The 57,380-nt window shown below is 61.3% G+C and carries 56 protein-coding genes, 2 tRNA genes, 1 other RNA gene and 1 pseudogene (1 of these 60 cut by a window edge); 35 read left to right on the forward strand and 25 right to left on the reverse strand.

The features are described from left to right. A protein-coding gene (locus tag AAFP29_RS20875; protein ID WP_419219329.1) for a sterol desaturase family protein crosses the window boundary here: on the reverse strand, positions 1-175 show its beginning. Its footprint begins 650 nt before the window's first position; the window shows 175 of its 825 coding nt (coding positions 1-175); its start codon is at positions 173-175; its stop codon lies beyond the left edge, outside the window. Positions 176-192: 17 nt separating this feature from the next. Next, positions 193-909 (reverse strand): FadR/GntR family transcriptional regulator, encoded by a 717-nt coding sequence (locus AAFP29_RS20880; RefSeq protein WP_419219330.1) that lies wholly within the window; start codon positions 907-909, stop codon positions 193-195. Between the two features lie 136 nt (positions 910-1,045). Between AAFP29_RS20880 and AAFP29_RS20885 the strand changes: the two genes are divergently transcribed. Genes AAFP29_RS20885 through AAFP29_RS20895 form a run of 3 tightly spaced genes read left to right on the forward strand, consistent with a single transcriptional unit; the run spans position 1,046 to position 2,296 of the window. Beyond that, positions 1,046-1,603: a TetR/AcrR family transcriptional regulator gene (locus tag AAFP29_RS20885; RefSeq protein ID WP_419219331.1), complete on the forward strand. Its 558-nt coding sequence runs from the start codon at positions 1,046-1,048 to the stop codon at positions 1,601-1,603. Beyond that, positions 1,600-1,974 (forward strand): DMT family transporter, encoded by a 375-nt coding sequence (locus tag AAFP29_RS20890; RefSeq protein ID WP_419219332.1) that lies wholly within the window; start codon positions 1,600-1,602, stop codon positions 1,972-1,974. Before AAFP29_RS20885 ends, AAFP29_RS20890 begins: the two co-directional genes overlap by 4 nt. A gap of 1 nt (position 1,975) precedes the next feature. After that, entirely contained in the window at positions 1,976-2,296 is a 321-nt protein-coding gene (locus AAFP29_RS20895) for a DMT family transporter (protein WP_419219333.1), read from the forward strand. A gap of 208 nt (positions 2,297-2,504) precedes the next feature. Here AAFP29_RS20895 and AAFP29_RS20900 read toward each other — a convergent pair whose 3' ends face one another. The 3 genes from AAFP29_RS20900 to AAFP29_RS20910 form a co-directional block, all read right to left on the reverse strand. Then, positions 2,505-3,098 carry a DUF1707 SHOCT-like domain-containing protein gene (locus AAFP29_RS20900; RefSeq protein ID WP_419219334.1) on the reverse strand — a complete coding sequence of 198 codons (594 nt, stop codon included), beginning with the start codon at positions 3,096-3,098 and terminating at the stop codon, positions 2,505-2,507. 51 nt (positions 3,099-3,149) lie between these two features. Continuing rightward, a complete protein-coding gene (locus AAFP29_RS20905) occupies positions 3,150-3,698 on the reverse strand; it encodes a dihydrofolate reductase family protein (RefSeq protein WP_419219335.1) in 549 nt (182 codons plus the stop codon). A gap of 125 nt (positions 3,699-3,823) precedes the next feature. Then, positions 3,824-5,479 (reverse strand): ABC-F family ATP-binding cassette domain-containing protein, encoded by a 1,656-nt coding sequence (locus AAFP29_RS20910; protein ID WP_419219336.1) that lies wholly within the window; start codon positions 5,477-5,479, stop codon positions 3,824-3,826. A 144-nt stretch (positions 5,480-5,623) separates the two neighbouring features. Here AAFP29_RS20910 and AAFP29_RS20915 point away from each other — a divergent pair. The 10 genes and pseudogenes from AAFP29_RS20915 to AAFP29_RS20960 all read left to right on the forward strand — a co-directional run bounded on the left by AAFP29_RS20915 (position 5,624) and on the right by AAFP29_RS20960 (position 16,951). Next, positions 5,624-6,662, forward strand: a pseudogene (locus AAFP29_RS20915) (PHP domain-containing protein). Positions 6,663-6,781: 119 nt separating this feature from the next. After that, on the forward strand, positions 6,782-7,261 hold the full coding sequence (locus AAFP29_RS20920) for a hypothetical protein (protein WP_419219337.1): 480 nt from the start codon (positions 6,782-6,784) through the stop codon (positions 7,259-7,261). A 300-nt stretch (positions 7,262-7,561) separates the two neighbouring features. Next, positions 7,562-8,458, forward strand: a complete 897-nt coding sequence (locus AAFP29_RS20925; protein WP_419219338.1) for an ABC transporter substrate-binding protein — start codon at positions 7,562-7,564, stop codon at positions 8,456-8,458. 140 nt (positions 8,459-8,598) lie between these two features. Beyond that, a complete protein-coding gene (locus AAFP29_RS20930) occupies positions 8,599-9,300 on the forward strand; it encodes an ABC transporter permease (protein ID WP_419219339.1) in 702 nt (233 codons plus the stop codon). Next, positions 9,297-10,025 carry an ABC transporter ATP-binding protein gene (locus tag AAFP29_RS20935; RefSeq protein WP_419219340.1) on the forward strand — a complete coding sequence of 243 codons (729 nt, stop codon included), beginning with the start codon at positions 9,297-9,299 and terminating at the stop codon, positions 10,023-10,025. The genes AAFP29_RS20930 and AAFP29_RS20935 overlap by 4 nt, the downstream gene beginning before the upstream one ends. 9 nt (positions 10,026-10,034) lie before the next feature. Then, positions 10,035-11,159, forward strand: a complete 1,125-nt coding sequence (locus AAFP29_RS20940; RefSeq protein ID WP_419219341.1) for an LLM class flavin-dependent oxidoreductase — start codon at positions 10,035-10,037, stop codon at positions 11,157-11,159. 11 nt (positions 11,160-11,170) lie between these two features. Then, complete coding sequence (locus AAFP29_RS20945; RefSeq protein WP_419219342.1) at positions 11,171-12,040, forward strand: lipase family alpha/beta hydrolase; 870 nt, start codon at positions 11,171-11,173, stop codon at positions 12,038-12,040. A 116-nt stretch (positions 12,041-12,156) separates the two neighbouring features. Then, positions 12,157-15,027, forward strand: a complete 2,871-nt coding sequence (locus tag AAFP29_RS20950) for a LysM peptidoglycan-binding domain-containing protein (protein ID WP_419219343.1) — start codon at positions 12,157-12,159, stop codon at positions 15,025-15,027. A gap of 6 nt (positions 15,028-15,033) precedes the next feature. Continuing rightward, entirely contained in the window at positions 15,034-16,704 is a 1,671-nt protein-coding gene (locus tag AAFP29_RS20955) for a phospholipase D-like domain-containing protein (protein ID WP_419219344.1), read from the forward strand. Between the two features lie 37 nt (positions 16,705-16,741). Beyond that, complete coding sequence (locus tag AAFP29_RS20960) at positions 16,742-16,951, forward strand: KTSC domain-containing protein (RefSeq protein ID WP_419219345.1); 210 nt, start codon at positions 16,742-16,744, stop codon at positions 16,949-16,951. A gap of 179 nt (positions 16,952-17,130) precedes the next feature. On the opposite strand, the gene AAFP29_RS20965 is transcribed toward AAFP29_RS20960, so the two are convergent. The 5 genes from AAFP29_RS20965 to pgm all read right to left on the reverse strand — a co-directional run bounded on the left by AAFP29_RS20965 (position 17,131) and on the right by pgm (position 20,895). Then, a complete protein-coding gene (locus AAFP29_RS20965) occupies positions 17,131-17,574 on the reverse strand; it encodes a hypothetical protein (protein ID WP_419219346.1) in 444 nt (147 codons plus the stop codon). Positions 17,575-17,710: 136 nt separating this feature from the next. After that, positions 17,711-17,783: transfer RNA gene (locus AAFP29_RS20970), tRNA-Ala, on the reverse strand. A gap of 138 nt (positions 17,784-17,921) precedes the next feature. Then, positions 17,922-18,662 (reverse strand): thioredoxin domain-containing protein, encoded by a 741-nt coding sequence (locus tag AAFP29_RS20975; protein ID WP_419219347.1) that lies wholly within the window; start codon positions 18,660-18,662, stop codon positions 17,922-17,924. Then, on the reverse strand, positions 18,659-19,177 hold the full coding sequence (locus AAFP29_RS20980) for a MauE/DoxX family redox-associated membrane protein (RefSeq protein ID WP_419219348.1): 519 nt from the start codon (positions 19,175-19,177) through the stop codon (positions 18,659-18,661). Before AAFP29_RS20980 ends, AAFP29_RS20975 begins: the two co-directional genes overlap by 4 nt. 74 nt (positions 19,178-19,251) lie before the next feature. Next, positions 19,252-20,895 (reverse strand): phosphoglucomutase (alpha-D-glucose-1,6-bisphosphate-dependent), encoded by a 1,644-nt coding sequence (gene pgm, locus AAFP29_RS20985; RefSeq protein ID WP_419219349.1) that lies wholly within the window; start codon positions 20,893-20,895, stop codon positions 19,252-19,254. Positions 20,896-21,005: 110 nt separating this feature from the next. Between pgm and AAFP29_RS20990 the strand changes: the two genes are divergently transcribed. Both AAFP29_RS20990 and AAFP29_RS20995 read left to right on the forward strand, forming a co-directional pair. After that, positions 21,006-21,629, forward strand: a complete 624-nt coding sequence (locus AAFP29_RS20990) for an alpha/beta hydrolase (protein WP_419219350.1) — start codon at positions 21,006-21,008, stop codon at positions 21,627-21,629. Between the two features lie 79 nt (positions 21,630-21,708). Then, positions 21,709-22,431, forward strand: coding sequence for a hypothetical protein (locus AAFP29_RS20995; protein WP_419219351.1), 723 nt, complete (start codon positions 21,709-21,711; stop codon positions 22,429-22,431). Between the two features lie 23 nt (positions 22,432-22,454). Here AAFP29_RS20995 and AAFP29_RS21000 read toward each other — a convergent pair whose 3' ends face one another. Beyond that, positions 22,455-23,003: a TetR/AcrR family transcriptional regulator gene (locus AAFP29_RS21000; RefSeq protein WP_419219352.1), complete on the reverse strand. Its 549-nt coding sequence runs from the start codon at positions 23,001-23,003 to the stop codon at positions 22,455-22,457. Between the two features lie 102 nt (positions 23,004-23,105). Here AAFP29_RS21000 and AAFP29_RS21005 point away from each other — a divergent pair, with 102 nt between their 5' ends. Further along, positions 23,106-24,632: an MFS transporter gene (locus tag AAFP29_RS21005; RefSeq protein ID WP_419219353.1), complete on the forward strand. Its 1,527-nt coding sequence runs from the start codon at positions 23,106-23,108 to the stop codon at positions 24,630-24,632. Between the two features lie 613 nt (positions 24,633-25,245). Here AAFP29_RS21005 and AAFP29_RS21010 read toward each other — a convergent pair. Next, complete coding sequence (locus AAFP29_RS21010) at positions 25,246-25,386, reverse strand: hypothetical protein (protein WP_419219354.1); 141 nt, start codon at positions 25,384-25,386, stop codon at positions 25,246-25,248. A 290-nt stretch (positions 25,387-25,676) separates the two neighbouring features. On the opposite strand from AAFP29_RS21010, the gene AAFP29_RS21015 reads away from it, so the two are divergent. From AAFP29_RS21015 to AAFP29_RS21025, 3 genes are all read left to right on the forward strand, one after another. Continuing rightward, on the forward strand, positions 25,677-26,306 hold the full coding sequence (locus AAFP29_RS21015) for an MspA family porin (protein WP_419219355.1): 630 nt from the start codon (positions 25,677-25,679) through the stop codon (positions 26,304-26,306). Positions 26,307-26,329: 23 nt separating this feature from the next. Further along, positions 26,330-27,430, forward strand: a complete 1,101-nt coding sequence (locus AAFP29_RS21020; protein WP_419219356.1) for a hypothetical protein — start codon at positions 26,330-26,332, stop codon at positions 27,428-27,430. Positions 27,431-28,094: 664 nt separating this feature from the next. Then, positions 28,095-28,916 carry a site-specific integrase gene (locus AAFP29_RS21025; protein ID WP_419219357.1) on the forward strand — a complete coding sequence of 274 codons (822 nt, stop codon included), beginning with the start codon at positions 28,095-28,097 and terminating at the stop codon, positions 28,914-28,916. A gap of 15 nt (positions 28,917-28,931) precedes the next feature. Here AAFP29_RS21025 and ssrA read toward each other — a convergent pair. The 9 genes from ssrA to AAFP29_RS21070 all read right to left on the reverse strand — a co-directional run bounded on the left by ssrA (position 28,932) and on the right by AAFP29_RS21070 (position 35,811). Beyond that, positions 28,932-29,304: a transfer-messenger RNA gene (gene ssrA, locus AAFP29_RS21030) on the reverse strand. 145 nt (positions 29,305-29,449) lie between these two features. Then, the gene (locus AAFP29_RS21035; RefSeq protein ID WP_419219358.1) at positions 29,450-30,673 is read right to left on the reverse strand and encodes a glycoside hydrolase family 27 protein; all 1,224 of its coding nucleotides are present in this window, start codon (positions 30,671-30,673) and stop codon (positions 29,450-29,452) included. 14 nt (positions 30,674-30,687) lie between these two features. Continuing rightward, complete coding sequence (gene smpB, locus AAFP29_RS21040) at positions 30,688-31,161, reverse strand: SsrA-binding protein SmpB (protein WP_419219359.1); 474 nt, start codon at positions 31,159-31,161, stop codon at positions 30,688-30,690. A 57-nt stretch (positions 31,162-31,218) separates the two neighbouring features. Then, positions 31,219-32,112, reverse strand: coding sequence for a permease-like cell division protein FtsX (gene ftsX / locus AAFP29_RS21045; RefSeq protein WP_419219360.1), 894 nt, complete (start codon positions 32,110-32,112; stop codon positions 31,219-31,221). A gap of 44 nt (positions 32,113-32,156) precedes the next feature. Then, entirely contained in the window at positions 32,157-32,843 is a 687-nt protein-coding gene (gene ftsE, locus AAFP29_RS21050; RefSeq protein WP_419219361.1) for a cell division ATP-binding protein FtsE, read from the reverse strand. 61 nt (positions 32,844-32,904) lie between these two features. After that, on the reverse strand, positions 32,905-33,354 hold the full coding sequence (locus tag AAFP29_RS21055) for a hypothetical protein (RefSeq protein ID WP_419219362.1): 450 nt from the start codon (positions 33,352-33,354) through the stop codon (positions 32,905-32,907). Next, positions 33,347-34,312: a mechanosensitive ion channel family protein gene (locus AAFP29_RS21060; protein WP_419219363.1), complete on the reverse strand. Its 966-nt coding sequence runs from the start codon at positions 34,310-34,312 to the stop codon at positions 33,347-33,349. The genes AAFP29_RS21055 and AAFP29_RS21060 overlap by 8 nt, the downstream gene beginning before the upstream one ends. Next, positions 34,299-35,414, reverse strand: a complete 1,116-nt coding sequence (gene prfB / locus AAFP29_RS21065; RefSeq protein WP_419219364.1) for a peptide chain release factor 2 — start codon at positions 35,412-35,414, stop codon at positions 34,299-34,301. Before prfB ends, AAFP29_RS21060 begins: the two co-directional genes overlap by 14 nt. Positions 35,415-35,445: 31 nt before the next feature. Then, positions 35,446-35,811 carry a hypothetical protein gene (locus AAFP29_RS21070; protein ID WP_419219365.1) on the reverse strand — a complete coding sequence of 122 codons (366 nt, stop codon included), beginning with the start codon at positions 35,809-35,811 and terminating at the stop codon, positions 35,446-35,448. A gap of 19 nt (positions 35,812-35,830) precedes the next feature. Between AAFP29_RS21070 and hisN the strand changes: the two genes are divergently transcribed. Both hisN and AAFP29_RS21080 read left to right on the forward strand, forming a co-directional pair. Further along, positions 35,831-36,637, forward strand: coding sequence for a histidinol-phosphatase (gene hisN, locus AAFP29_RS21075; RefSeq protein WP_419219366.1), 807 nt, complete (start codon positions 35,831-35,833; stop codon positions 36,635-36,637). Between the two features lie 145 nt (positions 36,638-36,782). Continuing rightward, entirely contained in the window at positions 36,783-38,006 is a 1,224-nt protein-coding gene (locus AAFP29_RS21080) for an ankyrin repeat domain-containing protein (RefSeq protein ID WP_419219367.1), read from the forward strand. Between the two features lie 96 nt (positions 38,007-38,102). Here the strand turns inward: AAFP29_RS21080 and AAFP29_RS21085 are convergent, their stop codons facing one another. Continuing rightward, complete coding sequence (locus AAFP29_RS21085) at positions 38,103-38,762, reverse strand: MBL fold metallo-hydrolase (RefSeq protein ID WP_419219368.1); 660 nt, start codon at positions 38,760-38,762, stop codon at positions 38,103-38,105. Positions 38,763-38,939: 177 nt separating this feature from the next. On the opposite strand from AAFP29_RS21085, the gene AAFP29_RS21090 reads away from it, so the two are divergent. Beyond that, positions 38,940-39,581, forward strand: a complete 642-nt coding sequence (locus AAFP29_RS21090) for a hypothetical protein (RefSeq protein WP_419219369.1) — start codon at positions 38,940-38,942, stop codon at positions 39,579-39,581. On the opposite strand, the gene AAFP29_RS21095 is transcribed toward AAFP29_RS21090, so the two are convergent. After that, a complete protein-coding gene (locus AAFP29_RS21095) occupies positions 39,574-40,041 on the reverse strand; it encodes a DUF2752 domain-containing protein (protein WP_419219371.1) in 468 nt (155 codons plus the stop codon). The genes AAFP29_RS21090 and AAFP29_RS21095 overlap by 8 nt on opposite strands. A 139-nt stretch (positions 40,042-40,180) precedes the next feature. Between AAFP29_RS21095 and AAFP29_RS21100 the strand changes: the two genes are divergently transcribed. The 11 genes from AAFP29_RS21100 (at position 40,181) to AAFP29_RS21150 (ending at position 53,550) form a co-directional block, all read left to right on the forward strand. Next, the gene (locus tag AAFP29_RS21100; RefSeq protein WP_419219373.1) at positions 40,181-41,551 is read left to right on the forward strand and encodes an acyl-CoA dehydrogenase family protein; all 1,371 of its coding nucleotides are present in this window, start codon (positions 40,181-40,183) and stop codon (positions 41,549-41,551) included. Between the two features lie 34 nt (positions 41,552-41,585). After that, positions 41,586-42,809 carry an acyl-CoA dehydrogenase family protein gene (locus AAFP29_RS21105; RefSeq protein ID WP_007317937.1) on the forward strand — a complete coding sequence of 408 codons (1,224 nt, stop codon included), beginning with the start codon at positions 41,586-41,588 and terminating at the stop codon, positions 42,807-42,809. 127 nt (positions 42,810-42,936) lie between these two features. Then, on the forward strand, positions 42,937-44,343 hold the full coding sequence (locus AAFP29_RS21110) for a lipase family protein (protein ID WP_419219374.1): 1,407 nt from the start codon (positions 42,937-42,939) through the stop codon (positions 44,341-44,343). 21 nt (positions 44,344-44,364) lie between these two features. Then, a complete protein-coding gene (locus tag AAFP29_RS21115) occupies positions 44,365-44,991 on the forward strand; it encodes a TetR/AcrR family transcriptional regulator (protein WP_419219375.1) in 627 nt (208 codons plus the stop codon). 62 nt (positions 44,992-45,053) lie between these two features. After that, positions 45,054-46,475, forward strand: coding sequence for a lipase family protein (locus AAFP29_RS21120; RefSeq protein WP_419219376.1), 1,422 nt, complete (start codon positions 45,054-45,056; stop codon positions 46,473-46,475). A gap of 273 nt (positions 46,476-46,748) precedes the next feature. Further along, positions 46,749-47,069 carry a transglycosylase family protein gene (locus AAFP29_RS21125; protein WP_419219377.1) on the forward strand — a complete coding sequence of 107 codons (321 nt, stop codon included), beginning with the start codon at positions 46,749-46,751 and terminating at the stop codon, positions 47,067-47,069. A 93-nt stretch (positions 47,070-47,162) separates the two neighbouring features. Then, a complete protein-coding gene (locus AAFP29_RS21130) occupies positions 47,163-47,897 on the forward strand; it encodes a hypothetical protein (protein WP_419219378.1) in 735 nt (244 codons plus the stop codon). A gap of 87 nt (positions 47,898-47,984) precedes the next feature. Then, positions 47,985-48,632, forward strand: coding sequence for a trypsin-like serine protease (locus tag AAFP29_RS21135; protein ID WP_419219379.1), 648 nt, complete (start codon positions 47,985-47,987; stop codon positions 48,630-48,632). A 167-nt stretch (positions 48,633-48,799) separates the two neighbouring features. Further along, entirely contained in the window at positions 48,800-49,279 is a 480-nt protein-coding gene (locus AAFP29_RS21140; RefSeq protein ID WP_419219380.1) for a hypothetical protein, read from the forward strand. A gap of 44 nt (positions 49,280-49,323) precedes the next feature. Then, positions 49,324-52,326 carry an RND family transporter gene (locus AAFP29_RS21145; RefSeq protein WP_419219381.1) on the forward strand — a complete coding sequence of 1,001 codons (3,003 nt, stop codon included), beginning with the start codon at positions 49,324-49,326 and terminating at the stop codon, positions 52,324-52,326. Positions 52,327-52,446: 120 nt separating this feature from the next. Further along, a complete protein-coding gene (locus tag AAFP29_RS21150; protein ID WP_419219383.1) occupies positions 52,447-53,550 on the forward strand; it encodes a lipase family protein in 1,104 nt (367 codons plus the stop codon). A gap of 2 nt (positions 53,551-53,552) precedes the next feature. On the opposite strand, the gene AAFP29_RS21155 is transcribed toward AAFP29_RS21150, so the two are convergent. Further along, positions 53,553-54,152: a TetR/AcrR family transcriptional regulator gene (locus AAFP29_RS21155; protein ID WP_419219384.1), complete on the reverse strand. Its 600-nt coding sequence runs from the start codon at positions 54,150-54,152 to the stop codon at positions 53,553-53,555. Between the two features lie 112 nt (positions 54,153-54,264). On the opposite strand from AAFP29_RS21155, the gene AAFP29_RS21160 reads away from it, so the two are divergent. After that, positions 54,265-55,227, forward strand: coding sequence for an SDR family NAD(P)-dependent oxidoreductase (locus tag AAFP29_RS21160; RefSeq protein WP_419219386.1), 963 nt, complete (start codon positions 54,265-54,267; stop codon positions 55,225-55,227). Further along, positions 55,224-56,891: an AMP-binding protein gene (locus tag AAFP29_RS21165; RefSeq protein ID WP_419219387.1), complete on the forward strand. Its 1,668-nt coding sequence runs from the start codon at positions 55,224-55,226 to the stop codon at positions 56,889-56,891. Before AAFP29_RS21160 ends, AAFP29_RS21165 begins: the two co-directional genes overlap by 4 nt. A 207-nt stretch (positions 56,892-57,098) precedes the next feature. Here the strand turns inward: AAFP29_RS21165 and AAFP29_RS21170 are convergent. After that, a tRNA-Met gene (locus tag AAFP29_RS21170) sits at positions 57,099-57,172 on the reverse strand. Positions 57,173-57,380 lie beyond the last annotated feature (208 nt).

Below are 57,380 nucleotides of genomic sequence, written 5' to 3' on the forward strand. Positions count from 1 at the left end.
CCAGCTTCCAGCCGATATTGACGATGACATTGCCCATCCCCATCGTCAAACTCGTTGCTGTGTCACGGAACTCGTAGCCACGCTCGTCGTCGTCGGGCAATAGGTAGAACGACACCGCTTCCAGGATCAGGCAGAGTGCGAAGATCGGGATGGCATGCAGGATGAGATCGAACATAGCGGTTCTTTCGCGAGTCAGTGCTCGGCGGCGCCGGCAAGCAGGGTGACGATTCGACCGAGTAGTTCGTCGGCGAGTCGAGTGGCACCGTCGGCGTCGCGCGCGGCGATACGTTCGGCGAGTTCGAGGTGGGCATCGCGGTCGACAAATTCGGCCATCAGCCCAAGGTCGGCCAGGGCTCCAATGCCAATCGCGTCGAAGCCCGCCAGCAGGGTGTTGAGCCCGAGCCGGTAGGCCAGATTGCGCGAACCCTCGATAACAGCCGTCCAGAACACTTCATCGGCCGCGACGGTTATGGCGATGGTGGCGTCCGCGACCGGATATCCGCGGGCAGCCTCAAGTATCGCCGCGCATTGCGCCTCGGTCGCCCGTTCGGCGCAGAGTCGCGCGGCGTCGGTCGCCACACTGCGCCGCATCTCCACGATGTCGCGCAACAACTCCACGGGCGGCACCGCCCCGGTTGCGGCCAGGGCGGACAAGACGTCAAGCCCCGCATGACGCCGCCAATCGAGGACACGAGTCTTGCCGCCCTGGGCGATTCGGACTAGGCCCGCTTGCCGAATCCCTTTAAGGGCTTCCCGGATCGCGTGGCGGTTAACACCGAAGCGCAGAGCCAGCTCACGCTCGGCGGGCAGTGGATCGCCTGGGGCGAGGCGGCCGGAGAGGATTTCGGCGACCAATTTGCCGAGCACCTCGTCAGAGACCGCTGTGCGCTCGACCGGCTGAATATCCATGGTCGTCGATTCTGACAGCAAATTCACCAGTGGTCAACTGGTTGTACCAGTCACCTGGCCTGTGTTTGCCCTATATGCGGTGAGACTAGATACAGGTAAGACCTAACTTTAACTTCCGGCTGGTAAAGTAATTGGTATGCCCGGGCCCATGAGGGGACGTCCCTCATCAGCGAACGCGATACTCGACGCGGCGCTCGATCTTCTCGACGGCGGCGGAACGATATCGATCGAATCGGTCGCCAACGCCGCAGGACTCACCAAGCCCGGTTTGATGTATCACTTCGGCACCAAAGCCGCATTGATGGACGCCCTTGTCGATCACGTGGTCGATTCGCTCGAGTCCGAACTGCTGCGCCGACTCCCGGTACCTGCCGACCGGACAACTGCGGCGCAGCGACATCGTGCGTATCTCGAATGGGCATTGGACTGCCCACATCGCCGCTGTGAATTGGTGATGTTCAGTGACCCCCGTCTGATGAGTCGACTCACGCAACGGTGGACCGAGCGATTCGACAGTTGGGTCGCGTTACCCGCCGACATGTCCCCCCTCCAGCGCGCGCGGCTGCACTCGGCCCGATTGATCGCCGACGGTTCGTGGCTCGCCGATACCACCGAGACCTTTCCCCTGTCCGGTGCCGATCGGCAGCAGGTGCTCGAACTCGGACTTGCGCTACTCGAGGAGGACGCGTCGTGAAGTGGACTTTGCTCGGCGCAGCGGTACTCAGCGAAGTCGCGGCGTCTCTGTCACTGAAAGGATCGGCGACAATGCCGACGCTCTACGCCGTAGTCGTCGCGGGATATATAGCCGCCTTCGTATTGCTAACTCTGGTCCTCCAACGCGGCATGGCATTGGGCGTGGCCTACGGGGTGTGGGGTGCGTCGGGAGTCGCGTTGACCGCGGTGGCTTCGGCGCTGATCTTCGACGAGGCCTTCACCGGATTAATGGGCGTCGGCCTGATACTGATCATCGGCGGAGTTCTTCTGGTCGAAAATGGTTCACACGTAGCCGATTCCGCCATCTCTGAAGCCGAAGATGTTGCCCCACAGCCAAGTTCGGAGCATTGATATGGCCTACCTGTTCCTAGCGTGTGCGATCGTGGCCGAGGTGATCGCCACACTGTCCCTTCGCACGGCGGCAACTGGCCGATACGGCTTCTATGTCGTTGTCGGCGTTGGGTACGTCTCCGCGTTCGCGGCGTTACTCGCATCACTGCGGCACGGCATGCCGCTCGGTATCGCCTACGGCATCTGGGCGGCGGCCGGCGTAGCGCTGACCGCACTCGCGTCCCGAATCCTGTTCGGAGAGGCCCTGACTCGGCGGATGATCGCCGGAATCGCGATGATCGCGGCCGGGGTACTACTGGTTGAATTGGGGGCGGCCCGATGACAGGCCACCAGATTCGAGACTGATCACGATTTCACTACTGACGTTTCGACTGATAGGGTATTCAGCAAGTTCACGCGAGGCTGTAATTCGCTTGTTGAACCAGAGGCCGGGGCGTTTACAGGCGCCGCCGGCCTTGTCCATCTCCAGCAACTTCACTACTCGGGGAGTCATCTGCCGGAATCCGGCCACCACGCTGCGGCCTCACCCGTCACCCGCGGGTAATCACCACGCTGGTCATCGCCGAGATCGATCCGCGTATGTTGATCACCGGGCCGGCTGGGCGAGCAGGCGAGCCGGACTTGTCTTTGATAGTCGACCAACCGCTTCTCATCAGATCTGAATAGCGAATCTCATGGTCCGCCCCGAGCCTGATCTTCACCGTCGTCGCCGACACCTGTATTTCGACGTCGACGACCGAACTCGGCAATGTTGCTTTGCTCAGATTGAGATCGAACGTCCCCATCGAACCGGTGAGTCTCAGCCGTTGTGGGACATTCCATTTGCCTTTGCGGCGGATCGTCGACCAGTCGGCGTCGAGGATCTCAACAGGCGAATCGAACGCTCCCGCCGGCGTCGTGGCCACATCGCCGACGGCATCACCGAAGAGTTGTCCGGCGGTAGGCAGTTCTGCCACAGCGCGTCGCAAATCCGCACGCGTGCGGGCTCCATAGACCAGGCCGGAGCGCTCCTCGAACTCGACGACGTCGAGGTATCCCTGGGTGAACGCATCGTTAATCAATCCGATGGCTTGCTCACGTTCCGAGTGGCCAACCCGCAGGCCGCCGTCTGAATCCTCCGCCATATGAGTCACCCTAGCGAGAATTCGGACACCTCACTAACCCGGTTCGGGAGTCTACTTGCGGACCTCATAGCGCGTTGCCACCACACCCGATCGAAACTCTTTACGGCTCAATGGTTTCAGGCCGAGCGGGTGAGACAGTCCCTCGAAGAGCCACGGGCCATGCCCGGCGACCGTGGGGTGCACGACCAACTCGCACTCATCGATCAACCCCCATTCCGCCAACGCGAGCGGCAGTTGAACTCCGCCGACAAATATTCCGTAGCCCCGCCGACTCTTGAGGTCGATGACTGCTTGCCGTAGGTCGCCGCGCAGCAATTCCGCGTTCCAGTCAACGTCGGCCAGCGTGCTCGACACGACATACTTCTTCACCGAATTTATCGCCTCGGCGAACGGCTTAGTCCATTCGGGCATTCCTGGATCCAACTCCGGCCCTCGCCACGCGTCACGCATGATCTCGAATGTGGTCCGGCCGAGAAGAATCGCGTCGGCTTCGGCAATCGTCTGCGCGGCATGCAGATGTGTCTGTTCGTCGGGCACCCCCTCGCGGTGATCGCAGCAACCATCAAGGGTGATGTTGATCGAATACCGCAGCGGACGCACAGGATAAGGGTATCGAGGAGCGGCGACCACGCAGTCATAACTGCGCAAATCTGCGTTCACAAGCTGCTGGAGGGAAATTCTTCCTGGGACACACCTGACCTACTGAGTTCAGCAGTAATGACCGCTCAGTTCTCCGTGACCCGTCCGTCCTGGACCCGCCACGTACGATCGATCCGGACATTCTCCAACATCCGACGATCGTGGGTGACCAACAGCAGCGCACCGTCGTACGAATCGAGCGCCGATTCGAGTTGTTCGATCGCGGGTAAGTCGAGGTGGTTGGTCGGCTCGTCGAGCACCAATACGTTAGTCCCCTTGACCTGCAGCAACGCCAGTGCGGCCCGGGTACGCTCCCCTGGCGACAGATCCGCGACCGGCCGTTCGACGTGGTCGGCGCGCAGCCCGAACTTCGCGAGCAGGGTGCGGACGTCGGCGGTCGAGTAGTCGGGAACGAGTTCTTCGAATCGCTCAGCGAGCAGCTTTTCTCCCGCGAATTGTCCACGCGCCTGGTCGATTTCGCCGATCGCGACATTCGCGCCGAGGCTCGCGGCCCCGCCGTCGGACGCGATCTGGCCGAGTAGCACCCCAAGTAGGGTCGACTTGCCTGCGCCATTGGGGCCGACGATACCTATCCGCTCACCTGCGTTCACCTGTACCGACACCGGGCCGAGTGTGAAATCACCTTGTCGCACAACGACATTACTGAGCGTCGCGACTACCGAGCTGGAGCGTGGCGCGGATCCGATAGTGAATTCGAGGACCCACTCCTTGCGAGGTTCAGCCACCTCCTCGAGACGCGCGATACGGCTTTCCATCTGGCGAACCTTCTGCGCCTGCTTCTCACTCGACTCGGTCGCCGCCCGACGTCGATTCTTATCGTTATCCGGGGCCTTGCGCATCGCGTTGCGAACGCCCTGGCTCGACCACTCGCGCTGTGTTCTGGCGCGCGCGACCAGGTCGGCCTTTCGGTCTGCGAACTCCTCGTACTCTTCGCGCCGATGCCGCCGCGCGACCTCGCGTTCTTCCAGATAGCTCTCGTAGCCGCCGCCGTACACAGTGTTGGTGTGTTGCGCCAAGTCTAGTTCGATGACCCGAGTAACACTGCGCGCCAAGAACTCTCGATCGTGACTGACCAATACGACGCCACCGCGCATGCCGGCGATGACTTCCTCCAGCCGCGCCAGCCCGTCAAGATCGAGGTCGTTGGTCGGCTCGTCGAGCAGCACGACGTCGAATCGCGAACATAGCAACGCAGCCAACCCCACCCGCGCGGCCTGTCCACCGGACAGGCCACTCATCAGTGCCGATCCGGGCTCAACCACTCCGGCGTCGAGTCCCAAATCGGCAAGAACGGCAGGAATGCGCTCGTCGAGGTCGGCGGCACCGGTGGCGAGCCAATGATCGAGCGCCGCCGCATAGCGATCGGCGCACTCGCTGGACTCGCCTTCGTCGGCAAGGGCGGCGGCAGCAGTCTCCATCGCCTCGGTGGCGTGAGCGCAGCCGGTCCGTCGCCCGATGTACTTCCCCACTGTCTCGCCGGCGACCCGCTCATGTTCCTGCGGCAGCCATCCGACAAATGCATCGGCCGGCGCACGTGACACTGAGCCGGCCAGCGGCGGCAACTCACCGGCGAGGATCGCGAGCAATGTCGATTTGCCGGCCCCGTTGGCTCCGACGACACCGACCACGTCGCCGGGAGTGACAGTGAGATCGAGATGGTCGAACAGCACGCGGTGCGCATAGCCGCCGGAGATGTCCTTGGCGACGAGAGTTGCGGTCATGGAGTCTATCGTCGCACCCGAACCGCGGCGCCGATCACAACCGGTCGCTCGAGCCAGAGATGGGTATCGACGGATGGAACATGATGACCGCTGGCAATATCCTGACTAGATGGGCGACCAACGTAGAATTCAGAGCCCTCAGCGATGAGGCCGCTGCAACCTCTGACCGCGCCAATCGCCCCGGTCCAGGCACTACAGCGCATCGCCTGGTTACTGGAGCGCCAACGCGAACGCACCTATCGGGTCGAAGCATTCCGCAAGGCAGGCCATGCTGTCACCGCTCTTGACGCCGATGAACTGGCCAAGCGCGTCGCGGCAGATACTCTCACCGAGGTCGCGCACATTGGCAAAACCACTGCCCGAATCGTCGCGGAGTCGCGACGAAGTACCCCAATACCTCGACCGACTGCAGCAGATGCCTGAGCCATTCCCGGTCGACGGCGCCGAAGACCTGGTGGGTGCGTCACGCGGCGACCTGCACGCACACACCGACTGGAGCGACGGCGGAGCTCCGATCGAAGAAATGGCATGCGCGGCAACAGCTCTGGGCTACGAATGGTTGGCCATCACCGACCACTCACCCCGACTGACCGTCGCGAACGGACTCTCCGCCGAACGCCTGACCGATCAGATCGGGCAGATAGATGGCTGGAACCGCGACACATCATCGATTCGACTCCTTAAGGGAATCGAGATCGACATCCTCGACGAAGGCTCGCTGGACCAGACCGATTCGATGCTCGGGCAACTCGACATCGTCACCGCCTCGGTACATTCGAAGCTGAGGATGGACCATGACGCGATGACCGCGCGGTTAGTCAACGCGGTGAGTGATCCACGAGTCAACGTTCTCGGCCACTGCACCGGTCGTCGCGTGCTCAGCGGTCGTGGGCATCGACCGCCATCAACCTTCGACGCCGCGAAGGTTTTCGCCGCGTGTGCCGAGCACAACACAGCAGTGGAAATCAACTCACGCCCGGAACGGGTCGACCCACCAGACGAATTGATCGACATCGCACTGGAATCCGGCTGCCTATTCGCGATCGATTCTGACGCACACGCCCCAGGACAACTCGAGTTCGTGATCCTCGGTGCACAGCGCGCGGCCGCACATGGGGTTGACCCGGATCGCATCGTGACGACCTGGCCCGCCGACCGGCTACTGTCGTGGGCCACACAGTGAGAATCCGTGAGGTTTAGAACTACTCGATTGTGGCAATCATGATGGGACGCGCAGTCACATCGTCGGAGCTGGCGGCGGCGCGACGACACGGTCCGGGCGAAATGTAGGAGACGCCAGCCATGAGTGAAACCACTCGCCAACAAGCATTGGCCATGTACATCAGGATCCATCTCGTCGGCGCGAGCGGTGGGCTACGGCTCGCCGAATTGCTCGCGACGGATCCGTGGATGGGTGGCGAGCTCGATGAGCTACCCGGCGAACTCGGCGACGAAGCTGCATTCGCCACGCAGTTGGCCTCACATCACAGTCGATTGCCCGAGATATGGACGGCGCCAATATTTGGTTTGACCGCCGCGATGAAAGTCGCACTTGGCGCTTTGCGGCCACTTCGCGGATCGTTACGCCGCACTATCTCCCTTGAAGTCATGCGTTCGCTGGTCCTTGCCAAGAAGGCGATGTGGGAATTGGGCCTGTCGCTGCACGGCCCCGGCGATGACTTTCACGAGCGGCTCGCCGAGTATGACCGGCAGGCCGTACGGCAGACCGAGACCCTTCAACGCCTTCACCAGCGCGCGGCGGTCGAAACCTTCAACGACTGAGACGCGACTTTCCTTCTCACTGAATCGAACCCTTCTCCAAAACTTCCGGCCCGCGAATCATCTCCGTTGGCGGTCACGACGACCGTCCACGGTGTATGCCCCCCGCGCGGAATTATGAGACTTCCCACCTGAGCGGTCGGGCCCTCACCGCTATCTTGAGGAGAAGCCTTGACTAGGAAGAGATTAGGCGCGTCGCTGGTAGCTCTGGCCGCTGTGGTGGGGTTGGCAGTCGCCGCGTGCTCGTCTTCGGATTCCGGCTCCGGTACCAGTTCTGGCGAAAACCGAACTGGTACAGCCGACTTGAGCACAGTCACTCTTACCGTCGGCGACCAGGTCAAGGTGAACGAGTCGCTGCTCGATGCCTCGGGCGAACTCAAGGACCTGCCGTACAAGATCGAATGGGCGGCATTCGAGGCTGGACCTCCCCTGCTCGAAGCGGCCGCCGCGGGCAAAGTCGACTTCGGTGGAACCGGCGACGTGCCACCGGTCTTCGCGCAAGCGTCGCGTGCGCCACTCAAGATCGTCGGCACACAGGCGCGAACCAAACCCAACGACTTCCTATTGGTGCCAACGGGATCCGGCGCGAAGTCGATCGCAGACCTGAAGGGTAAGAAGATCGCTTTCACCCAGGGCTCAAGTTCACATGGATTGGTCTTGGCTCTGCTGAAGAAGGCGGGTCTGTCACCGAAGGATATTACGGCGACATACCTCAGTCCGCCGGAAGCACTGTCCGCATTCACCGCGGGCCAGGTCGACGCATGGGCCGTCTGGAACCCATTCGCCACGGTGGGTATCGCGCAGGCTCACGCGAAGGTGATATCCGACGGCGCGGGCCTGACCACCCAGCAGGTGTACTTCCTGGCCTCCGACAAGGCGATCGCCGACGCGGCCAAGAAAGCCGCCATCGCTGATCTGCTGGCTCGAATCGCCCGTGCCAACTTGTGGGCGACTACCCATGCGAGCCAATGGATTCCGATCTACAGCAAGCTCACCACCCTGCCCGAGCCCGTGGCACGCGCTACCTTCGACACTGGGTCCGGGCCGCTCGTGCCGACCACCGACGCAGTCATTGCCAAACAACAGAACCTCATCGACCTCTTCGCCGAGGCGAAAGTCATTCCCGGCAAGGTGACTGCCAAGGAGTTCTTCGATACCGGATTCAATGACGCGATCAGCTCCGCCGGCACCGGGAAATGACCGGTCTCATCGAGCGATCGGCGACGGCATCCGCCGGCACCGTGGCGCCACCCACGGCGAGGCGAAATCGCTCCTCATTTTGGGCACGAGCTGCTAAATCGCCTCTCCTGCGACTTATTTCACCGCTGATACTCCTGCTTTTGTGGCAGATACTGTCGAGCAGCGGGGTGATCCCCGAGAGCAAACTGGCGCCGCCGACACAAGTGTGGGCCGCGGCGAAGGAGTTGTGGTCGGACGGCAGCCTGCAGTCAGCCCTGGAAGTCTCGCTGCAACGGGTCGGTCTAGGCCTGGTTCTCGGCGTCGGCGTCGCGCTGATCCTCGGTCTGCTTGTGGGCTTCTTTCGCGTAGCAGACCTTGCGATCGACCCACCCTTGCAAATGTTGCGGACGGTCCCGTTCCTCGGCCTGATTCCGCTTTTCGTGGTCTGGTTCGGCATCGGTGAACAGCCGAAGATCCTGATGGTCGCTCTCGGCGTGCTCTTTCCGCTCTATCTGAACCTGGTGTCGGGGATCAAAGGCGTCGATCCCAAATTCATCGAGGCTGGCCGGTCCGTGGGCCTGGGCCGAATCGGGTTGGCACGCACGGTGATTCTGCCTGGGGCGATGCCCAGCACCCTCACCGGCTTTCGGTTGTCGCTCGGCGTCGCGTGGCTATCGCTGATCGTCGCCGAACAAATCAACGCCGATGCCGGACTGGGCTACCTGGTGATGAACGCCCGCACGTTCTTCCGCAACGACATCATCGTTCTCGGCCTAGTCATCTACGCGATCTTAGGACTCGTCAGCGATTCGATTGTGCGAGGCCTGGAAGCCTATTTGCTCCGCTGGAGGACCCAACGATGACTGCCACGGCTCCTGCGACGACCGTCGTAGACGCACAACGGATTACCAGAGAATTCGGCAGCGTCGCGGTGCTCGGCGGAATCGACCTCACCCTGCGCCGTGGCGAGATAGTCGCGTTGGTCGGTCGGTCCGGGTCCGGGAAATCGACACTGCTGCGGGTCATCGCTGGCCTCGATGATGGTCACGGCGGACACCTCACGGTGACCGGATCGTCAGCTATCGCGTTTCAGGAGCCGCGCCTACTGCCGTGGCGCACTGTGAGCAAGAACGTCGCGCTCAACCTGAAGCACCAAGACCCGAGAAATTCTGCGGTGCAAGCACTTACCGAAGTCGGGCTCGAACATCGGGTCGATGCCTGGCCGCTCACGCTATCCGGCGGTGAAGCGCAACGCGCATCGTTGGCACGGGCACTGGTTCGCAACCCCGATCTCCTTCTGCTTGACGAGCCCTTCGGCGCGCTCGACGCCCTGACTCGGTTGAGCGCACATGACCTCTTGATTCGGCTCTGGCAACACCACCGCTTCGCCGCCCTCCTGGTCACCCACGACGTCGAGGAAGCGGTGATACTTGCCGATCGAGTCCTGGTGCTCGACGGCGGGGTCATCGCTCACCAGGTGTCAGTTGATGTCGATCGGCCCCGCGAACGTGATGACCTGCGCCTGGTCGAATTGCGCGAGACGGTGCTCGGCTACCTCGGCGTCGGCAAACGTCGACCTCGAGAATAGGAGAATGCGTTGAGCAGCCCACACTTTCACTGGTTTCTACCGACGTCTGGCGACGGCCGGGAGGTGGTCGGCGCACTGCAGTCGTCCGGTTTTCTGGGCACCGCTTCGGTACATCGTCCGCCCGATCTCGACTACCTGACCCTCGTCGCTAAGACTGCCGAACGACTCGATTTCGAGTCAGTACTCACACCAACCGGAACCTGGTGCCTCGATGCCTGGGTGACTACCGCGGCGCTCATTCCAGAAACGAGCCGACTCAAGTTCCTGGTAGCTTTTCGCCCGGGTCTGATCACCCCGACCCTGGCCGCGCAGCAAGCCGCTACTTTCGCGAACCTATCCGGAAATCGATTGGCGCTCAACATAGTCACCGGCGGAGATCGCGAGGAACAAGAGCGGTTCGGCGATCGACTGACCAAACAGGAACGCTACGCACGTACCGCGGAGTTCGTAAAGATCGTCCGGGGCGCCTGGTCAGGTGTTCCGCAGGATTTCTCTGGCGACTACTACGATGTCACCGGTGCGGTGGTGTCACGCCCACCCACGCCGACCCCGCCGGTGTTCTTCGGTGGGGCGAGTGAGGCGGCGCGTGAAGTGGCGGCCGAGACCGTCGACACCTACCTCACCTGGACGGAGCCACCCGCGAAGGTCGGCGCGTTGATCGACGATGTGCGATCGCGAGCAGCAAAATACGGACGTGAACTCACCTATGGTATTCGCGCACATGTCATTTCGCGGGACACTCGTGAAGAGGCGTGGGCCGAGGCACATAAGTTGCTCGACCGAATGGACCCGAATCTCATTGCGCTGGCGCGAGATAGGCTGCTGCAGTCAGAGTCGGAGGGACAGCGTCGACAACTCCAACTCAACGGTGATCTTGACAATCTGGAAGTTCATCCGGGTCTCTGGGCGGGGTATGGGCTAGTACGGCCGGGAGCGGGAACCGCGTTGGTCGGAAGCCACGCCGAAGTAGCGGACCTCATCAACCAGTACCGCGCACTCGGCATCGACCACTTCATCCTGTCCGGTCAGCCCCATGTCGAAGAGGCGTACTGGTTCGCCGAAGGAGTGCGGCCGTTGGTCGAGGCGCAAGTGGCGGCCGAAGCGGAATCGGTCGGATCACTCGGGCCGTCATGAGAATTCGAGCCGTGATCGGCGCACTCACGATTCTCCTCGGTGTCGTGTTGAGTTTCATTGGGTCACCGGCCTACGGCGCCCCCGGCTCCCTGGCGTCGCGGTCAGCGCTACCGTCCTACGCATTCGCGGGTATCCCCTTGCAGGCCAATCATTTCGACCGAGTGCTCCCACGAGCGCACCGACAACCGGTCATCCTCGTCCACGGCACCTGGGCGTCGGCGCACCGACTGGCTCCCCTGGTCAATCGGCTGAATCACGCCGGCTTCGCGGTATTCACCTTCAATTACGGGCAGGACGACCGGTCAGTCACCGGCTCGGTGCCTGGGCTCTACGGGACCGGACCGATAGCGGCGTCCGCGCGGCAATTGGGTAGTTTCGTCCGGCTCGTCCGCGAGCGCACCGGAGCCGCAAAAGTCGACCTGGTGGGGCATTCGCAAGGAGGCCTGGTCGCCCGGCGTTATCTGCTCGACGAGGGTGGCGCGGCGGTGCACACGGTGGTCACTCTCGGTTCTCCTCACCACGGCACCACATTTCATGGACTGAGCACACTCGTCGGCGCACAAGGCACATTGCCCCGACAGACACGGGGACTGCGGGACAATGCTCCACAGATACTCGGGCCCGCAGCACTGGACCAACTGTCCGGATCCGCCTTTCTGACCGAGACCAACCGAACCGGCGACACAGTTGCCGGAATCAGTTACACGGCGATCATCACCCGTTTCGATCAAGTCGTCACTCCGGCCCGGTCGGGTCTGCTCACCGGCCCGTCGGTGCACAACGTCGTAGTACAGGACCGTTTTCCCGATGACCGCGTCGACCACCTAACTCTCCCGCGGGATCCCAACGTGCAGCAGCTGATCATCGAGGCGTTGCGCTGAAGTAGCCCGTCGCTGAGTGCTCACCTCGCTCAGATGGGGTAGAGCACTACTCGTGTGCCACACGCTCGTTCTTCCTATGTTCGAAGTCGGAAGATATCGAGCGCAAGGAGCATCCGATGCCACGTACACATACGGTCGCCCCCGGCGACACACTCAGCGCGATCGCCCAGCGCTTCTACGGCCAAGCTGGCCTGTTCGGATTCATCGCGGCGGCGAATCGCATCGCCAATCCGAATATGATCAACGTCGGCCAGGTACTGACACTGCCCGACCTCGGCCGGGTGCATTCGGTAGTCGCGGGCGACACGCTTTCCGCGATCGCCCAGCGCTTCTACGGCGACCCCGGAAAGTTTGGAATCATCGCCGCTGCCAACGCGATTCGCAACCCCGACCATATCGAGGTCGGGTGGGTGCTTTCGATACCAGATGTGCCAGCGCCGCCGCGTCCGGTGAACCCGGTTGAGAGACCGCCCGATGTCGTAGCGCCGCAATCACTTCCGAACGGAATCATGCCGTATGCGAGCGAGCCTTTCGGGGTGTACCAGCCCCTGATCGGATGGCGAAGCAAGTTGCAAGGTGAACGCGTCCACATGGGAATGGCCAACAGGTTCGCCCAGGCGGTACGTCTCGCAGATCTGGAACAGGCACCCGCGCCCGGACCACATTTGGCCGCGCCGCGTATCACCGACTTCACCGGCACCTCCATCGGCCGCGAACTCGCCGTGCGCGCACGAGCCGCCGACATGGCCGACCCGGACCTGTGGCAAACCTTGCTCGCCGATACCCCCGACTCTCCCATCATGACGATGATGGCCACGTTGAACGCGCCAGCGCTTGCCGCCAATGCCGACGGTGCCGCCCCCGCCCGAGAGATGGCAACCGCTCGACTATTACAGGACTTGCAGAACACCGACGCGACTATCGTCCCGCAACTGTTCGCCCACGAAGTCCAGCCCTGGGAACGTGCGCTAGCGGCGGTAAAGCTACTGGCACAACGACATCCGTCGAAGGAGATGTTCCTGTCACCGATCGGGATCCTGCACCGTTTCCGGGAGTACTTCTTCGAGTTGGGCACCTTCCTCGGCCCGCCCGTCGGCCACGTGTGGATCAGTCCGGGCGGCACAGTCGAATTGGTCGAGGTCAACACTCGGCGCACGCTTATCGAGCGGACGATGGAACAGTCCGTCGAGACCATCGAGAGATCCGAGCAATCATCAAGTGTCCGTGACGAAATCGCCGACGCCGTGAAGACAGAGAACGCCACTGACATGAAACTTGGTGTCACAACATCGGCCAGCGGAGGTTTTGGTGCGATATTCCAGGCCAGCGGCAGTTCCTCGTTCAATCTGGATTCCTCCCGCAAACAGGCGCAGGAGCAGACCCACAAGCGGATGCGCGAACAGACATCGAAACTCTCCAGCGAGGTAAAGCAGAATTTCAAGACCACCTTCCGCACCGTCACCGAGACCACCGATACCTCGAGCAGACGCTATGTCCTGCAGAACACCACCGACCGGCTCGTCAGCTACGAACTGAGCCGCAAGATGCGTAAGGTCGCGGTTCAGGTGCAGGATCAGGGCCAGCAGTTGTGCTGGCAACTGTACGTTGACAACCCTGGAAGCACCTTGGACACAGGGGAATTCGTCCACGAAAAGGCAGAGGCGCTCAGCCCTGACATTAAACGGCCAGATGTCATTCCGCATCCCCCGAATAAGCCGGTGACCTACCCGTTCGCGATCCCGTTCTTGCAGCACAACGGCGGGGATGATGACAACGACCTGACCTACTTCGTGTCCAGTGATAATCGCGACCACGGCATCTACGAAACCGACGCGGGCGCCAACAATATTATCCAGTTCAAATTCGACATCGACCTGCCACCAGCTCCAGAAGGCTTCGAACTCGACACCATCGGGAATATCGACTTCAAGAATGAGCCCGTACAGTTCACGATCACCGAAGAAGACCTCAAGCCCAACCCAGCCAAGGCCGCCAACAAGTTTAGGATCCGACTGCTCAAGGCCAACTTCGGCGGGAAGAACGCCATTCCATTCGAGGCGACAATGGTCTACAAAGCCAGCAAGGCGACCACGGATGCAATCGACGCGAAGAACGCGGCGGCAAGCAAGGACTACACGGATCTCGTTGCCGCGGAAAAGGAACGACTCTTCTATCAAACGCTGCGCAAGCGCATCAAGCTCGCCAGCAAGGTACAGTCTCGGCGACCCGAAGACCTCCGCGAGGAGGAACGCAGCATCATCTACCGCGCGATAGTCTCACGTCTATACGGCAAGACAGCGGGTTGGGAGAACGACGATTATCACGTCGCATCCGAACTCATTCGCTACTTCTTCGACATCGAGGCGATGCTGTATTTCGTTGCGCCAGAATGGTGGAAGCCGCGAGCTCACCAAGGCTTCCCGATGGATTCCGCGGGAAACCTGCAGTCGACCACGCTAGTGCACGGCGACCGATACCTGTTCACCGACGAGTCTGAACCCGCGCCTCTGGGCGCCTCGCTTGGCTGGTTCCTCCAACTCGACGGCGACGCCAATCGCAACGCATTCCTCAATTCCCCGTGGGTCAAAGCGGTACTGCCGATCCGGCCCGGACGGGAAAAGGACGCGATGACATTCCTGAGTCGGCCAGAGGTAGCCGGAACCGAAGGGCTCGACGAGCCCTACCCCTTCAACGCCGCCGAGGATCCGGCCGAATATCAAGACAAGTCACTTCGGGACGTGTTACTCATGATCGCAGCGAAAATCGCTGAGGAACAACAGGAGTCGTTGACACCTGTCCCCGTGCGACCAGGTGATCCCAATTCAGATTTGGCGCTGCCAACCGAGACCGTATTCGCCCACGGCTTCGACCCGCTCGCCGGCGGCATCTCGTTCGGCAAGGAGCCGTTCAAAGTATTCAGCCAGTGGACCGAGATTCTGCCGACCGAGCAGGTTGTCGCCACCGAATACAGTTTGAAAGGACTGTGAGGTGCGATGGCTGACCCGCCGCCCGCGATAGCACCGATCAAAGTGCCGGCAGCGCCAGCCGCACCCGCTACACCCACACTGGCATTCGGCAACTGCAAGAGCGACGACGAAGCGCTGGCGAAGGTTCCGGCGCGCAACGTCGAAGATCCCGCCTACCGCAAACGTGGAGTGGTGCGGTCCAAAGACTGGTTCCCCACCACACGAAAGGTGACCGCGGGCAACGAGATCATCCCGTACGTGAATGGGAAATGCGCTTTCGCCGACATGTCCGAGGCATTGAAGACGGCGTTTCTCCCCGAACACCGGATCTACCTCATCGGTTGGTCGGTCGACAAGGGCGTGCAGTTGGTACCCGGCGCCGGCGGCACACTCGAGGACCATCTGAAGAACTCACGGGCGCAGATTCGTGGCTTGTTCTACGACGGACGGATCGCGGTGTCCCCGTTGGTAAGTATCAATACCGGCGTCGAGAACAAGTGGATCGCCGACATGATCAACAACTTGCCCAATGGTGCGGCGGTGATCGACGGCCGCCTGCCCCCGCTGGGGATACACCACCAGAAAGCCCTTGTGGTACAAGGGATATTCGGACTGGTGGCGTTTCTCGGCGGCATGGATCTCGCGCCGTCACGAGTCACCGTCAACCCCGCGGCGGGCGAGCCGTGGCATGACGTGCAGGTGCGTATCACCGGTCCGGCGGCGTTGGACGTGCGCCAGATATTCGAGGACCGCTGGATGGATCACCCGACGGCGGCGACGCGAGACGAACGGCTTTCTGGAACAACGATTCTCACAACCGACGCCAGGCGAAAGATCGCTTTTCCCGACCCGGCCCGACTCGATCGCGGAAGTCTGCCGTCGACCACCTGGCTTCCGGGTGCGACGAAATCACGGTCGATAGACGCCTACGCCACAATCGGAAGGACCTTCGCGAGCAACAAAGCCGGTGGCACATACACATTCGCATCGGCCGGCGACTATTCGGCATGGGAAATGATCGAACACGGCATTGCGAGGGCTCAGCGTTGGATCTATCTGGAGGATCAGTACCTGGTAAGCCGCATGGCACGAAAAGCGTTGCTGGCCAAGCTCGCGGACCCCTCGTTCGAATACTTGCTGATGGTGATGAACGGCTCGGGTGCGGCTGCCTCGGACTTCAAGTTCCTTGTCACACAACGCAATGAATTCCGGCGTGACCTGTTGAAGATCGATCCTCAGCGGAAGCGCTGGGGTATGTACGTTCTAAAGGATTCTGGTGACCCCGAGCGGCAAAAGGTGTGTGGCACATACCTACACAGCAAGACATGGATATTCGACGACGGATATGTGATCGTCGGCTCGGCCAACTGTGACAACCGGGGCTACACCCTCGACACCGAGTGCGTAGTCGGCTTCTCCGACGCCAACACTCTGGATGTCTTCCTGGGGAAAAGCTACGCAGTTGAACTGCGGACACGATTGTGGCGCAAGCATATCGGCCTCCCGCATTCGCAACTGCGTGACTTCGACAAAGCCATCCGTTTCTGGCGGCAGCCCCCGCCGAGCGCGATGATCGTCGATGCCAGCGGCTTTGAGATTGACAGTAATCTCACTCCACCCGCCCAATTCCCGTCCAGCGCCGAAGCACCGGCCGTCGAGACCGCATGGACGACGTTCATCGATCCTGACGCTCGGTGACAGGCGTGAACTATCACCGCAAGTAGACTGACGGGTGATGCACCGCACTCCGGTATCCAGTTCGAGTCTCACCTCAGTGGGCTACGACGAGAAGGCCAAAACGTTGGAGGTCGAGTTCAACAGCGGCTCGGTCTACCAATACTTCGATGTGCCCGCATCCACGCACCTCGCACTCCTCGGTGCCAACAGCGTCGGCCGATACTTCAGTTTGAACGTCCGGGACGTTTACCGTCATCGGAGGTTGTGAGCGGCCCGCGATCGCGGCGGCGAACCTACTGCTCGCTGGAAGCGGTCGACTTCTTCAGATTCTCGCCAGAATGGACCCATCCGGCAAAATTTCATCCCCGTGCGGCGCATGGAAGGGCAATATGCCCTTTGACCTCCATGAAGGGGACGATATCCGCAAGGGGCGAGATCGGTGGCCGGTCAGGACAGCGCAGGCAGCGGGATCGACGATGGCCACCACGGCGGGACTCCGCCGCTACACTGAAATTCGTCACGAACGTAGTCTTGGTTCTCGGCGAATGCATAGTTGACGAACCCCCAAAGCCAGAGCAGCGCAACCGCCGCGGTGGCCAGATAGAATATCAATCCGCCGGAACTCCACAGCGCTATGGCGCAGAGATAGAAAAGGACACCGGAAATCACAACGATTGACGGGCCGTACACCACAAGTATCAAGATTCCGGCGACATTGTCATTGATATCGCAGGTCTCCCAATAGCTCGCCAAAATCATGACCGCGGCGAGGGCGGTCGCGACAGTCGCGCTGAACGGGATGGCGAGATTTCTCAGCAGTAGTCGTGGTCTTCGGCTATCGCCTGAACTGAACCACCGTCGAGGGGAATCAACGTCGCCGCCTGACATCATTCCATCGATCATACGATCTGGCACTTTCAATGCGAGATCGCAATCTTTCGAGTGCGCGCGGGTTCGAAGCGTATCGCAGCTCAGCATCCAACGACGAAACCCGTTCCGACGCAGGTCGGAACGGGCTTCTTGTCTGTGGAGCTAAGGGGACTCGAACCCCTGACCCCCACACTGCCAGTGTGGTGCGCTACCAGCTGCGCCATAGCCCCGTGTTCAATTTTTCGCCACGCGATCTTGCTCGCGGTGCAAGAGCAAAAACTACACCATCTGCGCAACCGCATCCAAATCGCCTGGACAGCTAAGACGGTCGCGAGAGCCCAAATCCGCCGGACTCTCGCGGCCCCACGCTACTCCGCCTTGGCGTTCAGAAGATTCTGCAACCAGTTCGGATCAGAGATGCCGAGCGGCGCACCAGCGCTGAGGACGGTCGGCGTGCCAACCCGTCCGCCCGACGCCTTGGCAAGCTGGGTCTGCGAGGCGTCAGCAGCCTTCTTTGCCTGATCAATCTTCGCGCCGTCGGAGATGCACTTCTGCGTCGTGGCGCTCGCGCCCTGCTCCCCGGCGATCCTCGCGAGATCCGCGTTGGACAGGTCGCTACTGCCACCTTCCTGCGGCTGCTGAGCGAACAAGGCCGAGTGGAACTTCAGGAACACCTCGGGCTTCTCACCGCCAGCGACACATTGCGCGGCACCCGCGGACCGCGACGAGTAATTCCCCGACGACGAGTTCGAATCCAGGAAGTTGAGCATGTGGAATCGTACGCGGAGCTTGCCGTCTTCGACGGCCTTCACGATTGACTCACCCGACTGCTTCTCGAATGCGCCGCAGGCCGGGCACATGAAGTCCTCGAAGACATCAATGGTGTGGCCGGCTTCGGCGGACCCGACGATCAGTGATGCGTTGTCGGCAAGAACTTTGTCATCAACGCCGCCCTTGTTTCGCTGGCTGTTCCAGATCACCCCGCCGATTACCAAACCGGCGATCACGACGACCGCCAGGCCGGCAAGCACATAGGTTACCGTGCTCGACGTCGACGACGGCTGATATCCGTTGTTGGCCTTCGGAATTGATCCAGGCTGCTTACTCACACCAGTTCCTTCTTCTCATCGGTGACATTATTGCTGCGGTCGTCCGTGGGCGCCCGCAGCCTCGATCCAAGACCGAGCGCCCAACGGGTACGCGGATATACGCTGAGCCACAACGCGAGTACCAGGAAGCCGACATCGCGCAAGATTTCGGTCAGATAGTGCCGCCAGGTGACTGACGCATCTTCGCCGCCGCCACCGAAACATCCGCAGTCGATCTTGTAACCGCGCGCCCACACCGACGCGATCACGCCGATCAGCACTACGAAGAGCAACGCCGACACGACGGCTGTCGGCCGGACCGCCAGACCAATCAGGATCAGCAGGCCAAGGGCGATCTCGAACATCGGGAGCACCAGCGAGGTCGGGTAGATCAGCGACTCCGGCAGGATGTGGTACGCCCGTACCGCTATCTCTGATTGATCCGGGTCCATCGCTTTGAGTCCACCGGAACTGATCAGAACCGCGGCTAACCCAAAACGCGCGACCAGACTCAGCCACGGCACCCAACGTTTCACCACTCCGACAATAGTGCGCGCCAGCTAAGAAGACCCTGAGCAGGCATTATCTGTGCGGCAAAACACGCTCGTCGTTATCCAAGTACCCCATCGACCAATTCCTGTGCCTGCTGCTGCACTTGCGTGAGGTGATCAGCACCGTTAAATGACTCCGCGTAGATCTTGTAGACGTCTTCGGTTCCCGACGGCCGCGCGGCGAACCACGCGTTCTCGGTGGTCACTTTTAGCCCGCCGATCGGGGCACCATTGCCCGGAGCTTCGGTCAGGACGGCCGTGATCGGCTCACCCGCCAACTCGGTTGCCGAGACTTGGTCGGCGGACAATTTGGCCAGCACAGCCTTCTGCTCGCGCGATGCCGGGGCGTCGATCCGCGCGTATGCCGACTCACCGTATTTTTGTGCCAACGCGGCGTAACGCTGGCTCGGGCTATCGCCGGTAACAGCCTGGATCTCCGAAGCCAGCAGCGCCATGATGATGCCGTCTTTGTCGGTCGACCACGGCGAACCATCGAATTTCAGGAACGACGCACCGGCACTCTCCTCGCCGCCGAAAGCGATGGAACCGTCGAGCAGACCGTCGACAAACCATTTGAAACCGACCGGCACCTCAAGCAGCTTTTTGCCGATACCGCCGACCACTCGATCGATCAGCGAGGATGACACGAGGGTCTTCCCGACAGCGGCGTCTGCGGTCCAATCGGCCCGATGTGTGAACAGATACTCGATCGCGACCGCGAGATAATGATTGGGATTCATCAGCCCGGCGTCGGGTGTCACAATGCCGTGCCGGTCGGAGTCAGCGTCATTTCCGGTGGCGATGTCGTACTGGCTCCGGTTGGCCACCAGCGAGGCCATCGCGTTAGGTGACGAGCAGTCCATCCGGATCTTGCCATCGGTGTCCAAAGTCATGAAGGCGAACCGAGGGTCGACGGTCGGATTGACCACCGACAGATTCTCCAAGTTGTATCGGAAACCGATCTCGGCCCAATAGCCGACCGACGCGCCGCCGAGCGGATCGGCACCGATATGAACACCGGCATCGCGGATGACCGCCATATCGACAACTTCACCCAGGTGATCCACATATTCGGTGCAGAACGGATACTCCACCACCAGCCGCGAATGTCGCGCCTTCTCGAACGGTACCCGTGCGACCCCGTCGAGCCGGTTCGCCAGCAATTGGTTGGCGCGAGCGGCGACGACCGAAGTTATCGCGGTATCAGCCGGACCGCCGGACGGCGGGTTGTACTTGAATCCACCATCACGCGGCGGGTTATGCGACGGCGTCACCACGATGCCGTCGGCGAGTGTGCCCGGATGTTCCTGATTGAAACGCAGAATGGCGTGGCTGACCGCCGGGGTCGGCGTGAATTTGTCGTTGTCCGCGGTCAGCACTTCAACACCGTTGGCGACCAGCACTTCGATAGCGCTGCGCCACGCGGGAATCGACAGGGCATGCGTGTCGAAGCCGATGAATAGCGGGCCGTTGATCGACGCCGTCGCACGGTACTCGACGATGGCCTGGGTGGTGGCCAGGATATGTGCCTCGTTAAAAGCGCCGTCCAGGCTCGAACCACGATGCCCTGAGGTGCCAAATACCACCTGCTGCAACGGATTTAGGGGATCTGGCTCAAGTTCATAGTAGGCGCGCTCCACTGCGGAGACATCGATGAGATCCTCTGGGCGGGCGGGCGTACCCGCTCGTGGATGCGCTGTCATGAACGCTATTGTGCCAGGACATCGTGCTCACGACCCCCGCCGAGCTAAACAACAGCTGGAGTGTCGGCGCGGGCCTCACATAGGGTGACGGCGAGATCACCCCAACGAAGATGCCTCGACCAAAGGACAATCGATTGTTCCCCATCCGACGCCCGGCACTGTCGATCCTCGTACTTCCCGGTGGCACCGATTTCAGCTATCAGCCGTTCTCGCCGTTGCAGCCGTCCGCGCTACGGATGTACCCATTCACCTGGGCACTGCGCGCACGGTTCGGCCCGCGAGTGCGCGTCGACCAGGCCCGCTATCGCGTATACGGCTGGAACGGCCAGCAGGCCAGCCCGATGTGGCATGCGCGCGCCGCGCTCGACGCGCTGGCCGCCGACAATCCGGGCGCGCCTATCGTCGTCGTCGGTCATTCAATGGGTGGACGGATCGCAGCACAGCTCGGCAGCGACCGCCGGGTCATCGGAGTTGTCGCACTGGCGCCGTGGTGGCAATTCGCCGACTGGCGTCAGATCCACGGTGGCGCAAAGGTTTTGGCGATTCATGGTAGCTCGGACACCACCACCTACGCACACCGCACCCGCAAGGGCATCGCCGAACTCACCGCGCGCGGAGTGGACGCAAGCTATGTCGAGGTGCCCGGCGGCGGCCACGCGATGCTCGACCACATACCGCTGTGGCAGTCGGCGCCAATCCGGTTCGTCAAAGACCTTCTGCGACAGATGAACTGAGCGTCGAACTGGTGGCACAGCGGTTCGTCACAACGTCGAGGATGCCGCGCGTCGTAGTCCAATCGAATGCTGGCCCACGATGCCGCCAAGACTGACTCAGACACCGATACTGTGTCGGCGTGAGACTTCGAATCACCGCGGCAACATCGATGCTCGCCATCGCCTGCTCGCCATTGCGCTGCTCGCCGGATGCGCAACCTCCAAGAACGAGTCGGTTGATGAGCAGTCGAGTGCACAGCCAAGTTCGCTGCAGCAATACCTCCTCACCGCTGAAGATTTTCCGGCGGGCGCCAAATTTCAGCACCCAAATCAGGGTGAACTGCGTAAGGCGACCGCCAACAATTCGACTGCCACCTCAGATGATCCGGGGTGCACCACACGACTGACGGAGGCGAACGCTTCCGCCACTGATATCGATGGCATCAACGCCGTCCCCAGGCAGGGGATACTGTTGTCAGCACTTGTCGTGAAACCCCAATACGACCTTGCCGCGGTTGCGCGGTCAGTCGTCGGACGGTGCGCGAAGCAAACCGTGACGACACCGGGAATCCCCGTGGAGATGACCTTCAACCACGTCCCTAACTCCATTCCGCATAGCTATGTCCTGCGACAGACAGTGATCACACGCGACGACGGTTCGACGGTGCCGAGCACACTTGTCGGCTATGCGAATCGTCGCGATGTGACCGTCAGCTTGTTTCTGATCTTCCTTCCCGCCGCGGACACGTCAGGTAGTACCGAAGCGAACGTCGCCGAATTCGAGAAATACTTCGCCAGGGCCGTTGCCAAAGTCGGCGCCTGACTCCGAATCTGCGACGAACCTCGTCAGCGACCGATGCCCTCGATCGTGCGCGCAATGTTAACGATGTCGTCAATCCCTATGCCGCCCAGGCTTTCTGCGCGGTCGGACCCGAATGTCGCACTGCGCAAGGAAAGCCCGTCGGCGATCAGCAGAATTGTCGCGGCCACGGCACGATCGGCGCCGGCATCGATGAGTTCCTGTTGCCAACGGGCATAGGCCGATTCGATCGACGCCTTGGCCCGGTCATGCGAACCCATCGCGAGACGTGCGACGGCCTGGTAGATCAACTCGAATCGTTCATCGAGGTGATGCGAGGTGCGCAGCAGATAGGCGACCGGACCGTCGATGTCAGCACGCATCGCGAGGACATCGTCGGCGACTAGTTCGTCCAGGAACTCAGCTAAGCCGTCGGCCAGTGCCGACTTGGATGCGAAGTGGTACAGCAGCCCACCCTTGGACACCTTGGCACGTTTGGCCACCGCGTCGAGCGTCGCGAGTCGCTCACCACCGTCGGCAAGGATCTCGGCGTACGCGTAGAGGACCTTGATTCGGGCGGCTGGTGGTGGCGGCACGGCGTCAACCCTACTTAATTGAAGTCATTTTGTATGAATACCGTCTAGACGGTATAGTTTCGGTGGTCAAGAGGCTGACAACCGACTATCAGGAGAGTGGGCATGACTTCCGCGCTGCGGAATACCGGCACGAGCCGATCGAATGGCGGTGCGTCGGGCAATTCCACCAGAGACTCATCGCGCCGACGCTGGCTGGCCATGGCGGTACTTCTCTTGCCGGTCTTGCTGGTGTCGATCGACAACACCGTGCTGAGTTTCGCACTCCCCCAGATCTCTACGACGCTGGCGCCGTCTGGAACCGAACTGCTATGGATCATCGATATCTATCCACTGGTCCTCGCAGCTCTATTAGTTCCGATGGGATCCTTCGCGGACCGGTTCGGTCGGCGCCGGATGCTGCTACTGGGCGGCGCTGGGTTCGCGGCGGTCTCGATCGTCGCCGCATTCGCACCAACCGCTGCGGCATTGGTCGCGTCCCGAGCCGCGATGGGCGTCTTCGGTGCGATGCTCATGCCGTCGACGCTGTCGCTGGTACGCAATATTTTCACCGACCGCAACGAACGACGGATCGCGATCGCGATCTGGGCGGCAGGTTTTGCCGCGGGCGCAGCGCTTGGCCCGATCGTCGGCGGATTCCTTCTGGAGCATTTCTGGTGGGGTTCGGTCTTCCTGCTTGCTGTTCCGGTTCTGATACCGCTCCTGGTGCTCGGTCCGATCTTCCTACCCGAGTCGCGCAACGAGACACCAGGCCCGATCGATTTCCTTTCCATCACAATGGTTTTCGCAGCGATGGGATCGCTGGTATATGGCATCAAAGAATTAGCCTCCGGCGGAGTCACAGCCGCCGGCCTAGCGATCATCGCATTCGGCGTGGCGATGGGAGCGCTGTTCGTTCGACGTCAGTTGCGCCTGCCGACGCCCATGCTGGACATGTCGCTTTTTCTGCGCGGTGCGTTCAGCGGCGCGGTGCTCGTGAACTTGCTGTCGGTATTCGCGCTGGTCGGCTTCCTGTATTTCGCTTCTCAGGAATTGCAGCTGGTCCATGGCCTTAGCCCGATGACGGCCGGGCTGGTCTTGGTTCCCGGCCTCATCGGCATGGTCGCGGCCGGCCTGCTGTCAGTACCCGCGGTGAACCGCTGGCGTCCGGTGGTCATAGTGTGCTTCGGCCTGGGTCTGTCGGCGGTCGGGTACGGCCTGATCGCCGGTGGCACAGGCAGTCTGGTGATGCTGGTTGGCGCGTTCGTGGTGTTGGCGATCGGCATCGGCGCGACGGAGACTGTCTCCAACGACCTCATCATCTCAGCGGTTCCCGCTGAGAAATCCGGTGCGGCATCAGCGATTTCAGAGACCGCCTACGAGTTCGGCGCGGTTCTGGGCACCGCGGTTCTGGGCAGTGTTCTCAACGCGATCTATCGATCCCATCTAGCTCAGACGCCGGGCACCGACGCGCTGGACACCTTGGGAGGCGCCCACGAGACGGCAGCCAAGTTGCCCGCAGATCAGGCAATCACCTTGGTACAGAACGCGAATGACGCATTCGCGGCTGGCGTGGGCATGACCGCGACAATCGGTGCGGTCCTGATGGTTGCCGCGTTGGGACTGGCCGCGCGGATGCTGCGCGGTATCTAATTTCTCCGCTTGTCATTCCGATCGCGTGGGCCTTGCCTGCGATGGCAACGTCGCGCCGACGAGCAGCGTTGTACTGTTCGTCGGCGCGATGCCGGCACGGGTATCGATCCGAGCCTCGTTGTTGGATATCGATAGTCGCGTACATGTCCGATTCGATATGCCGTTGACGTGGCACGACCGATTAGCACCGTCCGCGCGGGATATGTCTTGCAGCGTCCGCCGCGGCTGAATAACCCACGGCGCGAAGGAATTTCGCTCCCTTGACCCTCCTTCTCAGCTGTGTACTCGCAGCGCTCATGCGGGAAGCATTTGGCGCACAGCCACGCTTCGGCCACCATGCTCTGCCGCAGCAAGATGTCACCTATTCTTAGACAGATTTCGAGAAACACCCCTCGCGATTCTCGACTGTCCCAGACAGAATAGCTCATGTTTCGTTAATCCCATAGAAATTCGATACCCGATACGAGGTCTAGTCACCAACCCAGCCAAGAGCCTCAGTAGCGCAACGGTGCAAGCGCCGTTGAATTCTCGTCCCGGGGAAGATCGACCATCGCCTGAGCGAGCAGAAGGTAATGGTTGGTGCGGTCCGCGCGGGCGCGCCACACCCGTTCTGTCATCGTTGCGTGCGCAACGCGGTGGTGAAGTCGGCAGTGAAGTAGGCGACATCGACATCGAACGCTGCTAGCGAGTGCTTCCACGGAGTGCCAAACGAAGGCGTGGCCGCGACGCCGCTGCGCACTTGACTGTCACCCACTCCGATTGGCCCCACCAGGTGGGTCCGCAACGCAATCTCTTTGGCCTAAACCAGTGTGTCGCTCTGATTGGTGACGGCAGGCATAGTGCCACGTCAAGACTCCTGTTCATGCTGTCTGTTTCCGGTCCGGAAAACAATTTAGGGCCGCTAACCCGCACGAATGCAGTCGCCCCGAAAATGACAGTTGCGCATCTTCGATAGTCATCGATCATATTCATTTCACAGTTTGACAACCACATCTGGTTGTAACGCAGCACACAAGGGGTACACGAACGTTTCGTCGGGTCGGGGTGATCGCTGCCACCTGTGCAGCCGCACTTCTCACAACAGCAGGACTAGCCGGGACGGCGAACGCTACGCCCACACCGCTAGCGTCAAAACACGATCACCTCGTCACCGATGACGGCTGGAACATTGACCTACGGGCCTCGGAGTTGGTCGTCAACCCCATGTCGAATGTGGCGAACAGTTTTGCCTCCCGCGAAGGATGGGTGTCCTCGCGAGTGAAGGGCACCATTACCGGTGCCGGACGCGAAGACGTCCAATCAGCCATCTTGGAACAAGTGTTGATCATCGGCTGCCAAGTCGATGTCTCCGATGGCGCCACCCTCGGCCTCGCGACGTCGATTGGGCCGAACGCCAGCGTCAACATCAGCGGCGTCCCCAGCGCCAGCATCGGCGGCAGCGCCTCAGTCGCACCAAGCATCAGTTCCAAACTCGCCCCCGGCAAAATCAGCGAATTCAGCCTCGGCAAAAAAACCCTGCAAACCGATCACGCCTCCATCAGAGCCAAAAAAATCCGAGTCTCAGTAGATGGATGTGTAGGACCGACCACGGTCAGGTTACTGGCTCGTTTCTCGGTGTCTACCAAGACTTCTGACGACACCACCACCGTCTACTCAGCCCGCATGTGGCTCTAACAACCAGGGGGAAGCAACTAACCATGAAGACCACACCAGCCCGCACACGGGCACCGATCACGGGTCTACTTGCCCGCATCACCGCAGTCCTGGCACTCGCCGTCGCACTGGCGATCGCCGTCCTCGCCATCCCGACCGCCTCAGCAGAAACACCCGCCGAACGCTGCGCCCGCGAAACCAACACCTACAACACTGCGTGGAAACAATCCTGGGTCGCCACCCACCCCGGCAAAACCATCTCCGACGCACCCGCACCACCCGTCCCATACACCTGCCAAAACCCAAACACCACCACCCCCACCACACCCAGCACCGCACCACCAGCAACATTGCCAGGAACCACAACAGCAACACCAGGGCCAGGCCCCAACATGGGTGTCCACGCGCCCACCGACATACCTGCTCCTGGCAAAACGCCCATCGTGCGGGCACCAAGAAACACAACAAGCGAGTCTCCGAACACCGAGAGAGTCAAACCGCGTCAGCGAACATCAGCCTCCACGACTGCCGCACCTGACCGTCAAACGCCGGAACCAGTACCTACCGCCCTTGTCAGAAAACCTCTGAGCAATGTAGACCATAGTTTGTGGCACGATGCTAATGACGGTCACACAAAGGTCGAACCATTTGGCGACCGCTGCGAGGATGGATACCATCGCAACAACTACGGACTGGGCTTTGGCCCATGTTATCCTGACTACGACTACAATGTTACGAGCACCGAGTACGTGGACCACGTAATCGGAGAGACTCCAATCTACATTTGTGGATACAAGTTGAAATGCGACAAGACGGAAAAGACTGCGTCAACCACCACTACCACCGAGGAAGTTGGCGGCCAGTTAGGTGGAACAGCAGGTTCGGCAGCGGCAGCTTCTGTCAATGCCTCGGTCACTGCAAAGTACGGAATAAGCACCACTAAGACAGTAGAATACGGTAATGCCTACTCCTTCGACACAGGTGAGTTGAAGCCTGGTGAGACGTTGATGGCGTACCCGGCGTACAACATCTACCGTGTTACTGCAGACAAATACAATACTCAGACAAAGCAGGTCGAGGGTACCGAAACTTATATAGTCAAGGTGCCGATCGAGGGAATGACTACCAAGGTCGAGAGGCTATAAGTAATGAAAAAGCGAATTCTCATTCCGGCCGCCGCTGTTGTGCTAGTAATTGCAGGAATTTTGGCATTCTTCCTTTTTCGCCCTAGCGACAGAGTGGAATTACCCAATATTTCCGCCAACACGTCACCGGTGAAACCGCATACCGTAAATTTCATCGACTTAATAGGCCTCTCCCCTGCGAAGGCAGAGAGTAGTCTCGGATATCCGGGGAACAATCTGATAGATGGCCCACCTCAGTTAATCGGCCAAGACGACACGGTTGACTTCAACAAGCCTGTGATAGTCACCGCAGTGTGCTACGAATCAAAGATTCAAGACGAAAAATACTCTGGCTCACTAGTATTCGAGGTCGCCAATCCCGGGCAAGTTAGATCCGACGAGTTATCCAAACTCAGGAAGTATGTTTACGAAGATCGTCAACTACATATCAAGGCGAAGACTGGTTGTTACGGCAATACAATCGGAATCCCAGTCGATAGAAGCTGACCGTCACCACACGTTCGAGCGCCCCGGAATTGATCTACGCATCCGGGGCGCTGGTTCGTCTTAGCTGTATTTCGTTTTCGGCGTGATACCCACCAACACGGGCGTGCCGTTCACAGTGATACTGCCGTCGAGCAGTTCCCCACGTAAGAACGTCGCACCATTCCAAATACCATAATGGGTGACATTGGTCGATGCCGGAACCAGCAGGTCGCCTGTCGTGCCCGTCGAAACCGCCTTACCCGTGTCAGCTCCGGCACCGTCCACCGATGTCGACCACGACTACCTCACAGCCGACCAGGTAGACGCGCTTGCCTTTGAGGTCAGCCGAAACGCCGAAGTCGTTTTCCTGCTTGCGTTCACAGGCCTTCGATGGGGTGAGTTTGCAGCGCTGCGCCCTCGCGACATCGACCTTGAACGCCGTCGACTGCACATCACCCGTTCAGCGTCGAAGGTCAACAGCGCATCCGTTATCGGTCCGACTAAAACCTGGGAACGGCGTTCAGTCGCGGTGCCCGGCTTTGTGGTGGATATGGTCGCTCCCCTGGTAAGCGAGACTGCGAACCAAAACGCGCTGATATGGCAGCGCCGAGACAGCACGCCACTACGCCCGCCGACGACAACCCACTGGTTCGGCAAGGCCGTCCATCGTCTCGCAAAACCCATGAAGCATCCCAAAACCGGCGAGTACCTAAGAGACGAAGACGGCCGATTGATCCCAACGACCGACTTTCCAATCCTCAGTGTGCACGACCTCCGACATACCGCAGCATCCCTGATGATCGCGACCGGCGCGAACGTCAAGACCGTTCAACGCCAATTGGGCCATAAGTTCGCCACCATGACCCTCGATAACTACGGCCATCTGTTCGATGATGACCTCGATTCGGTCGCCGTGGCCCTGGACCGGCCACACGCCACCAAGATAGAAACGGGCCAAAAACGGGCCAAAGATGCTGTCGCGGCTGTATCGAGCGACCAAAAAAACGCCCTACCTGCGTAAACAGGTAGGGCGCTTTCGTGGAGCTGCCGGGAATCGAACCCGGGTCCTTCGTCGTGTTGATGGGGCTTCTCCGTGTGCAGTCCGCTGCGCCTCTACTCGGATCTCTCAGTCACGCGAACAAGCCGAGATGACGATCCCAGTCGCTGTTGGTTGTCCCGTCCTCCCCCGCGACCGGCGAGGACGGTGAGCTCCCGAAAATGATGCCGGGGACCGGGCTGAGAGCACGTCCGGGCCGACAGACTAGCCTGGCTGCTTAGGCAGCGAGGGCGTAGTCGCGCTGATTCTTATCGGCGCTTAATTGGTTGCTGCGACGCTCATACGGTGGTCTCCAGCCTGCACCGACACGCTTCCCCCATCTCGACGCACGCAGTCGAAACCGTTCAGCCCCGAGAGGGATCCACCACTGGTGTGGCGGACTATTAATACTAACAACACTGACCGCCAACTTCATCCCATTTGCCTCCGCAGGGCTCCACCTGCGGAAACTTCTCCGCGCTACGGCCCCGACGGCAGGCGAGAACGAGACTTGAAAGTCAGACGATCTCCAACAACGCGGTGTCGCCAGGTGCGACCCGAACCGCCAGGGCGCCGTCGCGCGCCTGATACCTCTTCGACGTCCACACATCGACGCCCGCGACGGTGTCGCCGGTCAATCCTAACGACGCCAGCGATACCGAGATCAGCTTTGGCTTCGACGTCCGGTTGGTCATCGACACCGCAAGGCCCTTCTGCCCGATCGCTCGTGACCACACCTCGGCATCACCGGCCACCGGTGCACCGGAGACCGCACGCGCATCTTGATCCAACGCGATCATCGCCCTGTTCGCGACAGTGGCAACATTCTCCGAGGACAGACGTGTCAGATCGGTACCGAGCATCAGCGGTGCGGCCAACATCGCCCATAACGACATCTGCGTACGCGCATGCGACGCACTCAATCCCTGACCGACGACCAGCATGTCGGGATCGTTGAAGGCGTCAACACGGGTACGCGGCGCCACCAGCCCGACCGCGTCGGCGATAGTCGACACGCTCTGAAAGTTCGGCGCGATGTCATTGGTAACCCGCGTCATCGTTGCCACCCCGCCCCAGTCGAAGGCCTGTCCGGGTGGTGTGCCGGCCACTCCACTGTTGGGGTTAATACTCAGCACCATTGGTCGCCCGACTGTGCGCAACGCGTTGCGCCAGGCGGTGAATGCCTCGACTTGATCCTCATGCCGGCCGTTACTCGAACACCAATCGGATTTGACGAAGTCAGCACCCCACGACGCCAGTGTGGCGGCGTCGCGTGTTTCAACGCCCCGGCTGCCGGTCGCGCCGGGGTAGACGCCTTGGTATTGCGTACAGGTCTTATCGCTCGCGCCGACATACAGTCCAAACTTCAGCCCGCGCGCGTGCACATACTGGCCCAATGCTGCCATCCCACTTGGGAAACGCGTTGGATCCGCTTGCAGCGCACCGTCTTCGGCTCGATCCGAGGCATTCCAGCAATCATCGACGACGACATAGCGGTATCCCGCGTCGCGAAGTCCCGACGAAACCAGCGCATCGACTTGTGCCCGGACCTGCGCCTCGGTCACCGAACAGCCGAATGGCTGCCAACTGTTCCACCCCATCGGCGGCGTCGCGGCGACCCCTGGCAATGCGACGCCGTCACCACCAACCCGGCCGGGCGGATCTGCCACGCAAGCGGTGACGATGACCGCCGACAGCAAAGCTGTCAGCGCTAGGCTCAGGCGGATTAACCGTCGTCGCACTGAAAAGGGTTCTCCTACATACCTTTTACGCGGCGTCCCACTTCGCGCTCGACCTCGCGTCGGGCCGTGCGCTGGGCGATATCGTGTCGTTTGTCGTGTGCCTGCTTACCGCGAGCAAGTGCCAGCTCCACTTTGACCTTACCGTCACTGAAGTACATCGACAGTGGCACCAGAGTGAGGTTGCCGTCCCGGATCTTGCCGATCAGAATGTCGATTTCCCGGCGATGCATCAGCAACTTGCGATTGCGTCGCGGCGCATGATTCGTCCACGAGCCGTTCCCGTACTCGGCGATATGCAAAGCGCGTAACCAGATTTCGCCGTCGTCGACGGTGGCGAAGGCATCGACCAACGAGGCCTTACCTTCGCGCAGGCTCTTCACCTCGGTACCGAGCAGCGCGATACCCGCCTCGTAGGTATCGATAATCGCGTAGTTGTGTCGCGCCTTACGATTGGTCGCGATCACTTTGCGACCTGTTTCCTTCACCACTGTCGTAGCCGTTCCTTGTCCGGGTGTGCCCGCACGCTGCGAGCGCCCACCGCTAGATCACTCGCGAACGTACCAGCGCAACGTGACATACGACGTGACGCCGGACAACGCGATGCCGCCGAGGACCAGCCATGGGGACACGAACAATACGTCCGAATTGGTAATGCGCGCAAGGATATTTACGCCGTACAGATCGTGCAGCGCGTTCTCGAAGAACAGCACCTTGGCCGCGAATAGTCCGCCGATCGCCAGCAGCGAACCGATCAATGCGGCGAACACTGCTTCCAACAGGAACGGCAGCTGGGTATACCAGCGCGTCGCGCCGACCAACCGCATGATCGATACCTCGGTGCGTCTGGTGTACGCAGCGATCTGAACCATGTTGATAATCAACATGATTGCTGAAATCGCCAGCACCACGGCGATGACGAACGCCGCGTTTCGCACGCCATCGAGCACGCTGAAGATCCGCTTGACGAGATCGCGCTGGTCGAGCACACCGTCGACGCCAGGGGCCTTCTGATACTTGTCGAGCACGTCACCGAAGCGGCCCGGATCACTCATCCGGACTTTCAGCGATGCGGGCAGGGTCGTCTCATCGACGATGTCGGGGGTGTCTTTGAACGTGTTCTTGGCGATTTTGAACGCCTCAGCACGATCGATGAACGTAACCTTGGCCACTCCCGGCTCGTTCTGGAGCTGGGTTCGCAGGGTCGAGCAGGGGTCGGCGGTGCAGCCGGGATCACGATCGGCGACATCGTCGTTGATCCAGAACTGCATCTCGACACGATCGAGGAAGATCTTCTGACTCTTGTCCGCCATCTGGATAACCAGCAGTCCAGCGCCGAACATCCCCAGTGTGATAGCGGTCGTCAGGATCATCGCGATCGTCATGGTGACGTTGCGACGCAGTCCGTTCAGGACCTCACTGATGATGAAATTCGCTCGCATGCTCTCCTCAGATTCCAGTGGTTGGGCTTCGACTTTGGCGACTGTCAGCCGATGCCGTAGATGCCCTGGACGTCGTTGCGGACCAGTTGCCCTGCGTCGAATTCGATGACTCGGCGTCGCATCGCGTCGACGATCTGTCGGTCGTGCGTGGCCATCACGACGGTGGTACCGCGACGATTGACGCGGTCGAGCACGTCGACGATCTCTTGGCTGGTGTCAGGGTCGAGGTTGCCGGTTGGTTCGTCGGCGAGCAGCAGCAGCGGGCGGTTCACGATGGCCCGGGCGATCGCGACGCGTTGCATCTCACCACCGGACAGCTCATAGGGCATCCGATTGAGTTTGCCTTCCAAACCGACATACTCGAGCACCTCCGGAACAGCCTTCGCGATGGTGGCGGGCGATTTGCCGATCACCTCAAGCGCGAAGGCCACGTTCTCGGCGACGGACTTCTGCTGCAACAGCCGAAAGTCCTGAAAGACGCAGCCAATCGACTGGCGCAACTTGGGCACCATGCGTGCCTTCATCGCGTTGACGTGGAAGTCCCCAACGTAAACATCACCCGATGACGGCTTGTCCTCTTTGAGTAACACCCGGAAGAAGGTCGACTTACCCGACCCGGACGGCCCGATCAAAAACGCGAACTCCCCCTTGTCCAATTCAAGAGTCAAATTCGACAGCGCAGGGCGGGCCGAGGCTTTGTACTTCATCGTGACGTCCGACAGCTTGATCACGAGATGTCAGTGTAGCGATGGCGACTGAGAACTCTCCTCAGGCTTCGACTTCCTGGGCGTGTTACCGCTGAGGCACTTGTGACTGAGGCGATTGGGGCGTTGTCTGCGTCTGCGGGATCAGCTGAGTCGGCAATGGGATACCGGGGACGCCCGGCACCGTCGGCGTAGTCGACGTCTGGGCACTACCGTCGGGCGTCCGCTGGACCGTCGAGCGAGTCGATGACGCACTCGGCCGTTCCGAGGACTCCGTCGTCGATGTCGTCGAAGTGCGAGTTTCGGAGGGCTCTGGCGTCACACTCGTCGCCACGGGACGACGCACCTGATTGGTCGCGTTTTCCGCATCCTGAGTCTCGTAATAGGACAGCGCGGATCCGTACAACACGAGCAGTCCGACGAACGCGAGCACCATGGCGACCGTCGTAGTGCGGATCCGAGTGCGGTAGATATGGCGATAGTCGCGACGCCGCGGCGTCGGCGACGCGCCCTGTGTACTCGTCGGTTCGTCACTCATCGTCACGTCCTTGGTCCACGTCGAGCCCGGTCGGCGGCGTCGAAGCCGATACCACGTCGCGTCCCGGCGCGATCGTGATGCCCGCGCGGGCAAGTGCCCGGATAATTCGTGCGCGCAACGCCCGGCTGATTTCAAATTGCTTACCCGGCAGGGTTCTCGCGACCATCCGCACCGTCATCGAATCGAGTTCGAGATTGGTGACGCCGAGCGGTGCGGGAGCGTCGAGCAAGAGTTTGTGCATCTGGCGGTCATTGAAGAAGTCGGTTCCGACTCGCGCGAGAATCTCGTTGACCTGGCCGATGTCGGCCTCGGCGGGAATCGGGATGTCGACGACCGCTCGAGCCCAATCCTTCGACAGATTCGTCGATTTCACGATCTGCCCGTTGGGTACGGTCACCACTTCGCCATCGCTCGTACGCAGTTTGGTGACTCGCAGGTTGACGTCTTCGACAGTCCCCTCAGCCAGGCTGCCGCCGGTCAAGGCGAGTTCCACTACGTCGCCGTAGCCGTATTGCTTCTCGGTGACGATGAAGAAGCCCGCGAGTAGGTCCTGCACCACTCGCTGCGCGCCGAAACCGAGGGCCGCACCGACGACCGCACCGGGGCCGACGAGGCTGGTGACCGGAAGGCCGAAACACATCAGAATCTGCAAACCCGCGACCAGAACCACGATGCCGATCGTCGACCAGGCCAGCACCTGCAGCAGGGCCCGACGATGTTTGGTTGATTCGGTACGCACGATGAGATCGCTACCGTCGAATTCGCGGTCGATCTTCTTCTCGTAGCGGGCCAACGCCCAGTTGACGAAGCGAATGATAATGGCGGCGGCCAACACCCACAGCGCTATCTCCACCCCGTTGGTTGCGAACCAGCGAATCAGTCTGCTGGTGCCGGCCGGTGCGGTGACGTTCGCCAATACATCGTGTGCGGCGAACAATGCGCCGCTACCCATCGGCATTGGCCATCCGCCAGCGGATGCCGGCTTCGATGAACTTGTCCAACGAGCCGTCGAGCACGTTGGTTGGGTTGTTGTCCTCGACGTTGGTCCGTAGGTCCTTCACCATCTGATAGGGATGCAGGACATACGAGCGCATCTGATTGCCCCAGCTCGACCCACCATCGCCCTTGAGCGCATCCATCTCGGCCCGCTCTTCCAGACGCTTGCGTTCGAGCAGTTTGGCCTGCAACACCCGCATCGCCGCCGCCTTGTTCTGCAACTGGCTCTTCTCGTTCTGACAGGTCACGACGATGCCGGTCGGGATGTGGGTGAGTCGAACCGCCGAGTCGGTTGTGTTGACCGACTGTCCACCCGGACCTGACGATCGATAGACATCGACCCGCAAATCGTTCTCGCTGATGTCGATATGGTCGGTGGTTTCCACCACCGGCAGCACCTCGACCTCGGCGAATGACGTCTGCCGCCGTCCCTGGTTGTCGAATGGACTGATCCTGACCAGCCGATGGGTGCCTTGTTCCACCGACAGCGTGCCGTACATATACGGAGCTTTCACGGTGAAGGTCGCACTCTTGATACCCGCTTCTTCGGCGTAGGAGGTGTCGTAGACCTCGACGCCGTAACCGTGCTGCTCAGCCCAGCGGATATACATCCGCATCAACATCTGCGCCCAATCCGCGGCGTCGATACCACCGGCACCGGAACGGATGTTGACCAGCGCATCACGCGGGTCGTATTCGCCCGCGAGCATCGTCTTGACTTCCATCGCCTCGATGTCGGTGCGCAGGGATGCGCGTTCGGAATCGGCGTCGGCGATGGCGGCAACGCGGTCGTCGCCTTCCTCGGCGTCGGCGAGCTCGTAGTGGACCGGCAGATCGTCCAGGCGTTGGCGGAGTTCACTGACTTTGCGCAGTTCACTCTGCGCGTGGGACAACTCGCTGGTCACCTTCTGCGCGTGATCCTGGTCATTCCACAGCTCGGGATCGGATGCCTGCATCTCGAGCTCGTCGATCCGACGGCCCAACTCCTCCAGATCGAGCACCTTCTCCACAGTGGTCAAGGTGGTGTCCAGGGATTCGAGATCTGCGATTACGTCGGGATGCACGATTAACCAGGATACCGGCCACTCACCGCGCCTACGCGGGTGGCAACGATCCGATCCGCCAGCTGGAGTCCACTTTGCCGGGCTTGTAGAACACCGGGAGGTCGTCGCCCGGGCGAGGCCACGGGTCACGTTCCAGGTTGAGCACGGTTGTGGTGTACACGTCGGTCGGCGCGGTGGTCGGCCCGACGATGGTGCCGGAAATAGTCGCGTAGACCTCGCCTTTCGAGTCGGCTTCGGCCGGTCGATCGCTCACTCCGGTCACGGTCAGCGTGCCAGCCTCGAACTGCGCGGCCTGTTGAGGTGAGAGTTGTCGCGGACGCCGACCGCGTTGCAACTGGAGAATAAGCGCCACGGCGCCGGCTGCGAGGATGACGGCGAACGCGATCTGAATCCACATGCTCGCTACCCTAGTCGTCATGTCCGACTCTGCCACCTACTCCGACGTCGCCGACGACCTCGCCGTCGCACTGTCGATCGCCGATGCCGCCGACGCGCTGACACTCGCCAGGTTCGGGTCGATCGACTTGCGCGTGGACACCAAGCCGGATCTGACTCCGGTCTCCGACGCCGACCTGGCAGCTGAAACCCTTGTGCGCGAACTACTTTCGCAACATCGATCCGACGACGCCGTCCTCGGCGAGGAGTTTGGCGGCACCGCGTCGTTTCAGGGTAGGCAATGGATCGTCGATCCGATCGACGGCACCAAGAATTTCGTCCGGGGCGTTCCGGTCTGGGCGACCCTGATCGCTCTACTCGACGACGGCGTACCGATCGTCGGGGTGGTATCCGCGCCGGCCTTGAAACGCCGTTGGTGGGCAGCAACTGGAGTTGGCGCATTCGCGAGCTTCGACAACGCTGCGCCCCAACGTATTTCGACGTCGGGGGTCAGCACTCTGGCAGACACCAGTCTGGCCTTCTCCAGCCTATCCGGCTGGAAGGACCGCGGGCTACGCGACAAATTCATCGACCTCACCGACACCGTATGGCGGGTCCGCGGCTATGGCGATTTTCTCAACTACTGTTTCGTCGCCGAGGGCGCCGTGGATGCCACAGCCGAACCCGAAGTCTCCCTGTGGGATCTGGCCGCGCTCGACATTCTCATTCGCGAGGCCGGAGGCCAATTCACCTCGCTGGAAGGCGTGGCCGGTCCGCACGGCGGGAGCGCGGTCGCCACCAATGGTTTGCTGCACGACGAGGTTCTCACCGCACTCGGAGCGGACTGACGCGCGATTCGGGTAGCGTAGGGCCGGGCGTGCAGGAACGCCCGGTGTCCGCCCGAAGAGGCTCAGCCTCCCTGCTTGACTTTGAGTTATCCGACCTCTTCTCTGCCTGGTCTCGCGGACATCGGGCTTACGAGAGGAGGCCGTCATGGCCAGCACACTTCCCGATAACCCGTCACTCGAGTGGCTCCGACACGAAGCGCGTCGGCTTCAGCGAGCGGTGCGACAAGGTGATCCCGAAGCGGTTACAACGGTGCGGCAACACCATCCGCATGCCGAAATCGCTTTGGCGAGTGAGCAATTCGCGCTTCACGGCGCCCAGCTGACGATGGCGCGACGGTACGGCTTCAGCGGGTGGGCGGCACTTGTCCGGTATTTGCGAGTTGCCGCCGGTCTCGGCACCGATCCGGCGGCGCTGGACGAGAGCGAGCTCGAACCGGCCGACCATTTTTGCTCGCTCGCCTCACTGCGCTACGACGGCACTGACGAGCCGCCGCGTTGGCAGATGGCGGCCGATCTCCTGGTCGCCGATCCCGACTTGGTTGACCGGAATATTTGGGTTGCCGCGTCGGCCGCCGACCCGGTCGCACTCGCGCGGCAGTTGACGGCGCAGCCCTCGCTCGCAATGTCGAAGGGTGGGCCGTATCGTTGGACTCCATTGATGTACCTCACTTACAGTCGCGTGCCGCTCGGTCGCACTCGGGATGAAACTCTTTCCGCCACAACGCTTCTCCTCGACGCCGGCGCCGACCCCAATGCTGGATACCTGTGGTGTGGACTATCCACGCCATTCACCGCACTCACCGGAGTATTCGGCGAAGGCGAGCAAGGCGCGGGCCGTCAGCCTCAACACCCGTTCGCCGATGCGCTGGCTACGCTCCTGCTGGAACGAGGCGCGCACCCGGTTGACCAGCAAGCCCTCTACAACAGGATGTTCCGGCCCGACAATTCGCATCTGGAACTCCTATTCACTCACGGGCTTGCTGACGCTGACCCGAGCCCGTGGGAACGCCGCCTCGGCGAGGCTATGGAGACCCGCGAACAAATGTGGAAACGGCAAATCGACTGGGCGGGTGAGCGTGGGTACTCCGCTCGGTTGGATCTACTCAGCCAGCACGGAATCGATACCTCAGGCGCCGATCTGACGATATCCACCTTCCCGTTGGACCCGAACGCATTGGATAACGAAGGAGCAACCCCACTACATCAAGCGGCATGGGCTGGCGATCTTCCGTTAATCCGCCGGCTTCTCGAGGCTGGCGCGGACCCAACCATCTGCGATATGCGTTACGGCACAACGCCCCTCGACTGGGCCGAGCACGCCTACCAATCCGAGGCCGCAGAGCTGCTTCGGGCCTATCGGCGCGACTGAGTGCCGACGTGCTAGCGGCCGGCAGTCATCTCACCGAGTCTCGATACACCGGCGACCTCGCAAGCTCGGTCGACGGCACTCGACCACCCGGGGCCGCTAGACCTCCGCCGCGACCCGCTCTTCGAGAACCACGAATTGTGTTGCGGCGTCTTTCATTTCATCAAGTCGCGCGTTGTGCACCGCAATTCCCGCCGCTGACAACACCGCCTGATGAATGGGAACCGCAACCCTCGGCGCGACACCTTGCAGGTAGTCGACCGATTCACTGAGTTTCATCCACGGCGCAGCGGCGGGCAACGCGAGGACGTCGATCTTCTCGAACGGGATGTAGAAGGAGTCGCCCGGATGCAGCAGCGCGCCGGAGGTCGACTCGGCGTCGATGATGTAGGCAGCATTGTCGACGACGGGGATCGCCGGATGAATCACCGCGTGCCGCCCGCCGGTCACGCGTACCGTCACCACCCCGACATCGAAGGTGTCACCCGAGTGCGCGGCCGTCCACTCGCCCGCCGTACCTGACTCGTTCAACTGCGCGGTCGTCTGCGGGTCCGCGTAGCGAACCGCATCCGGATTCGCCCCGACCAGAGCGGGCAATCGGTCGACGTCGGCGTGATCGGGGTGTTGGTGAGTGATGAGAATGGCAGCTAACCCGGTCAGCTCCTCGAAGCCCGCCGAGAGCGTACCCGGATCGAAAAGGATTCTGGTGTCATCGAATTCGGCGAGAAGGCAGGAATGTCCGAAGTGAGTGAGACGCATAACTAGATCATCGCAGCCGACAAGGCGTCGTGGGAAGGATTGCCACCGGCTAGTCGGGGTTTGGCGACAATTATTGTCGCGTAGCCAGTCCAGCTGTAGGGTAAATTTGTTCGCACACCCGTGCGAAGATATCGGTTCATCTGAAACATCGAGCACCCATCCGAGAAAGGCCAACTCATGCCACCGCGCCGGTCCGCATCCGCGTCGCTGACACCTGACGATCTCGCCGCACTCGCGACCGCCGTTGCCGACGGGAAGCAGCCAACGGTGTACCTCCGCGAAGGCACCCCGAGCCTCGGTCTGACACCTGGCGCATCCGCGCGTGTGCTGGCGGTGTCGGGGCAGACGGTGACCGTCAAGCCGCGCGGTGTCGATGACGAACTCCCCTTCGAGGCTGACGAACTCCGGCTGACCAAAACCGATACACCACAACCTGACAAGGCAAAGAAGGGCAAGGCGAACAGTTCGGCGACGGCGGAGAAACCGGCTGCACCGGCAAAGACCGCGGCACCCGCGAAACCCGCTCGCCGTACCGGCGCCAAGAAGCCACCGGCATCGGTCACCGTGACGATCTACGGATCGCCGGATAATACGTGGTCGGTGTCGGTCACTCGCGGTGGACGTAAGCCCACCCGATCACGAAGTGTCACACCGGATTGCGCCGAAGCGGCGATAGGCGAACTCGATGACTCTCCGGCGCGGGACGCGGCGTCAGCGGTACTCAACGCGGCGCGCGATGAAGCTCGGCGCCGAGTCGACGAGCTGAGTCGCGAACTCGCGGCTGCCCAGGAAGAACTGGCAGCACTCGCGCCTAAGTGATCGTCGGGAACCATCCGGTGCCGCGGATCGTGTCGATGATTCGCACACCTCCGTAGAGCATCCACACACCCAAGATCATCATCGCCGCTGGCTTTGTCAGCCATGACCCGAGTTTGCTCAGAACGGCCGGGCGGCGGGCGACAAGCGACCAGCCGGCGATCACCACCGCCACCAATCCGACAACGAAGAAGATCGGGCCGAAGAGGTTGAAGGAGAACGCCCGCGGAATGTCGCCGTGGGCAAACAGCACAAAGCTGCGGGTCAAACCACACGCCGGACACGGCCAGCCGGTCATCTCCCGGAATGGACATAGACTCGGACCAGACGTCACACTCGCGGGTGACCACGCACCCGCGATGCCAAAAACCGCCGCTCCGGTGGCGAATACCGCAACCGCCGGAAGCGCCGAGACCCACGCGGAACGCTGCGTCGGGACGATCGGAGGCTGGCCGGGATACATGTGACCAATGTATCGGGCTACACGTGACATCTTCCTTACTCAGTAGTAAGGTTGGTACTTACTAGGGAGTAAGAACCCGTCTTCGCTGGCCTAACGACCAGCAACACCCACCCACCCCCTCGAGAAGCAGCTGGTGACAATGACAACCTCGACCGAGCCCAACGACACCTCAGCGGTCGGCAAGAATCCGCGCAAGCGCTCCGCGATCGGCACCGCCATGCGCGTGCTGACCAGCGTGACCGGATCGGATTTCGCCGAGAAGTACAAGCTGCGCGAGCCGATCAACCGCATCGCCTACGAAGGCACCAAGACTGGATTCCAGACGCTCGGCGCCGCAAACCGCGCGTTCAAGGCGGCGCAAGGTGGCGATGGCAAGGCCAAGCGCCTGCCGACCACCCCCAAGGACTACTTCAACCTGACCCCCGACGACGAGCAGCAGATGATCGCTGAAACCGTCAAGGAGTTCAGCACCGAGATCTTGCGGCCGGTCGCCTACGACGCCGACACCGCGGCAACCGCTCCCGACGACATCTTGAAGCGTTCGGCCGAGCTCGGTATCACCATGATCAACGTGCCGGAGGAGTTCGAGGGCGCGGCCAGCGAACGTGGCGTGATTACCAATGCGCTCGTCGCCGAGGCAATGGCATACGGCGACATGGGTCTGGCACTTCCGCTACTCGCCCCCAGTGGCGTCGCCACCACGCTGACCAACTTCGGCTCCGACGCCCAACAGCGCACCTACCTGCCGGACTTCGCGGGCGAGAATGTACCGCAGTCGGCCGTGGTGATCGCCGAGCCCAAGCCACTCTTCGATGCGTTCACCTTGTCCACCAAGGCGACTCGGGTGCCAAGTGGCTACCGCCTCAACGGCGTCAAGTCCTTTGTTCCGGCCGCCGGTTCGGCTGAGCTGTTTATCGTCGGCGCACAACTCGACGGTCGTCCGGCACTGTTCATCGTCGAATCCGATACCAAGGGTCTGATCGTCGAAGCCGATCCCGGCATGGGCGTGCGCGCCGCCGGCATGGGCCGTCTGCTGCTGCAAGACGTCGCGGTTCCGGCCGGTGCACTACTGGGTGAACAAGAAGGCAACGAGGCGTTCGCGGCATACCGCGATGTCGTGCGGTTGTCTCGCCTGGGCTGGTCGGCACTGGCGATGGGCACCGCCCGCGCTGTGCTCGACTACGTGATTCCTTATGTCAACGAACGCGAGGCATTCGGTGAACCGATCGCCAACCGCCAGGCGGTTGCTTTCATGGTCGCCAATATCGCGACCGAGGTCGATTCGATCCGCCTGGTGACCCTGCGTGGCGCCGCCCGCGCCGAACAGGGCCTGTCCTTCGCTCGCGAAGCAGCTCTGGCCCGCAAGCTCACCATCGACAAGGGCCTGCAGATCGGTCTCGACGGTGTCCAACTGCTCGGCGGACATGGCTTCACCAAGGAGCATCCGGTTGAGCGCTGGTATCGCGATCTGCGCGGTGCCGGCATCGGCGAAGGCATCGTGGTCCTTTAAGGGCACACGAAAGTACTTGGGAGACAACATAATTATGGCAATCAACCTCGAACTGCCCCGCAAACTCGATACCACGATCGATCAAGCTCATCAGGCTGCGGCACAGATCTTCCGACCCATCTCGCGGAAATACGACCTGCGTGAGCACGCGTACCCGATCGAGCTGGACACCCTCGCGAGTCTTTATGACGGACTCTCGGCAGCTGGTGCCGCTGGCGCTGGCGCCGACGGTGGACGCAGCCAGGAGAAGAAGCAGCCAGCCAAGGCCGAGGGCACGGTACAAAACGGCGGCAATATGCAGTCGGTGCTCAACGCTCTGGAGACCTCGTGGGGTGATGTCGGCCTGATGCTCACCATTCCCTACCAGGGACTGGGCAATGCGGCGATCGCAGCCGTGGCAACCGACGACCAGCTCAAAGACTTCGGCAAGGTGTGGGCCGCGATGGCCATCACTGAGCCGAGCTTCGGTTCCGACTCGGCCGCGGTGACTGCCACCGCGACTCTCGACGGCGACGATTACGTCATCAACGGCGAGAAGATCTTCGTCACCGCGGGTTCGCGGGCGACCCACATCGTCGTATGGGCCAGCGTCGACAAGAGTGCCGGTCGTGCGGCGATTAAGAGCTTCGTGGTGCCGCGCGAGCACCCCGGAGTCACCATCGTGCGCCTGGAACACAAGCTGGGCATCCGCGTCTCGGACACCGCGGTGATCCGCTTCGAAGACTGCCGCATCCCGAAGTCGCACCTGCTCGGCTCGCCGGAAGTCGACACCAAAAAGGGTTTCGGCGGGGTCATGCAGACCTTCGACAACACCCGCCCGATGGTGGCCGGTATGGCGGTCGGCGTGGCACGCGCCGCCCTCGAAGAACTGCGGCGCATCCTGGAGGACGAGGGCATCGAGATCGACTACGACCGCCCTGCGGCCGATCAGCACGCGGCGGCCGCCGAGTTCATTCGCCTCGAAAGTGATTGGGAGGCTTCGTATCTGCATACGATGCGGGCCGCCTGGATGGCTGACAACAAGCAGCCGAACTCCACCGAGGCTTCGATGTCGAAGGCCAAGGCCGGGCGGACCGTCACCGACATCACCAATAAGACGGTCGAGTTGGTCGGCACCCTCGGTTACTCCGAACGGCTCCTCCTGGAAAAGTGGGCGCGCGACTCGAAGATCCTCGACATCTTCGAAGGCACCCAGCAGATCCAGAATCTGGTGATCGCGCGACGCGTGCTGAATAAGAGCAGCGCCGAGCTGAAGTAACCCCTTCCGCAATCTGTCATACAGCCCCGCCGAATCACATCGGCGGGGCTGTTGTGTTGCGTGACACATTACGTTAGATTCTTCAAAGTGAAACAGCCGTGTTTCACACTTAGAGTTGGGGAAAGCTTTGAGAGCCCGTATTTTCGCCGTCGTCAGCGCCTCGCTGGTCGCCGCCTGCTGCCTGGGTGCCGCACCCGTGGTCGCCGCACCGACCTCGACGTCATCACCAACGTCGCCCGCTGTACGTGTCACGCCCGCGCCTGCCGTTCCACTACCCCCGGAACTCGACCCGGCCTTCTATCGCCCACCGGCGGCAAAGGTGGCCGCCGCACAGCCCGGTCAGATCCTGGCCGCGCGGCGAATCAATGTGGCGACATTCGGCGTGATCCCGCTCAACGTCGACGGCTGGCAGGTGTCCTACCGCTCGACCGACAGCCGCGACAACCCGATCGCCGCGGTCACCACACTCCTCAAACCGCGCGGCGGCACCAAGGGACCACGCAAGGTGGTTTCGGTGCAGTTGGCCGAGGACTCCACCGCTGGGTACTGCTCACCGTCGTACACCGTGCAACAGTGGTCGGTCAGCTCCTTCGCCGGACAGATAGTGGTGCCAGCCGAAATGCTTATCGCGCAGGGCATGCTCGCTCAAGGCTGGGCGCTCTCCATACCGGACCACCAGGGCCCGAATAACGCCTACGCCGCCGGCCCGCTGGGCGCCCGCATCACCCTCGACGGTCTGCGCGCCGCCAAGAACTTCGCACCCATCGGCATCACCGATTCGTCGCCGATAGGGATGTACGGATACTCCGGCGGAGCGATCGTCACGGGTCACGCGGCCGAACTCAAGTCCTCCTACGCGCCAGAACTTAATATCGTCGGCGCCGCAGAGGGGGGCATTCCCGCTGATCTCAAGGTGGTCTTGAAAGCCGCTCAGAATAACGTCACCAGCGGCTTGGTGATGGGCGCGGTGCTCGGCCTGAGTAAGGAATACCCGGACTTCAAGCGCTTTCTCGATCGCCAGATGAATCCGGTAGGCAAGGCTCTGATGGCGGTCAAAGAGCCGCTGTGCGTGCAGTACACCAGCTCGCTCCTACCTTTCCTGAACATCAGCGGCTTCCTCAACTGGCCTGGCGACCCGCTCAACGCTCCAGCCGTGAAGAAGGTGTTCAACGACACCCGAATGGGCAAGTCGACCCCGTCGATGCCGATGTACATGTGGAACTCAGCCCTCGACGAGATCATTCCGGTCGGGCAGGTCAACACCTTGGTCGCCAAATACTGCCGAGATCCGAAGGCACAGGTCACCTACACACGGGATCATCTGTCCGAGCACATCATCGCCGAGGTATCCGGCGCACCGCTCGCGCTCCTCTGGCTACGCGACCGGCTCGCCGGAAAGCCCGCCCAAAAGGGTTGTCGCACAAGCGATGAACTCAGCATGGCGACTAACACCAAGTGGTGGCCGACCTTCTCGAATGTTATCGGAACCGATCTCGCCGGACTGTTCGGCGCTGCGATCGGGCGCGGGAAGTAGCCGACGACTACCGTGGTGACGGTGGTAGCCGACTCACGCATATACGGGGGCGAGAGCGTCGATGAACGTCGACGCTCTCGTCGCGTACGGTTCCGGGACGCCGCACTGGAATTGTTCGGCGCCAACGGCTACGCCGCGACGCCGGTACCGGCGATCTGCAAGGCAGCGGGTTTGTCGACGCGACAGTTCTATCAGGACTTCTCAGACCGCGAACACTTGCTGCGAGATCTCTACGACTCGATCCAGGACCGGTCCATGACCGCGGTCGCCAATGCGGTAGCCATCGCTCTGCGCGCCGATGCCAACTTGGAGGCGGTATTGCGCGCCGCCGTCGAGGCATTCGTATCGGTCTACGAGGAGGACGCACGGATGACTCGAGTCGCGTTCATCGAAGTGGTCGGCGTTTCGCCAGCGCTCGAAGCTCACCGCCACGAGCGGCGTCAGCAGTGGACCGAGCAGTTGCGGGGCGTACTCCTCGATGCCGAGGCGCACGGTCTACCGGTATCCCATACCGGGCGGCTCGGGTGGGTCGCATATCTCGGCGCTGTTAACGCCGCGATTGTCGAGCGCGCGAATGATCCGTCGATCACCCGCGTGGAGTTGCTCGACACTATGCAAACACTGTTGCGTCCCGGGATCCTCGGCTAGTGAAACACTGAAGTTTCAGATGTCCCGCACACAGAAGCCCCGTCGATGTAAGTTCTATCACTATGGGTCGTCTGTCCAACTTGAGCCGTGTCAGTCAACTATCGAGGCGTCTAGTCGTCACTGCGGTAATCACTGCCGCCGCGTCGTCGGTCCTCACCGCGACGGCGGGTAGCGCATCCGCGCAACCCGCACCTCCCCGAGACGCCTTCTACGACGTCCCGACGAAGGTCGCGGCCGCCGCTCCCGGTGCGGTCTTGCGCAGTCGTCGGGTCAATATCCGTGCGCTGCAACTGTTTCCGGTTCGCGTTCAGGCATGGCAGTTGCTCTATCGCACCGCCGACGCCGACGGAAAGCCCGACGTCGCGGTGACCACCTTGATGATCCCCGAAGGTGCCGCGAAGAAGCGTCCACTACTGTCCTTCCAGGCCGCGACCGACGCGACGCTGCGCGAGTGCGGACCGTCGTACAGCCTGACCCACGGCGCACCCATCGACTTCTCGAAGCCGATCGGTCCGATCACCTTGACCAACCCAGCGGCCGAATCGCTGCTTGCCTCAGCAGGACTCACCAAAGGCTGGGCTGTCGCCATGCCAGACCACGGTGGCATCAACGATCGGTTCCTCACACCACATCAGCCCGGCTACGCCGTCCTCGACGGCATCCGCGCGGTACAGAACTTCAAGCCCGAACAACTACCCCAGAAGACTCCAACCGCGTTGTGGGGATATTCGGGCGGTGCCATCGCCAGCAGTTGGGCCGTCGAAGAGCAGCCGACCTACGCTCCTGAACTCAATATCAAGGGAGCCGCGTTTGGCGCGCCAGAGCGTGACCTCGCGGCATCGCTCAAGTCGGTGAACTTCACCCCGCTCGGCGGACTAATCCCAATCGCATTAGGCGCCATCGGCAAAGACTCATCGGCATTCCGCGTCGCGCTCAACCGATACCTGACGCCGCAGGGCCGACAGGCGGTGGCAGCAACCGCTGGTCACTGCGTCGCCCAGAACATTGTCGCCAACCTGTGGTTCGACTATCGGCGGTACCTGACCAAGCCGGTCGACGTCGTGCTGGCCGACCCGGTGATCAAACGTGCCATCGCCGCGCGCGGAATCACGGGTCGCGCACCCAAGGTCCCGACGTATATCTACAACGGCATCACCGAAGAGGTTGCCCCCATTTCCGGCACTGACAAACTGGTACGGAGTTATTGCAAGAGTGGTGCAGCGGTTACTTACCGCCGCGAGCAGCTTCCACCCAATCCGATTCCGCAGATCTCCTCGACACACGGCATCGTGTTGATGACGGGCGCTGGTGCTGCGTTCGACTGGATCGATACTCGCTTGACGCCCGGTGCGGCAACGCCATCGGGTTGCGATGTGGCGACGCTGCCCAGTTCATTACTGACGTCGGAGTCATTTCGCGGTCTGGGCCCCATCGTCGGCGGAGCGCTGACCTCGATGCTCGGATTGCCCGTCGGCGCCCGCTAAGCACTATTTGCTGTGATCGCCGACACAAAATAGCTGTGTTATGCGCCACTTTTGGCTGGTAAACACCATGCAGGAAATTCACAGGTATTTATGCGCTATGCGCTGCGAATACATTGAATAATCGATAGTTATCGTTTCGTGATGCAACGCCTCAGTAATCACAAACGCGACATGACGTTTATCAATTGATTTTGTAGGGTCCATTCCGGTCCAAAAGTTCATCGCCACTACTCAACTACCGGCGATGACAGATACGGAAGGTGACTCATTCATATGAGCCTCAAGAAGCTTGCAGTTCGCGCCGGTGTCACTGGTGCGCTCGCCATTGCCCCGCTGACCATGCTGGCCGGTACCGCGTCGGCCGACGGTCACAACTGGGACGCTGTCGCCCAGTGCGAGAGTGGCGGCAACTGGTCGACCAACACCGGCAACGGCTACTACGGTGGCCTGCAGTTCAGCCAGTCCACCTGGGAAGCCAATGGCGGCAGCGGCAGCGCGGCGAATGCTAGTCGCGAAGAGCAGATCCGCGTCGCTGAGAACGTCCTGTCCACCCAGGGCGCCGGCGCATGGCCGGTCTGCGGCGCCAACCTGTAATAACGCATACGCCAGACCCCGGTATCCCCAGCGGATACCGGGGTCTTGCTCGTTCGGGAGGACCTACCGCGCCGATAGCCCTACGCTGATCAGATGCCGGCGAAGCTGTCCGAGCTCGTCCACAGCGGACAGTTCCCCCTATTCCTGCTATTTGTGGCCTTCTTGACCACTTTCGTCGTAACCCGGGTGATTACCCGCATGATCCGGGCGGGCCGCGGGCCGTTCCGCGACAACGTCCGCGGCGGCCTGCATATCCACCACGCAGTGCCCGGAATCGTGCTGATGGCAGTGGGCGGCATCATGTCCATCGCCGTTGACGGTGCGTCACCTGCCAGCGAGATCGCCGCCGTCGCGATCGGCATCGGCACATCCCTGGTCCTCGACGAGTTCGCGATGATCCTGCACCTGCGCGATGTTTACTGGACTCAAGAAGGACAACTGTCGGTTCAGGTGGTGACGCTGACCGTTGCCGTCCTCGGACTGATGCTTCTCGGGTATATGCCCTTCGGCGACGATTCCGGTTGGCTTCCGGCCCATCTCGTCATGACTGTCGGGCTGCCGGTCCGGCTCGCGGCAGTCGTGGTGTGCGTGATGAAAGGTAAGTACTCGACGTCGTTGCTGGGGACGCTGGTCCCGCTGGTGGCGTTAATCGGCGCGCTGCGCCTGGCGCGGCCGAAGTCTAGGTGGGCCCGACGCTTCTACTCGGCGGACAAACTGGCGCACGCGCAACGTCGGGCAACTAACTTCGATCAGCGGTTTGGCCGCTGGGGATTGTCCCTCGAAGACCTGGTCGCCGGACAGCCGACGTCGACGGTGTCGTCTGAGTAATCGGTACGGCGACTGCGCGGATCGGCGAGGGGCATGCTACGTTATTAATTCTTAATTGAATCTTTGCCATTTGGGAGGAAGTTTTAGATGAGGGCCAAGTATGTCGCTTCGGCGATACTCGCCACCGCGATAGCGGTGACCACGCCGACAGCCGTTGCGCAAGCGGCTCCCACGACGCCGGTTCGCTCCGGGATGGAGATCAACCTTCCCGAGACTCCCTTCACCGCTGCGAAGTGCACCCTCGGTGTCGTCATCTCCCCGTCCCGCGCCTATACGGCCGGCCACTGCGGCGATGTCGGTAAAGCCGTCTACAACACCAAGGGCAAGCGGATCGGCCGCATCACCGCTAACTTGGGCAATACCCGACACCTCGACATCGCTGTCATCACTCTGGCGCGCGGCACCAGTGCTCGAGTCGACGCTGTCGATTGGTCGGGACGCTTCGCGAAGGGCCAGCCGGTCACCAAGTTCGGCGTGACGACTGGCCGGGGCCGTGGAGTGATCACCAACCCGAAGGCGAAACTCCGTGGGGCACACGGCTTTAGCCTCGCACCTCCGTTCCTGAAACTTCAGGACACCTTTAGCATCTCCGCCAGCTTGCGCGCCGCCCCCGGCGACAGCGGCGGTCCCATCCGCAATAGCTCCGGTGCGGTGATCGGCATTATGTCGACCAGCAACGGAAACTCCGCCTCGACATTCGCGCCGGTTTCGCGGGTTCCAGGTTATCTGCGGTAGAAGCTGAACTAAGAAACGATCAAGGCGTCGAGGGCATATCGCCCTCGACGCCTTGGTTTTTTCCTGCTAGGACTAAGTCAAACGAATTACAGCCCCCATCGAGGGTGCGGTAGATTGCCCTGAAATCGCAATACGTCGTCGGACATTGACGAGGGGCCAGAATTATCATGACGTCACCGCGACTGACCTTCGCCTTAGCGGTCGTTGTTGTACTCTCCGCTCTTGGCATTACGTCGTGCAGTGTCGATTCCCTCACCGGCGGCGCGGCGAATACAACAAGCTATCCCCCGGTGACCACACCGCAACCACCTCCATTAGGTTCGTGGAAGATTCCTGCTGGTTTTCCGGCAGAGGTACCAATAATCGACGGTCGATATCGGCTGACGCACCAATCCGATTCGATCGTGCTGAGCGTCACCGCCGTGCAAAAGGCAGAGGTCAACCGCGCGCGGACGCTACTTGAGAAAGCCGGCTATTCCCGCGAAAGCGTCCTCGGCCAGAGCACATTTGTTGGGCCGAAGTATTTGATCACCGTCACCGACGATGACATCGGATACGGCATGACGATTGTTTACCGGCTTTCGCCCATTTCGAATCTCCCTGGAATACCCCAGCTTCCGCAGATGTCGCTGCCGCCGCTGCCCTAACAGCGCGCTCGTTCCGCTATTCACCCCGAAGGACAACAGATCCAGTGGCCCACCAATACAGTCCGGCATTCGAACGGGTCGGGCGTGGCATCACCCGACATTCGGCCCTGGTCATCTTGGTATGGATCTTGATAGCTGTCGGGACCAATTTGGCGTGGCCGCAACTGGAGACGGTTGCCAATGAGCGGTCGGTTGCACCGTTCCCGAGCGACGCACCGTCTATTTCCGCCATGCACGAGATGGCGGAAAAGTTCAACCAGAAGGGTGCTGACAACGTAGCCATCGTCGCGATGACGAATCCCGGCGGATACAACCTCGGCGCTCGCGCGCATTACAGTGCGCTCGTCCAACGCCTGAACGAAGGCGGTGCCACCACTTTTGTGCAGGACTTACTCGGCGCCGCTGACGCGCAGTCGAATCCGACTCTACGAAAGCAGGTCCTGAGCGCCGACGGAACGGCGTGGTACCTACTTGTGGGCGTGCGCGGGGATCTCGGGTCGCCCGAGGCAATGCAGTCGCTGAAATCGATCAAAAACACCGTGGCGCGGACTTTCGACGGCAGTACGGTCACGGCCCGCGTGACGGGTAACGCCGCCACCATGGGCGACGTCGCGGTTCAGGCGATTTCCGACACGCGGCTCGTTGGTGCGATCACATTCGCGGTTATCACCGTGCTTCTGCTAGTGATCTACCGTTCGGTTTTCACCGCGTCATTGCCGCTGATCGTCATGGGAATGAGTGTCGTCGTAGCTCGCGGGACGGTGGCCGGACTCAGTTTGTTGGGCATGCCCATCTCGAGTACATCGTCGGCCCTCATGGTGGCGATCGTGGCCGGCGCGTGTGTCAACTACACGGTCTTCTACATCAGTCGGTATCACGAAAACCTGAGGCTGGGCCTCCGGCCCGACGAAGCCATCGCTCGCACCAGCGGTTCGATGACCCGCGTCATTCTCGCGACTGCCGCCACGGTGGCCATCGCCAATCTGGCGCAGGTCACCGCCAAACTGCAGGCGCTCGCGGCTTCGGGCCCGGCGGTGGCAGTCGCCATCACCATTGGCTTTCTCGTCACCGTCACGATGCTGCCGGCGATCCTTCATCTGGCGGCTAAGCGAGGGATCGGATTCCCCAAAGCCGCACTTACTGAACAACTCTGGCGTCGGATCGGTGTTTACGTCGTCCGGAATCCTGTCGTGACACTCCTCGTGGCGTTACTCACGCTCGGAGGTTTGGCCGCATTCGCCCCGTCAATGAGATTCAGTTACGACGATCGCGCCGCGCAGCCCAAGGGGACGGATAGTTCAGAGGGCTACGCGATGCTCAACGCGCATTTCCCCTCCGACTCGATGCTGCCGCAATACCTGATCATCAACTCGCCCAAGGATCTTCGCACGCCGGAAGGGTTGGCCGATCTGGAACAGATGGCCCAGCGCGTATCCCAACTTCCCGGCGTGACGCGGATAGTCGGGATTACGCGACCCGACGGGTCGAAAATCACGCAGGCCACCTTGGCCTGGCAGATCGGCACGATGGGCAAACAACTCGCACGCGCCAAAGACAGCGCGAAGAATTATGTGCCTCAACTTGATCGGGTCCAACAGATCGCCGACCTCGTCTCGCAGTTGGCGCAGGAGTTCGACGCCAACGAGCTCTCCCGTATCAATTCGCTGATGACTCAGGCTTTTTCCCAAGCAGGCAGCGCAACTGGACAGTTAAACCGATACTCTTCTCTGCTCGATCGGCTCAGCAAATCCGGTCCACAGCTCGACCAATTGGCCGGTCTCGCACCGACATTGAAGACCACGGCAATGACGTTGACTTCGGCAATCGCCCTCATCGAGCCGATCTACTCGTCGATGAAAGGATCGCGAGTTTGCACCGATCTTCCTCAATGCGTCCAACTTCGCAACCAACTGGCGGTGTTGATCGAGTCCAAGAACAGCGGCGCATTGGCCGCGCTCGGATCGGTGAGCACAGCCATCGACGCGATGGCTCAAAGTGGCACACCACCGTCGAAGTTGATCAGCGATATGAAGGGGCAGCTCGCGACCGCACAGTCGTATATTCGTCGAATCGGCGAATTTAAAGCACGATATGACCGTGCGAATGATGTACTCCGCCGGGTCCAGTTGCTTGGCCTGAGCAACGAAGATGCAGAGCAGATGGGCGACCGGGTGCGCGAGATGCGCCGCCAGACTGAAGAGGCGATGGGCGGACTCACCGAACTCGCCGCGTATCTGCAGACCGTCGGGACGAGTGCGAAGTCGCCGTCGGCGTCCGGCTTCTATCTTCCCGACGGAATACTGTCGACCGGCGACTTCGGTTCGGCTGCAGCACTTTTCATCTCACCGGACGGCAAGATGGCTCGCTATATGTTGCAGACTTCGGTTGATCCCTACAGTCCGCGAGCGATGGAACTGACCCGATTGATCGCCTCGACCGCACGGGAGGCGACACCCAACACCAGCCTGGCGGGCGCCGAGGTCGCGGTCGGCGGTCTCTCGGCTATTCTCGGCGATCTTCGCGAAGTGTTCAAACGAGACTTCGTCGAGATCATCGTCGTCACCCTGCTGATAATTCTCGCAGTGATGTGTCTTCTGCTGCGGTCGATCGTCGCGCCGGTATACCTTCTCGCGACGGTGATTCTGACTTATCTGGCCGCTTTGGGCGCCGGGGTTCTGCTATTCCAGGTGATACTTGGCAAACAATTATATTGGGCGGTTCCGGCGATGACATTCGTGCTCGTCGTCGCCGTCGGTGCGGACTACAACATGCTGTATATGTCGCGTTTGCGGGAGGAGTCCCAGAAGGGATTCCGGATCGGCGTCCTTCGGTCGGTCGGTTACACCGGTTCAGTGATTACCTCGGCGGGGATGATCTTCGCCGCCGCCATGTTCGGGATGATGGCCGGCAGCATCTCGATGATGTATCAGATGGGATTCATCATCGGCGCGGGCATACTCATCGACACATTCATCGTGCGAACGCTCATTGTGCCAGCCATCGCTACTGTTCTCGGATCCAAGAGTTGGTGGCCGGCGAAGTCGTAGGGAGGGCCGACGCAAGCCACTCACCGACCTTCCGACCCTTGCGAAAATTCGTGTCAGATACTACCGTAATCTCAAATATCAGCGCGATCTGAGATTGCTACCAACACGAAGATGGGCCGAATGACCAATCAAGCACCCAAAGCTGCGGGCGTGCTCATTTCGTGCGAGCCGACACGCGCCCGACTGTTTCCCGGAATCAGAATGCGTGCCCGCGCCTGGGCAGTCCGCTACACCACCACCGCTGCAACCGGCGGCATCATCGAAGCGACCGGAACCGTTCTCGTTCCGACAAGCCGGGCTCCGCACGCATTGATTGGGTACGCGGTCGGCACACAGGGGCTCGCGCCGCGGGCGTCGGCGACGTCGGCACAACTTGCCTACGGGCTGGAGTACGAAGCCGGATTCCTCGCTGCCGGATTGCGGCGCGGCTGGGCGCTCGCGGTCCCCGACTATCCGGGCCTCGGCACAGGCGCTACGCATCCGTACGTCGTCGGCCATGCCCTCGGTCCAGCGGTGCTGGACTTGTTGCGCGCCGCACGACAGATCGCGCACGAGCATCTCGCGGATCTGCCGATCGCGATCACCGGCTACTCCGAAGGCGGGTGCGCCGCTGGTTGGGCACTACAGCTGCACCCGACCTACGCACCCGAATTGCCAGTGGTGGCCGGGGCGGTGGGTGCAGCGCCCGCAGATCTCCTCGACTGCTACGAACGCCACCAGCGCAGCCCGTATGCTTTCCTGCTCATCTATGGGCTGATCGGTCTTGATGCCGCGTATCCAAACCTGCACGCGACACGTCACCTGAATAGGCGGGGCAGACTGCTGATTCGCATCTTCCGCCGCACGCATATTGTCGCTGCGGTGATCCTCGGGTTTATCGGCTGGCTCCTTCCCCCATTCCGCGTCGAGTCATGCGTCGACGAGCACCCCCTCGATGACACAGATGTGCGAGCCCATCTCGAGCTGAACCGCCTCGGCGACAGCCCTCCGTCGGCACCTGTCTTCATCGCCACTGGCAGGTGGGATCAGGCCATCCCGTACCGCCAGACCGTCGAACTCAATGCGCGCTGGGCCGCTGCCGGCGCACAGGTCACTATGGATCTGTTTCCACGACGCGAGCACATCACCGGCGGACTGACTTTCGCCCGGCGCGCATACCCCTTCCTCGACAGCCACCTCGTCACCCCGAACCACAGACCTCGCCGTGTGCCCGAAGCGTCGTAGTCTCACACCGAAGTGACTGCGGACAGCAATTCGTCGACGAGGTCGAGTACGTGATCGGGCGTCACGCTGGGATCGACGATTTTACGTACCGCCAGGCCGAAGGACAGGTCCAGAATCAACTCGGCGATCCGGCGCGCCGGGACCATCTCCAGGATCGCCGACGGCAATAGCTTGGTTAGTACTTCGGCGATATTGTCCACGGCAGAGCGGTTCCGCGCACCTTCGGTCGCCACGATCGATGAATCCGCACGGTTGGCCAGAGCGAATTCCAGCTCCAGGCGCGGCCAACCCGAATCGAGAGTGTGGGTTATCCATCCACGAATGTTCTCGACCACCTTCGCGAGATCGGCATTCGCACCGACAAGATCGCTGAGGTGCTCACGGGCTTCACCCTGCAAGCTGGCCAGTACGACCAGGGCGACGTCAGCTTTGCTATCGAAGTTGGAGTAAAAGGCACCAGTGGTGAACCCAGCTCGCTGCGTGATCGCAGACACCGAGGCTGCACCGTATCCCTCGGTAAGCATAAGTTCCCGCGCACTCGCCACCAGCTGACGCTTGGTCTCAGCTTGCGCGATGGTCCTGGAGTTTGCCACGCGCTCCATCCTATCGCCCTCATTTCAGCAGCTTGAGGTCCCAGTCATCAGGTCTGCGGTCACGGCCGCCACGCACCGGCCTTGCGCCGTTCCATTTCAGATACTATCGTTATTAGAAATAATGCCGTTATCTAAGGAGTACATCTTGGCGCTCAAGGAATTGGCAACCGGAGCTGTGCTGCGGGCAATGGGTCCACCGATGGAGAACGATCTCGAACGGTTGCGCCGCTCTGTCGAGGGTCGCATCGTACTCATCACCGGGGCGTCATTCGGCCAGGGTGAGGCGACCGCGCGGCTATTCGCCGCTGCCGGGGCGACCGTGCTCTTGGCAGCTCGTACCAAAGCACGACTCGACGAAATCGCCGCAGAAATCACCGCCGTCGGCGGATCCGCGTTCAGCTATTCAGTCGATCTCATCGATGTCGACGCCGTGGACGCGTTCGCCAGGCAAGTCTTACAGGAGCACGGTGGCGTCGATATTCTGGTGCACAATGCCGGCAAATCGCTGCGCCGCAGTGTGTATCGCAGCGCTGAACGCCTGCGCGATATGGACGCGATGGTCGGAGTCAACTTCACAGGCCCAATGCGCCTCACCCTCGCGTTGCTGCCGAGTATGAAGGTGAGCCGCGGCGCACACATCATCAACATCGCCACCGCTGGTCTTTGGATGGCGCCCGTAGCTCCGCGGTGGTCGTTCTACATCGCCTGTAAAGCGGGGTTCGACACATGGTTGCGGTCCATCGCGCTCGAGGTACGCGGCGACGGAATCGACGTCACGACCATCTACGCGGGTCACATCAAAAGTCGCATGGTCGCTACCCGATGGGTGAGCCGGACGCCCGGCCACACACCCGAGCAGGCCGCGCACATACTCGCCTATGCTGCCTCTCGGCGGCCGAGAGCGATGGCTCCGCGAAGTTTGTCCGTCGTACGTGTACTCGGGGTGATCTTTGAGGCCCCCCTCGGACATGTGATCTCTTACCTGGACAGCCGCGGCGGGGAGACCACAGCGTCGGAGGCAGCGTATGTGCGAGCGATGGCCAAAGAATTCGCCGATACCCACCCGATTGGCACTGGCTCATGAACCAAAGCAATACGTCGGCGCAAGACATTTCCACTCGGGGAAGTCGTCGACAATGGCTGACCGCCGCGGTCGCCCTTATCCGATCAGGAATGTTGGCCCCGCCAAGTCCATTGGTACTCGCACGAATCGTCAACCGCTATTGGCAGCATGGAAACACCGCCGCGACACTATTCGGCATCGCAGCGGCCCGCTACCCGGACCGCTCGGCAGTAATCGACGACGCCGGCGCTATTTCTTATGCGGAGCTTTACCGCGATGCCGGAGCCTTGGCGTCCCACCTCTGCGCTAAGAGACGTCCAAAATCAGTGGCGATAATATGTCGCAATCATCGCGGCTTTTTCGAGGCGTTGGCTGCCACGGCGATGACTGGCGCTGAAACCATTGCTATCAACACGGAGCTTCCCGCCATACAACTGGCAACATTGCTCACCCGGCACGCTCCCGACGCCCTCATCTACGACGAGGAATTCGCCGATGCGATCGCGGCCGGCAGTTTTGGCGGAACTCAGGTCATTGTTGGCACCTCCGCCCGAGAATCGACGGTGCCGACGCTATTGTCGACCACCAAGTCACCGAGCCGATATCGGCACCGCGTCTGGCGCTCTGGCAAATACACCCTCCTTACCTCCGGGACTACCGGCCTAGCCAAGGGCGTACCGAGATCTGTACGGCTTTGGGGGGTGGTTCAGCTAGCGGTGTCGGGGACTGCGACAGTGCCGTTGCGCTCGCGCGATGTGGTCGTCGTCGGCCCGCCGTTCTTCCACGGGTTCGGTTTGCTCGCAGCCATCGGCGTCATTAGCGCAGGTGGCACAGTGGTGTGCCGGAGTCGATTCGATGCCGCTACTGTGCTCGACGATATGGCCCGCCATCGCGCAACGGTACTTTTCGCCGTTCCGACGATGCTTCAACACATTCTCGATGCCGAGCCGTCCGCGTCCGAGAGATCTATTAACCTGCGGCGGGCAGTAACGGGTGCCGCCCCGGTAACAAGTGTCACGGTGCGGCGATTTCAGAACCGCTTTGGGAACGTGCTGGTCAATGGTTACGGATCCACCGAAGCAGGTGTGGTGACCACCGCAACACCCGACGACCTCTGTCGCTTTCCGTCAACCGTCGGCAAAGCAGCCCTCGGCGTTTCAATCCGGATCATTGATGAGGCAGGCGATATGGCGCCACCTGGCGAATCGGGACGAATCTTCGTTCGTGGACCACTGGAGTACGCCGGCTATACACGTGACACCCGGTCTCCCACCCCGACCAAAGTGGTGATCGATGGTTTCGTCGACACCGGCGACGTCGGCTACATCAATTCACAGGGGCTGCTCTTTCTGGCTGGCAGATCGGACGACATGATTGTCTCTGGCGGCGAAAATGTCTTTCCCGCTGAAGTCGAGGATATTATCGTCCGCTACCCTTCGATCAAAGATGCCATAGTTGTTGGCGTCAGCGATGAAAGATTCGGACAAGTTCTCAAGGCTTTTGTAGTCACCACTGACAACGAGGCGGTCGATCCAGAATCTCTTAAACTCCACCTACGTGCGTCCCTTGAGCGCTACAAGGTCCCCAAACAATTTGTCACAATCGACGCCATTCCGCGAAATCCGAGTGGAAAAGTGTTGCGCAGCAAGTTGATGGAGTTGGGGGAAAGTAAGGAGAATGCGTGACGCGCGACGAGCGATGTGCCTGGATGCTGTAATTGTTGCCGAGCTGGTATCGACGCAGGGGCGCGACCACCGGCCGCTGCGCCACTATGGGAACAGCGGCACCTACTCACCCTTTTAAGGCACCACGGCGATTATCACGACGGCGCGATACCTAGAAAGAAAAGAACCACGGTCCTTGGGGACCGTGGTTCTTTCTTACTTCTTTTGTAGCGGGGACAGGATTTGAACCTGCGACCTCTGGGTTATGAGCCCAGCGAGCTACCGAGCTGCTCCACCCCGCGTCGGTAAACACCAAGTTACAGGTGCCCTGACACCGAGTGCAAATCGGTTTCGGCAAACTCCCTGATCGGCACCGTTCCGGTGACGAGAGTCACACCTAGCCACCGCCTGACCAGCGGGAACGATCATTTTGGGTGTACGCCCATCAGTGTCGCGATCTGCTGCGCCAACGGCGTGAGGTTGAGTTTGTCGGGGTCCTTCTTAGGCTTG

Origin of the sequence: Gordonia sp. CPCC 205333 (genome assembly GCF_048537885.1) — a bacterium.
Classification (GTDB): Bacteria; Actinomycetota; Actinomycetes; order Mycobacteriales; family Mycobacteriaceae; genus Gordonia.

Coding starts and splice junctions, on each gene's coding strand:
- AAFP29_RS21155 (WP_419219384.1), bottom strand. CDS start 54,152: ATGGAGCGCGTGGCAAACTCCAGGACCATCGCGCAAGCTGAGACCAAG.
- AAFP29_RS21090 (WP_419219369.1), top strand. CDS start 38,940: ATGCCACCGCGCCGGTCCGCATCCGCGTCGCTGACACCTGACGATCTC.
- AAFP29_RS20995 (WP_419219351.1), top strand. CDS start 21,709: ATGCCGCCAAGACTGACTCAGACACCGATACTGTGTCGGCGTGAGACT.
- AAFP29_RS21055 (WP_419219362.1), bottom strand. CDS start 33,354: ATGAGTGACGAACCGACGAGTACACAGGGCGCGTCGCCGACGCCGCGG.
- AAFP29_RS20880 (WP_419219330.1), bottom strand. CDS start 909: ATGGATATTCAGCCGGTCGAGCGCACAGCGGTCTCTGACGAGGTGCTC.
- ftsX (WP_419219360.1), bottom strand. CDS start 32,112: ATGCGAGCGAATTTCATCATCAGTGAGGTCCTGAACGGACTGCGTCGC.
- AAFP29_RS20960 (WP_419219345.1), top strand. CDS start 16,742: ATGCACCGCACTCCGGTATCCAGTTCGAGTCTCACCTCAGTGGGCTAC.
- AAFP29_RS21120 (WP_419219376.1), top strand. CDS start 45,054: ATGGGTCGTCTGTCCAACTTGAGCCGTGTCAGTCAACTATCGAGGCGT.
- AAFP29_RS21095 (WP_419219371.1), bottom strand. CDS start 40,041: ATGTATCCCGGCCAGCCTCCGATCGTCCCGACGCAGCGTTCCGCGTGG.
- AAFP29_RS21100 (WP_419219373.1), top strand. CDS start 40,181: ATGACAACCTCGACCGAGCCCAACGACACCTCAGCGGTCGGCAAGAAT.
- AAFP29_RS21005 (WP_419219353.1), top strand. CDS start 23,106: ATGACTTCCGCGCTGCGGAATACCGGCACGAGCCGATCGAATGGCGGT.
- AAFP29_RS21085 (WP_419219368.1), bottom strand. CDS start 38,762: ATGCGTCTCACTCACTTCGGACATTCCTGCCTTCTCGCCGAATTCGAT.
- AAFP29_RS21150 (WP_419219383.1), top strand. CDS start 52,447: ATGACCAATCAAGCACCCAAAGCTGCGGGCGTGCTCATTTCGTGCGAG.
- AAFP29_RS21140 (WP_419219380.1), top strand. CDS start 48,800: ATGACGTCACCGCGACTGACCTTCGCCTTAGCGGTCGTTGTTGTACTC.
- pgm (WP_419219349.1), bottom strand. CDS start 20,895: ATGACAGCGCATCCACGAGCGGGTACGCCCGCCCGCCCAGAGGATCTC.
- AAFP29_RS20935 (WP_419219340.1), top strand. CDS start 9,297: ATGACTGCCACGGCTCCTGCGACGACCGTCGTAGACGCACAACGGATT.
- AAFP29_RS21070 (WP_419219365.1), bottom strand. CDS start 35,811: ATGTGGATTCAGATCGCGTTCGCCGTCATCCTCGCAGCCGGCGCCGTG.
- AAFP29_RS21060 (WP_419219363.1), bottom strand. CDS start 34,312: ATGCCGATGGGTAGCGGCGCATTGTTCGCCGCACACGATGTATTGGCG.
- AAFP29_RS20965 (WP_419219346.1), bottom strand. CDS start 17,574: ATGATGTCAGGCGGCGACGTTGATTCCCCTCGACGGTGGTTCAGTTCA.
- AAFP29_RS20885 (WP_419219331.1), top strand. CDS start 1,046: ATGCCCGGGCCCATGAGGGGACGTCCCTCATCAGCGAACGCGATACTC.
- AAFP29_RS21020 (WP_419219356.1), top strand. CDS start 26,330: ATGAAGACCACACCAGCCCGCACACGGGCACCGATCACGGGTCTACTT.
- AAFP29_RS21135 (WP_419219379.1), top strand. CDS start 47,985: ATGAGGGCCAAGTATGTCGCTTCGGCGATACTCGCCACCGCGATAGCG.
- AAFP29_RS21125 (WP_419219377.1), top strand. CDS start 46,749: ATGAGCCTCAAGAAGCTTGCAGTTCGCGCCGGTGTCACTGGTGCGCTC.
- AAFP29_RS21165 (WP_419219387.1), top strand. CDS start 55,224: ATGAACCAAAGCAATACGTCGGCGCAAGACATTTCCACTCGGGGAAGT.
- hisN (WP_419219366.1), top strand. CDS start 35,831: ATGTCCGACTCTGCCACCTACTCCGACGTCGCCGACGACCTCGCCGTC.
- AAFP29_RS20910 (WP_419219336.1), bottom strand. CDS start 5,479: ATGACCGCAACTCTCGTCGCCAAGGACATCTCCGGCGGCTATGCGCAC.
- AAFP29_RS21130 (WP_419219378.1), top strand. CDS start 47,163: ATGCCGGCGAAGCTGTCCGAGCTCGTCCACAGCGGACAGTTCCCCCTA.
- AAFP29_RS20900 (WP_419219334.1), bottom strand. CDS start 3,098: ATGGCGGAGGATTCAGACGGCGGCCTGCGGGTTGGCCACTCGGAACGT.
- AAFP29_RS20950 (WP_419219343.1), top strand. CDS start 12,157: ATGCCACGTACACATACGGTCGCCCCCGGCGACACACTCAGCGCGATC.
- AAFP29_RS20895 (WP_419219333.1), top strand. CDS start 1,976: ATGGCCTACCTGTTCCTAGCGTGTGCGATCGTGGCCGAGGTGATCGCC.
- AAFP29_RS21080 (WP_419219367.1), top strand. CDS start 36,783: ATGGCCAGCACACTTCCCGATAACCCGTCACTCGAGTGGCTCCGACAC.
- AAFP29_RS20920 (WP_419219337.1), top strand. CDS start 6,782: ATGAGTGAAACCACTCGCCAACAAGCATTGGCCATGTACATCAGGATC.
- AAFP29_RS20955 (WP_419219344.1), top strand. CDS start 15,034: ATGGCTGACCCGCCGCCCGCGATAGCACCGATCAAAGTGCCGGCAGCG.
- AAFP29_RS21160 (WP_419219386.1), top strand. CDS start 54,265: ATGCCGTTATCTAAGGAGTACATCTTGGCGCTCAAGGAATTGGCAACC.
- AAFP29_RS20990 (WP_419219350.1), top strand. CDS start 21,006: ATGCCTCGACCAAAGGACAATCGATTGTTCCCCATCCGACGCCCGGCA.
- AAFP29_RS21105 (WP_007317937.1), top strand. CDS start 41,586: ATGGCAATCAACCTCGAACTGCCCCGCAAACTCGATACCACGATCGAT.